Here is a 45,952-nt window from a genome sequence, read left to right as displayed (position 1 = left end):
GATTGGCGGGGGTGGGGGGATTGGCGGGGGTAGGTGGTTGGCGGGGGTAGGTGGTTGGCGGGGGTAGGTGGTTGGCGGGGGTAGGTGGTTGGCGGGGGTAGGTGGTTGGCGGGGGTAGGGCGATTGGCTGGGGTAGGGGGGATTGCTAGCCGGAGGCCGTGGCGAGGGGCCCGGGGGTGGGTGGTCGGTGGAGGTAGGGGGACTGGCAGGCCGGGAGGAGATGTCCCGCAGTGTCGAAGGACGGCGGAACTGCGTGGCTAGCGGGGGTAGGGGGGTGCTAGCCGGAGGCCGTGGCGAGGGGCCCGGGGGGGGTAGGGGGTTGGTGGGGGCGAGTGGAGGGGGGCGCAGAGTTGAAGGGCGGGCCGCACGCACCCGCAGTCGGCGACGCAGCCGAGGGGACGTGCCGGTATTTCCGCCCGGAGCACGGTTCGCGGGACTCCCCGGGCGAAGTAGCCCAGCGGCCACCGGACGATAGCGAGGACGGACATACCGGCGCGGCCCCGCCCCCAAGACGGAGCGGCACCGCAGCCCCCAAGCCCCGCGACGCCAAAGCCCCGCCCCCACCCCTGCCCCTGCCCCTGCCCCTGCCCCCGCCCTAAGCCGAAGTCCGCTTCTTCGGCGCCGCCTTCTTCGCCGAAGCCCCCTTCTTCGCCGCCGCCGACGTCGATTTCTTGCCCCCCACCTCCTTCGGCCTCCCCGCCGCCCCCCGCTTCAGCGGCGTCACCTCCGCCGCCCGCTTCCCCGCCCCCTTGCCCCGAGCCGACTTCGCTGCCCGCACACTGCTCTCCAGCGCCGCCATCAGGTCGATCACCTTGCCCCCACCAGAATCCGCGTCCGCGACCGGCGCCGCGGGGGCCGTACCGGCGGCCTTGGCCTCGATCAGTTCCTCCAGCGCCGCGCGGTAGTCGTCGTGGAGGGTGGACACGTCGACCTCCCCCAGCGTGTCCATCAGCGCGTCCGCCAGGTCCAGCTCCGCGTCCCGCACCTTCACCCGGGCATCCGGAGCCACGCCCTCCGAGGAGCGGATCTCGTCCGGCCAGAGCAGACCGTGCATCGCGATCACCTCGTCCACCACCCGCAGCATCCCCAGCCGCTCCCGCCCCCGCAGCGCGTACCTGGCGATCGCCACCTTCTCGCTCCGCCTCAGCGCCTCCCGCAGCAACGTGTACGGCTTTGCCGCGGGCACTCCGTTGGCCGACAAGTAGTACGCCGTGTCCATCTGCATCGGATCCACCCGGTCCGCGGGCACGAAGGCGACGATCTCGATCGTCTTGGCCGTCGGCAGCGGCAGGGCCGCCAGGTCCTCGTCCGTGATCGGGATCATCGAGCCGTCCGCGTCCTCGTACCCCTTGCCGATCTCGGCGGACGTCACCTCCCGCTCCTCCAGCTCGCACACCTTGCGATAGCGGACCCGGCCCCCGTCCTCCGTATGGATCTGCCGGAAGGAGACCGAGTGGTTCTCGGTGGCGTTCATGAGCTTGATCGGGATGCTGACCAAGCCGAAGGAGATCGCACCGTTCCATATGGATCGCACGTCAGGCACCTCTCAGCAGCTGCCACGCCTCTTTTTAAGGTGATTCGTCCACATTCGTGGGATTCTCATCGTATGACGCCGATCACCGAGGTGGAGGGGCGGCGGCTGACCCTCAGCAACCTCGACAAGGTCCTCTACACCGCATCCCCGACCGCACACTCACACGCACGCTCACCCTCGCCCTCGCCCCCACCCGCGCCCGCGCCCGGCTTCACCAAGGGCGAGATGCTGCACTACTACGCCAGCACCGCCGAGGCCCTCCTCCCCCACCTCCACAACCGGCCCGCCTCCTTCCTCCGCTTCCCGGACGGGCCGGACGGCCAGCGCTTCTTCGCCAAGAACGTGCCGCCGGGTGCCCCCGACTGGGTGCAGACCGCCGACGTGCCCCGTTCGGACGGCAACGCCCGCCAGGTCCTGGTCAACGATCTGCCCACCCTGATGTGGGCCGCCAATCTCGTGACCGAGTTCCACACGCCGCAGTGGCAGGCGGACGCCCCCGCCCTCGCCGACCGGCTCGTGCTCGACCTGGATCCCGGAGAACCCGCCACCGTCGTCGAGTGCTGCCGGGCAGGCCTCTGGCTGCGCGAGCGCCTCCTGGCGGACGGTCTCGACGTGTACGCGAAGACCTCCGGCAGCAAAGGGCTGCACCTGCTCTGCCCCCTGGAACCGACGCCCTCCGCGCAGGTCACCGCGTACGCGAAGGCGCTCGCCCAGGAGGCCGAGGCCGCGCTGCCCGACCTGGTCGTGCACCGGATGACCCGCAGCCTGCGCCCCGGCAAGGTCTTCGTCGACTTCAGCCAGAACGCCGCGGCGAAGACGACAGCCACCCCCTACACCCTCCGCGCCCGCCGCGAACCGACCGTCTCCACCCCCGTGACCTGGGAGGAAGTCGAGGAGGCCGCAGAGAAAGGCACGGAGGAAACGGAGGAAGCCGCAGCAAAGGACAACCTCGCCGCTTTCGTCTTCCTGGCCACAGACATCGCACCCCGCCTCCAGCGGTACGGCGACCTGCTGGCCCCCCTCACCGACCCGGACCAGGCCCGCCCCCTCCCCCCTCCGTTCAATTCATGATCACCCCACCCCTCCGGGCCGCCCTCGCCGAATCCGTCACCGCGCTCCCGCAGGGCGACGGCTGGGCCTACGAGCCGAAGTTCGACGGCCACCGCCTGATCGTCTTCGCCGACGGTCACCGCGTGCGGCTCCAGGCCCGTTCCGGCCGGCTCGTCACCACCGCGTTCCCGGATCTCGCCGAGGCCGCGCGACGGCTCCCCGACGGGACCGTGCTCGACGGTGAGGTGGTCGTCTGGGCCGACGGCCGCATCGACTTCGCCGCCGTCCAGAAACGCGCCGCCGCCACCCGCGCGAACGCCACCCACCTCGCGCGCACGCTCCCCGCTTCGTACGCCGCCTTCGATCTGCTCGCCGACCGGGGCGAGGACTGCCGTGCCCTGCCCTACGAGGAACGGCGCGCACGCCTCGTACGCGTCCTCGAACCGCTCGGCCCGCCGCTACAGCCCGTACCGGTGACGACCGACCGCGAACTGGCCCTGACCTGGTACGAGACCCTGCCCGCCACCGGCATCGAGGGACTGGTGATCAAGCGGCTCGACGGGGCCTACCGGGGCGGCGTGCGCGCCTGGCTGAAGCTGCGGCACAGCGACACGCGGGACGCGGTGGTCGTCGGGTTCACCGGCAGCAGGGCCCGCCCGCAGGCGCTCGTCCTCGTCCTGCCGGGCGACGGCACGCCCGTGGTGTCGTCGCCGCTCAGCCAGGCGATGCGGACGGCCGCCGGTGCCGCGCTGCCGGAGGCCAGGGGCGAAGGCACGGCGACCGCCATCGGGATCGGCGAGGTCACCTACGCCGCCCTGCCGAGCGAGCCGCCCGTCACGGTGGAGGTACGGCAGAACACGACCCGGCACGCCACGGCGGTGGTCGTGCGGTTCCGGTAAGCACGTAGGCACGTAGGCACGTAGGCACGTAAATACACCGACGCCTTCACGTAAATACACCGACGCCTAGCCGCGCACGACTCACCGGCGTGACCGGCATCACAGCTAATCAAGTTTGACTACGAGCCGAGCCGAGCATAACTTCCCTGTAGCGCGACGTAGTCAAAGTTGATTAGGAGCCCGCATGACCGTACTGCCCGAGACCGGATACGTCCCGACCGACGAGGACCGCGCGAGCCTGGCCGCCTGGTTCGCCGAGTACGACGCCCACAGCGCCAAGCGCGACGTGGAGCGCATGGCCGACCTGGCCGTCTTCCCGCTCAACCTGGTCAGCGACGACTCCGCGGGCGACGGGCGCTCCGCGCAGTGGGACCGGGAGCAGTTCGTGGGGACCATGACCCACGTGATGGGGGACGGGAGTCAGGACATCACCTTCGAGTCCACGCGCACGCCGGTCTTCCTCTCCCCCGCCATGGCCGTGGTCTTCACCGACTCGGTGATGACCGCGAACGGCGAGACACAGCAGCTGCGGTACGCCGACATCCTGCTGAAGCGCGGCGGGGCCTGGGCGTTCCAGACCATGATCCAGGGCGGCTGGGGCGACAACCTGTAGGAAACCCCGCAGGAAACCCCGCAGGAAACCCGTGGGCTGCGGCCCTCAGACCCGCAGCCACGTGCGCCGGTCGCGTGCCATCGCGTGCAGCGCCTCCACATCGGCCGGTTTCAGTACGCCGCCTGCGCGCGCGAGGGCCGACACCTCCCCGTCGCGCACGATCCGCACCTCGCGCGGCGGGGCCGTGACGTCGAGATCCGTCGCCCCGGCGAGTGCGAGGACCGGGCGGATCTCGGCGGTCAGCGCGAAGGACGCCCGGTCGGCGTCGGAGCGGATCTCCCTCAGGAGTGGACGCGGGTCCGCGCGGCCGACCGAGACCATCGGGTCGGTGACGCGGACCCGCTGCTTGCGGGCGAAGAGCGTGTGGACGCCGAAGAGACCGCCGGGGCCGATCAAGAGGTGATGGAGGCGGGCGCCGCCCGGCAGCGGCACCGAGTGCAGGGTGTGCCAGCCCGCGCCTTCGAGGCCGTCGAGCACCTCGCCCATGGCCTGCTCGGCGGCGAGCGCCCGCTGCCTGGGGTCGGCGCGCAGCCTGCGGGCGGGCGCCGGGTCGCGGTCCAGGGCGATCAACAGGGCCTCGCCAGGGCGGTTCGGGGCGAGGTCGTCGTCCGGGTGGAGGGCGAGGCGGGCCAGCTCGGCGGGGGTGGGGACGGGCGGCGGGCCGACCGAGAAGCCGCCGGTCATGAAGGGGGCGAGGGCGCGCAGGACGGCTTCCCTGTACTCCTCGCCGAGCAGGTTCACGCGGGACGACTCCCTCTCGTACCACGCGACGTTCCTGCCGTCCGCGAGGCAGACGTACAGCCGCTCCTGCCCGTGCCGCCAGGCCGGTATGACGCGCAATCCGTTCATGCACCATCACCCCACGGACCATGGGAGCAGCAAGGACATGCCTACGGCAAGAACCTGGCAAGAACCCGGGCGGCGGGGAAGGAAGTCGGGCCGGGCGCGCAGGGAAGTCGAGCCACCCGTCACGGCACCGCCTCCGCAAGGATGGCCCGCTGTTACATAGTCGATGAATTGCCGCAATGGCGGACATCTAGGTTGTGAGGTGCCCCTTTCGCTCCCCGCAGCGATCAGCCGCCAGCCGTAAGGACCACCCCGTGAGCACCCGTCGCCGCCGCTCCCTCCTCCGCACCGCCGCCGTGACCGCCCTCACCGGCGGCGCGCTCCTCACGCCGGCCGTCGCCGCCGTCGCGGACTCACCCGCGCACTCCGAAGCCACGCGGACGGTCGCCCCCGCCATGCCCAAGGGCGGCGTCAAGGCAGGCACCGAGGGGTTCCAGGGCGGCGACCCGGTGTTCATCGCCGCCGGTGGCGCCATGGCGGCGGCCGGTGCGGCCGGTCTCGGGTACGCGATGCTGCGCCGCGGCCGCACCGACGCCTGAGCCCCTTCCCCCACGCATCCTCAGGAGCCCCCGTGAGCACCCCCACCGAAGAAGCCCCCGTCCCCGCGCCCACCCCCGCGCCCGTCCCCGTAAAGCGCCGCCACACCACCCGCATAGCGGCCGCCGCCACGCTGACCGCCGCCCTCGGCATCGGCCTGATCGCCTGCGGCCAGGGCTCCGGCCACCCCGCGCCCGACGTCAAGGTGAACAACGCCGTGGCCGCACCGGCCGCCGAGCCCCACGCCCCGCTGAAGAAGTCCCGGCCCACGGGCCTGCGGATACCGGCGGCCGGTGTCGACGCCACGTCGATGCTCGACCTCGGCGTGGGCGCGGACGACGCGCTGGAGGTGCCGCCCGTGGACAAGGCGGACGAGCCCGGCTGGTGGACCGGAGGCGTCACCCCGGGCGAGAAGGGGGCGGCCGTCCTGGTGGCGCACTACGACACCGCGAAGGGGCCCGCGCTGATGAAGAACGTGGCGAAGGTGAGAATGGGGGACAAGATCGAGGTACCGCGAGCGGACGGGAGCACCGCGACGTTCAAGGTGCGCGAGATGGAACAGGTGGGCAAAAAGAACTTCCCCACCCATAAGGTGTACGGGACGACCGACCGGCCCGAGCTGCGCCTGCTGACCTGTGGCGGCCCGATCAAGGACGGTCACCGCACCGACAACATCATTCTCTACGCCGACCTCGCGCCGTAGCCGGACCCGGGCCACGGGACCCGGACCAGCGGCGCCGCAACCGAACCTCGCGCCGCGAGCCGCCCCCGGGCCGCTCCCCCGGCAGGCAGGAGTGCAGTGCACCGCAGCCGTCTCGCGCTCACCGCGGGCCTCGTCCTGTCCGCAGGCCTGCTGGCCGGCGGCTGCGGCGACCCCGGCGGGCTGCGCGGCGCGGGATCGACGCCCACCGCCGAAGCGCCCACCCGGCTGTGGCCGAAGCTGCCGCCCCCGTCGGCGCCCGCCGAGGACTACGGCACCGTGGAGAGCGTGCCGGTCAAGGGCGTGGACGTACCGGGCGGGAATCTGTACGAGGTGGATCCGGCCACCGTCGCCAAGGCCGACTTCGACAAGAACCCGGGGATATACAGCCGTTCGGACGCGGTCTACAAGGAGACGGCGAAGCAACTGGACGCGTGCGACACGGGCCACACGGCCGACGAGAAGTGTCCCGTCCTCAACGCCTACTACCGCGATCTCACCGGCGACGGCAAGGACGACCTCATCATCGGCATCCGGCTGGCCCGGGGGCACGCCGAGAACCTCGACATCCGCGCCTACGCCATGGAGAAGCGGCAGCTGACGCAGATCATGGACATGGGGGACGCGGTGCTCGGCGTCGAGCTCGCCGGACACGAGGTGATCGTCCGCGCCGTCTCCGGGATGCAGGGGTACGAGTACCGCACCGTCTGGTCCTGGGACTCGCACCGGGGGGCCATGCTGCCGACGACCGACGAGATCGTGCGCTCCCCGAACGCGCCGTCGAGGAAGCCCGAGCGCAAGCCCGAACCGGCGGCGAGCGCCCGTCTCACGCCGTCCCCGGACGCGAGTCCATGAGCCACCGGCTGCCGCGCGGGCCGCGGCTTCCCGCCTGGACGGCGACGCTGACCTGGAAGGCTGCGGTCTTCATCACCGTCATGTGCTGCGCGCTCGCCGCGCTGCTCGGGGCGCTCGTCCACGTCTCGGTGACCAACCAGACGGTGGGGCAGGCCCGCGACCACGCCCTCAGCCGCCTGGACGACGCCACCGAGGCGTTCGAGGCGGGCGACGATCTCGGTCCCGGCGCGGGGGTCGACCCGGCGGGGCTGCCCGCGCGGCTGCGCGAGCTCGCGGTGGGCGGGGAGCGCGGCACGATGGTCGACTCCCAGGACTCCCGGCCGACGATGTGGGCAGCGGGGCCCGCCACGGACGGGCGCGCCATCGCCGTCCAGGTCGACTACGCGCAGGGTGCCCGCACCATCGACGGACTCGACCGGGCGATCCTCGGCTCGTCCGTGCTCGCGATCGGGGCGACGCTGCTGGTCGGGGCGTTCGCCGTGACGCGCGTGACGCGGCGGCTGCACCAGACGGCGACGGTGGCGCGCAGGATCAGCGCGGGCGACCTCGACGCCCGCGTGAACGACCCGCGCACCCGTGATCCCTCGCGCCGCCAGGACGAGGTGGCCGACGTCTCCGGGGCGCTCGACACGATGGCGTCCTCGATGCAGGGCAAGCTCCAGAGCGAGCAGCGGTTCACCGCGGACGTGGCGCACGAGCTGCGTACGCCGCTGACCGGTCTGCACGCTGCGGCCGAGCTGCTGCCGCCGGGGCGCCCCACGGAGCTGGTGCGCGACCGGGTCCTGGCGCTTCGCACGCTCACCGAGGACCTCCTGGAGATCTCCCGGCTCGACGCGAAGAGCGAGCATGTCGACCTGGACGACCACCATCTCGCCCCACTGGCCGAGCGCGCGGTGCGCAGTTCGGGGGTCGGTGCCGAGCTCGTCGTCGTACGCGACGTGTGTGTGGTGACCGACCGGCGGCGCCTGGAGCGGGTGCTCGGGAACCTCATCGCCAACGCGGACAAGCACGGGCGGCTGCCCATCCTGCTGACGGTCGACGGGCCCGTGGTCTCGGTGCGCGACCACGGCGACGGATACCCGGATTACCTGGTGGAGCACGGGCCGCAGCGGTTCCGCACGGAGGGCACGACCCGGGGCCACGGGCTCGGCCTGACCATCGCGTTGGGCCAGACGGCGGTGCTCGGAGCGCGGCTCACGTTCGCCAACGCGGCGGACGGCGGGGCGGTGGCGACGCTGACGCTGCCGTACGACGAGAGCGCGGAGGGCGCGCAGAGCGGCGCCAGAAGCGCCGACGGGACGGTCTGAGGGGCGGTTTGACGCCGCGTGAGCTTTTGCGCGCCCAGCGTGCCGATTTTACTGTGAATTGCGGCCTTCGCCCCGAGTTCCAGAGGCCCGAGGACCGCATCACATCCGCCCCTTCCCTAGAGGAGGCCCCATGTCCCTTCGGCCCACCGCCACCAGGACCCGGCTCGGCATACTCGCCGCCGCAGGCGCGCTCGCCGCACTCACCGTCACCGGCCCCGCCTTCGCGGCCGGCGACACCGACTCGAGCGGCCACCCGCGCGTCTACAAGGGCCGCGTCACGGCCAAGAGCGGGCTGCTGCTGCGCACCTCCCCCCACCGGGGCAGCAAGGTGATTCGCAGCGTGCCGTACGGCAGGGTCGTCTCGATCTACTGCAAGACGACCGGCGACCACGTGTCCGGCAACAACCGCTGGTACCTCCTCACCAACGGCACCTGGGCGTGGGGCGCCGCGCACTACATCGCCAACATCGGTCCTGCGCCGCGCTGGTGCTGACGCACCACAAGGGCAAGGTGACATAAACGGACATCAGGGCCTATCGCTTGCTACGTTCCGGGCATGACCCGAACAGCAGCGGCGCCCCCGTCCGTACCCGCTGTTCGCGTACCCCGGCGCCGTGGCACCGAAGTCGCGCTGATCGTCGTGGCCGTCCTGCTCTCGGTCTACGGCTACTGCGACGTCGGCCTCGCCAAGAACGGCACCGTCCCGCCCGGCGCCGCCGGTTACGGCGCCGGGCTCGGCGTGCTCGCGCTCCTCGCCCATCTCGCGGTCCGCTTCCGCGCGCCCTACGCCGATCCGCTGCTGCTGCCGATCGCCGTGCTCCTCAACGGCCTGGGTCTGGTCCTGATCTACCGGCTCGACCTGGAGACCCCGGGCGACGAGGCGGCGCCCACGCAACTCGTCTGGTCCACCGTCGGCGTGGCGCTCTTCATCGCCGTCGTGGTCTTCCTGCGCGATCACCGGGTGCTCCAGCGGTACGCGTACATCTGCGTCGTCGCCGCGCTCGTCCTGATGATCGTGCCGATCTTCTTCCCGGCGGTGAACGGCGCCCGGATCTGGATCAGGATCGGCGGATTCTCCATCCAGCCCGGCGAGTTCGCGAAGATCCTGCTCGCGATCTTCTTCGCCAGCTACCTCTCCGCCAACCGCAACGCGCTCGCCTACACCGGCCGTACGGTCTGGAAGCTGACCAAGCTCCAGCTGCCGACCGGGCGGGTGCTCGGGCCAATCGTCGCGATCTGGCTGCTCAGCGTCGGCGTCCTGGTCCTGGAGCGCGACCTCGGCACCTCGCTGCTCTTCTTCGGGCTCTTCGTGATCCTGCTGTACGTCGCCACCGGGCGCACCGGCTGGATCGCGGTCGGCATGGTGCTCGCCGGGGTCGGCGCGTTCGCGGTGGGCTCGCTCGAACCCCATGTGCACAGCCGTGTCGAGGACTGGCTGCACCCCTTCGCGTCGATCGACGCGGGCGAGGGCCCCAACCAACTGGCCCAGTCCCTCTTCGCGTTCGCGGCCGGCGGGATGCTCGGGTCCGGGCTCGGGCTCGGGCACTCCATCCTGATCGGCTTCGCCGCCAAGTCCGACTTCATCCTGGCCACGGCGGGCGAGGAGCTGGGCCTCGCGGGGCTCGCCGCGATCTTCCTGCTCTACGCGCTCCTGGTGGAGCGGGGTTTTCGGGCGGGGCTCGCGCTGCGGGACTCCTTCGGGCGGCTGCTCGCGGTCGGGCTCGCCTCGATCGTCGCGCTCCAGGTGTTCGTGATCGCGGGCGGCGTCACCGGGCTCATCCCGCTGACCGGCATGGCGATGCCCTTCCTTGCGCAGGGCGGCTCGTCGGTCGTCACCAACTGGATCATCGTGGCGCTGCTCATCCGGATCAGCGACTCGGCACGCGGCCAGCCGGTCGGAGCGCCGGCCGGGACGCCGGCCGGACCGCTGGTCGCGCCCCCGAAGGAGAACGCGTGACCCGGTACATCCGCCATGCCGCCGCGTTCTGCGCGCTGCTCCTGATCGCCCTGCTCGTGAACGCCACCCGCGTCCAGGTGGTCCAGGCCGGGCACTTCGACGACAACCCCGCCAACCGCCGCCAGGCCATCACCCGCTTCGGCCAGCCGCGCGGCGACATCATGGTCGACGGCCGCGCGGTCACCGGGTCCAAGGACACCGGGGAGCAGCTGCGCTATGAACGGACCTACAAGAAGGGCCCGTTGTACGCCCCGGTGACCGGCTACGCCTCGCAGGTCTACGGCACGACCTTCCTGGAGAACGCCGAGGACGACATCCTCTCCGGCACCGACCCGATGCTCGCCCCGCTCCCCCTGTGGAACGACATCAGCCGCGCGCAGAACCCGGGCGGCCAGGTGCGGACCACGATCAGGGCGGCGGCGCAGCAGGCCGCGTACGCCGGGCTCGGCGGTAAGAAGGGCGCGGTCGCCGCGATCGAGCCGTCGACCGGGAAGATCCTCGCCCTCGTCAGCACCCCTTCGTACGATCCCGAGCGGCTCTCGGGCACCAGCGGTTCGGTGGCGCGGTCCTGGGCGGCCCTGAACGGCAGCTCCGACAAGCCGATGCTGAACCGGGCGCTGCGCCAGACGTATCCGCCCGGCTCGACGTTCAAGGTGGTGACGGCCGCGGCGGCCCTGGACGCGGGCACGGTCACGGACCTGGACGCCGCCACCAAGTCGCCCAACCCGTACACGCTGCCCGGCACGAGCACGCAGCTGACGAACGAGGTGGACGGCTGCACGAACGCGCCTCTGCGCTATGCCTTCGAGTGGTCCTGCAACACGGTCTTCGCCAAGCTGGGCGCGGACACCGGGCTGAGCGACATGCTGGGCACGGCACGCGACTTCGGCTTCAACGACAGCGGCCTGAAGGTCCCCTCGTCGGTGGCGGCGAGCAACTTCGACACCTCGATGGACGACGCGCAGCTCGCGCTCTCCTCGATCGGCCAGTACGACACGAGGGCGACCCCGCTGCAGATGGCGATGGTCTCGGCGGCGGTGGCCAACGGCGGCCAGGTCCAGTCCCCGTACCTGGTGGACGAGACCACCACCGACGACGGGGACGTGGTCGGGAACACCGGCACCAACTCCCTGCACCAGGCGATGAACCCGGCCACCGCGATGCAGCTGCGGGAGCTGATGACGGGCGTGGTCGACGAGGGCACCGGCACCAACGCGGCGATCCCGGGCGCGACCGTCGGCGGCAAGACGGGCACGGCCCAGCACGGCATCGACAACTCCGGCACGCCCTACGCGTGGTTCATCTCCTGGGCCCAGGCGTCCGGCGACGCGCAGCCGTCGGTGGCGGTGGCGGTGGTCGTCGAGGACGCGGCGGCGGACCGGGGCGACATCAGCGGCGGCGGGAGCGCGGCGCCGATCGCGAAGGCGGTGATGGAGGCGGTGCTCGACGGCTAGGGGTTCTGGGCCAGAGTTTCGGGGCCTAGGGGTTCGGGGCCTAGGGGTTCGGGGCGCCGCCCGAGGCGATCATGTCCTCGACCTCCCCCACCCGCTCGCCCTCCTCCGCGGCGAACCGCTCCGCGTCCAGCTTCTCGGCGATCTCCTCGTCCTGGGCCATCAGCTGGTCGAGGTTGGCGTTGCCCATCTCGAAGACGCCCATGTCGACGTACGCCTCCTGGAGCCGCTTGCCCCATAGGCCGATGTCCTTGACGCACGGCACGATGCGGCTGAAGAGCAACTGCCGGAAGAGGGCGAGGAATTCGGAGTTCTCGGTGTACTCCTCGGCCTCCGCCTTGGGGATGCCGAAGTTCTCCAGGACCTCGACGCCGCGCAGCCGGTCGCGCATCAAGTAGCAGCCCTCGATGACGAATTCCTCGCGCTCGCGCAGTTCCGCGTCGGAGAGCTGCTTGTAGTAGTCGCGCAAGGCCATGCGACCGAAGGCCACGTGCCGGGCCTCGTCCTGCATGACGTAGGCGAGGATCTGCTTGGGCAGCGGCTTGTCCGTCGTGTCGCGGATCATGCCGAAGGCGGCGAGCGCGAGGCCTTCGATGAGGACCTGCATGCCGAGGTAGGGCATGTCCCAGCGGGAGTCGCGCAGGGTGTCGCCGAGGAGGGACTTGAGGTTGTCGTTGATCGGGTAGAGCATGCCGATCTTGTCGTGCAGGAAGCGGCCGTAGACCTCGGCGTGCCGTGCCTCGTCCATGGTCTGGGTCGCCGAGTAGAACTTCGCGTCCAGGTCGGGGACCGACTCCACGATGCGGGCCGCGCACACCATGGCGCCCTGCTCGCCGTGCAGGAACTGGCTGAACTGCCAGGAGGCGTAGTGCTTTCGCAGCTCGCCCTTGTCCCGTTCGGTCATCTTCGCCCAGTGGCGGGTGCCGTAGAGGGACATGGACTCGTCGGGGGTGCCCAGGGGGTCGTACGGATCGACCTCCAGATCCCAGGCGATGCGCTTGGCGCCGTCCCACTGCTTGTCCTTGCCCTTCTGGTAGAGGGCGAGCAGCCGGGCACGGCCTTCGTCGTACTCCCAGCTGAAGCGGGCCGCGCCGTTCGCCGGTATCTGCCAGATGGTCTCTGCCGGGGCGTGCGTGTACAGCTCGTGCGTGGACACTGACGGCTCCTAAGAAATCGGCCTCGGTCTCTCCGTAGTCCCCCCGTGCTGCTTTCGACTGCCTTGTACTGATTGGTATTTGGCAGGCTCACACGTTCGTAGACGCGGGGTCAACAAGTCGTGCACAAGGGATTGACTGCCTTGCTGACAGGCAGTCTCATAAGTCGTGACCGCCGGTAACCGTGAGGACGAGGCAGACGACGAGGCAGGGGCAGAGTCATGACGACCATCACGCAGGACGCGGCGATCGAAGGGCTGCGGGACGCGCTGGGACTGCTCAAGGACCGGGAGCAGGTGGCCGAGCGGCTGCTCGACTCCTCCGCCAAGCACTCCTTCGACCCCGACAAGGAGCTGGACTGGGAGGCGCCCTTCGAGGAGGGCAAGTGGTTCTGGCCCCCTGAGCTGCTCTCCCTGTACGGCACGCCGATGTGGCGGCGGATGGGCGAGGAGCAGCGCATCGCGCTCTCCCAGCACGAGGCCGCCGCGCTCGCCTCGCTGGGCATCTGGTTCGAACTGATACTGATGCAGCTGCTCGTCCGGCACATCTACGACAAACCGGCGACGAGCGCGCACGTGCGGTACGCACTCACCGAGATCGAGGACGAGTGCCGGCACTCGAAGATGTTCGCGCGCCTGATCACGCGCGGGGACACGCCGTACTACCCGGTCAGCGCCGTGCACCGGAACCTGGGCCGGCTCTTCAAGACCATCTCGACGACGCCCGGTTCGTTCACGGCGACACTGCTCGGCGAGGAGATCCTGGACTGGATGCAGCGCCTGACGTTCCCGGACGAGCGCGTCCAGACGCTGGTGCGCGGCGTCACGCGGATCCACGTCGTGGAAGAGGCGCGCCATGTGCGGTACGCCCGTGAGGAACTGCGGCGCCAGATGGTGACCGCGCCGCGCTGGTCCCAGGAGTTCACCCGCCTCACCTCCGGCGAGTTCGCCCGCGTCTTCTCCATCGCCTTCATCAACCCCGACGTCTACACGAACGTGGGCCTGGACAAGCGCGAGGCCATGGCCCAGGTCAAGGCGAGCGGCCACCGCCGCGAGATCATGCAGACCGGAGCCAAGCGCCTGACGGACTTCCTGGACGACATCGGGGTGCTGCGGGGCGCCGGACGGCGGCTGTGGAAGAGCTCGGGACTGCTGGCGTAGGGCTCGGGACCGGCCGCGCGGCGAAGAGGGTGCGCAGGGTTCCGGGGCGCTTGTTCGAAAGGGCGGTTACGCTGCGAGGCATGACCTCGCCTGCTCCCACCCGCGCGTACCGGCGCCTCAGTGTCGAAGAGCGGCAGCGGCAGCTCAAGGAGGCCGCCCTGTCCCTCTTCGCGGTGCGCGCACCCGACGAGGTGTCCCTCGACGACGTGGCGGAGGCGGCCGGTGTCTCCCGGCCGCTCGTCTACCGCTACTTCCCGGGCGGCAAGCAGCAGTTGTACGAGGCCGCGCTGCGGTCCGCCGCCGACGTGCTGGAGCAGTGCTTCGCCGAGCCGCCCGAGGGTCCGCTCACGCAGCGCCTCGGGAACGCGCTCGACCGCTATCTCGCCTTCGTCGACCAGCACGACGCGGGGTTCAGCGCGCTCCTCCAGGGCGGCAGCGTCGTGGAGACCTCGCGCACGACCGCCATCGTGGACGAGGTGCGCAGGACCGCCGCCGAGCACATACTCGCCCACCTGGAGGTCGTGGGCGCGACCGGCCCGCGGCTGAAGATGACCGTGCGGATGTGGATCACGTCCGTCGAGGCGGCGTCCCTCATCTGGCTGGACGAGGAGAAGCAGCCGCCCCTCGACGAGCTGCGGGACTGGCTGGTCGAACAGTTCATGGCGGTCCTGGTGGCCTCGGCGGGCCGCGATCCGCAGACCGCGGAGGCGGTGCGGGGGGCGCTGGTCATGGAGACGGCCGACGGGCCCGCGGGCTCGCTCGCCCGGCGTGTCCTGCCCGTGGTGAGCGACGCGGCGCACCTGCTGTGACGCACGGCCGCCGCCTGCTGTGACACTGGCCCGGTGAAGAGCGAAGACACCCCCTTCGTGGGTGGCCCCCTGGACGGCCGTGTCCTGCCCATCCTGCTCGGCCCCACCGGCCACCCCCCGAAGGTGTACCGGGTCCCGGTGCCGGACGACGCGGGCGGCCCGCCGACCGTGCTCGTGTACCGCCGGGTGGCCAAGGCGGGCAAGCGGCTGGGGCTGCACCAGGGCTGGACGTACGCGTACGACCCCGAGGGCGACAAGGCGGGGTCCGGTCTGAAGTGGCCTTGGTCGAAGCCGGGCGCCACGAGCTGAGCGTCGCCGGGGGCAAGGGCGGCGCGCCGTGGGGCCCTGGACGAGTGACCGCATTGCGCCATCCCGCGCACCTTCCGGAGGCGGGCCGCGCCGGGGCGGCCGATGCTCGCGGTGCGGGGCGGAGCCGCCGCCGCGCGCCGGAGGTGATGGCATGTCAGGCAGGCTGCTGCGATGGGTGTGCACGGGTGCGGTGGTCGGCGCGTTGCTCGCGCCCGCCTCCCCCGCGTACGCCGTGCCGGGGCCCGACGGCGCCGGGGAGCGCCCGGTCTCCGAGCTCCTGACGGACCTTCAGGAGCTGTACCGGAAGGCCGAGGAGTCCACGGAGACGTACAACGCGACCGCGCAGAAGCTCAAGGAGCAGCGCGCCGAGGTCACCCGCCTGAACGCGGGACTGGCCCGCGCGAGGACCTCGGTGCGCGACAGCCGGGGCCAGGCGGGCCGCTTCGCGCGCCAGCAGTACCAAGGCACGACGAACATCTCCCCCTACGTGCACCTCCTGCTCGCCCGCGACCCGCAGCAGGCCCTCGACCAGGGCCATGTGATCGGGCGGGCGGCGGCGGAGCGGGCCGCGACGGTGAAGCGTCTGGTCGGCGGCGAGAAGACGGCGTCCACGCTGGCGTCCGACGCCAGGAGCGCCATGGAGACCCAAGTCGCCCTGGCCGCCCAGCAGAAGGCGTCCCGCGACACGGTCAAGGGACAGCTGAAGGAGGTCGAGGAGCTGCTCGCCTCGCTGAGCGCGGAGCAGCTGTCGGACCTGGCGCGGGCCGAGGAGGAGGGGATGGCCGACGCTCAGCGCACCTTCCTGGCCTCCGGCTCGCTGAGCGGCTCCCCGGGCTCCGCACCCTCCCGGCCGCCGTCCCGCCGGGGGGACGAGGCGCTGGACTACGCCGTGCGGCAGATCGGGAAGCCGTACAAGTGGGGCGCGGAGGGCCCCCACTCCTTCGACTGCTCGGGACTCACGTCAAAGGCGTGGGCGAAGGCGGGCAAGGAAATCCCCCGCACCTCGCAGGAGCAGTGGGCGCAGCTGCGCCGGGTCTCCCTGCGCAAGCTGCGGCCGGGCGACCTGATCGTCTACTTCCCCAAGGCCACCCATGTCGCGATGTACCTGGGCGACGGCATGGTGATCCAGGCCCCGCGCCCCGGGGCCCGCGTCAAGGTCTCCCCCATCGCCTCGAACCCTCTGCTGGGCGCGGTACGCCCCGACCCCTCGGCGGACTCCATGAAGGGCTACACCCCACCGAAGCTGCCGCGCGGCGCGATGAAGGGCGGGGACAAGGGGTACGGGCGTGCGGGGGCGCCCACGGCGTGAGCTCCCCGCACGGTCGGGCTTCTCAGCCGGTGAGCCCCGTCAGGTACGCGCCCGTCTTCTCCGGCTCGTAGAAGAAGTTCTCGAAGTCCGACGGGTCGTTGAAGCCGTTCGCGAAGCGGTCGGCCGCCGGCTGGAGCTGGCCTGCCGCGCCGATCAGGTTCAGGACGTGCTCCGGCGGCGGCGACAGCATCGCGTTCGTCCACTTGGTGACGTGCTGCGCCGTCTCCCAGTACCGGTCGAAGGTGGCCTGCATCCAGTCGCCGTCGAACGGCTTGTCGCCGTGGGTGATGATCGAGTCGAGGTACGAAGCCGCGCACTTCGACGCCGAGTTGGAGCCCTGGCCCGTGATCGGGTCGTTGGCGACGACCACGTCAGCGACGCCCAGGACGAGGCCGCCGCCGGGCAGCTGCCCGATCGGCTTGCGGACCGTCGGCGCGTAACGGCCGGAGAGCGTGCCGCCCGCGTCCGTCAGCTCGACCTTGGTCGCCCGCGCGTACTCCCACGGCGTGAACTTCTCCAGGAGTTCGAGGGTCAGCGCCAGGTGCTCCGAGGGGTCCTTGACCCCCTGGAAGACGTCGAGGGGGCCGCCGGGCACGCCCTCCCAGAAGAGGATGTCCGCACGGCCCGACGTCGTCAGCGTCGGCATGACGAAGAGTTCGCCCACGCCGGGCACCAGGTTGCACCGCACCGCGTCGAACTCGGGGTGCTCGGGCCGCGGGCCCATCCCGTGGACGTACGCGACGGCCAGCGCGCGCTGGGGCGCGTCGTAGGGAGAGCGCGAGGCGTCGCGCTCGAACATCGAGACCAGCTCGCCCTTGCCCGCGGAGACGAGGACCAGGTCGTACGTGCGGGAGAAGTAGTCGAGGTCCGAGACCGCCGCGCCGTGGATGACCAGCTGGCCGCCGCGCTGCGCGAACGTCTCCATCCAGCCCGCCATCTTCACGCGCTGGTCGACGGACTGGGCGTACCCGTCGAGCTTGCCGACCCAGTCGATGACGCGATTGGGGCCTCCCCTGCTCGAACGCAGTTGAGAGCTTGGGGAAGAGTCGGGCCCGGCGACCGAGACGCCGACGCCCTCGATCTTCGGGGCCTGGGACTCCCAGAAGTTCACCTGGAGGTCGCGCTCGTGCTGCAGTGCCGTGTGGAACATGCACTGGGTGGACATCACACGGCCGGACCTGACTTCGTCCGCCGTGCGGTTGGACATCAGGGTGACCTCGTACCCCTGCGACTGGAGTCCGAGAGCGATCTGGAGCCCGGCCTGGCCGGCTCCGACGACGAGTATCTTCCGCATGCGGCCACTTCTCCTACGACGTACTGAAAACTGGGAACGACTATTCGGGGGTTGCTGCCAGGGCGTGGCCCACCAGCGAGAGCAGTGACTCGATCACCGAGATCCGCTGCCTCGCGTCCATGATCAGCACCGGTATGTGCGGCGGGATCGTCAGCGCCTCACGGACGTCGGCGGGGTCGAACTCCTCGGTCCCGTCGAAGTGGTTGACGGCCACGATGTACGGCAGACCGCAGCTCTCGAAGTAGTCGAGGGCCGGGAAGCAGTCGGAGAGCCTGCGGGTGTCGGCAAGCACGACGGCGCCGATCGCGCCGCGCACCAGGTCGTCCCACATGAACCAGAAGCGCTGCTGCCCCGGCGTACCGAAGAGGTAGAGCACCAGGTCGTCGTCGAGGGTGATCCGGCCGAAGTCCATGGCGACCGTGGTCGTGGTCTTGTCCGGGGTCGACGTGAGGTCGTCCGTGTCCTCGCTCGCCTGCGTCATCAGCGCCTCCGTCTGGAGGGGCGTGATCTCGGAGACCGCGGTGACCAGGGTCGTCTTGCCCACGCCGAACCCGCCCGCCACCACGATCTTCGTCGCGATCGGGGCCCGGGTGCGGTCCGTCTGCCAGGCTTGGAGGTTCTCGTCCGGGTCGGGGCCCGGGTGGCGGAGGTCAGAGACGGCGGAGTCCACTGAGCACCCTTTCCAGCAGTGCGCGGTCCGGCTGTCCCGGGCCGTGGCCCGTGCCGTACACGCGGATCTTTCCCTGGTCTGCGAGGTCGCTGAGCAGTACGCGCACCACGCCGAGCGGCATCTTGAGAAGCGCGGAGATCTCCGCGACCGTACGCATGCGGCGGCAGATCTCGACGATGGCCCGCATCTCCGGCATGACCCGGGCGATGGCGTCGCCCTGCGGCAGTTCGCGGCGCTCCTCGGGGGCTTCGAGGGCGGCCACGAACGTCTCGACGAGCAGGACGTGGCCGAAGCGGGTGCGGCCACCGGTGAGCGAGTACGGGCGTACGCGCGCGGGTTTGCGGTCGCCGCCCCGCTGGGGCAGCTTGCCGGGCTTACTGCTCATCGGACGCTCTCCATCGACTGGCGCAGCTCACTGCGGAGTTCGGGGGTGAGGACATGCCCGGCGCGGCCGACGAAGAGCGCCATGTGGTACGCGACGACGCTCATGTCGCAGTCCGGGGTGGCGTGCACGCCGAGCAGCGAGCCGTCGCTGATCGACATCACGAAGAGGCTGCCCTCCTCCATGGCGACGACCGTCTGCTTGACCGGTCCCGAGTCCATCAGCTTGGAGGCGCCGATGCAGAGGGAGCCGAGGCCGGACACGATGGTGGCGAGGTCCGCGCTGGAGCCTTTGGGGCCCGAACTGTTGTCGGCCGCCTGCTCGTTGTTGCGAGCGGGGTCGGAGGAGAGCAGGAGCAGTCCGTCGGAGGAGACCACGGCGACCGAGAGGAGACCCGGCACCTCCTCGACGAGGTTCGTCAGCAGCCAGTGCAGGTTGCGTGCTTCGCTGCTCAGTCCGAACGCGGCCACGGATCTGCCGGTGGTGGAAGAACTGCCGGTGGAAGAACTGGGCGAGCGCATGGGCGCAGTCAACTACTTGCCTCCTCGACTGTGTCCCCCATGTTGTTTTCGGTCTGTGCGGTCTGTTCGTTCTCTTCGGTCGCTTCAGTACGTTCGGTCAGCTCGGCCTCTACGTCGCGACGGCCGCTGATGGCCCCCTGGTGGAACCCGCCGAGGCGCTTGCGCAGCGCTTCGGCGTCCACGGAGCCGCTGCGCGCCTTGGGCACGGTGGGCTCGGGCGCGGTGATCTTGGGCGTCCGCTTGGGGAGGCCCTTGTCGGTGACGCGCTCCCACTTGGGGGCGGGGGCGGCGGGCGTGGGCTCGTGGATCTCCGCTTCCGGGGGTTCCGGAGCCTCGGGCGCCTCGGGAGCCACCGGAACGGCGAGCTCCATGGTCGTCTCGGGCGAGGCTTCGGGCTCGGGTCCGGCTTCAGCCTCGGGCTCGGGCTCGGCCTCGGGCTCAGCCTGCCGCACGGCCTCCTCGGCCGCCTCGATCAGCGGATCCGCACCGGTGGTCACGGCCACGGCTCCCGCCGAACGCCCCGGCAGCACATTGGAGTTCGCCTCTGCCTCGGAGCCGGGCAGGTGCATCGCCGGCGCCGCCCCCGCGACCGGAACACCGACCGGCGGCGCCCCCACCGCGGGCGCCGCGGCGAGGATCGACTTCGGCAGCACCACGACCGCCGCGACCCCGCCCTGCTTCTGCTCGCGCAGCCGGACCCGCGCCCCGTGCCGCGCGGCGAGCCGGGCCACTACGTAGAGGCCGAGCCCGAGCCCGTCCCCGCTCTCCTGGTCGTACGCGTCGTCCGGACGGAACTCCGCCAGGCGGGAGTTGAGCTCGTCCATGCGGTCCGGTGTGACGCCTATGCCCTCGTCCTGCACGGAGAGCATGACCTCGCCGCTCTCCAGGAGCCAGCCGGAGACCTCGACGGAGGCGTCCGGCGGCGAGAACGAGGTCGCGTTCTCCAGGAGCTCGGCGACCAGGTGGCTGATGTCGTCCGCTGCGAAGCCCGCGACGTGCGCGTGCGGCGGCAGCGTGGCGATGCGCACGCGTTCGTAGCGCTCGATCTCGGACACGGCGGCCCGCACGACGTCGACCAGCGGGACGGGGCCCGGGTGCTGGTGGCCGTGCTCGGCGCCTGCGAGGACCAGGAGGTTCTCGCTGTGGCGGCGCATGACCGTGGCGAAGTGGTCGAGCTTGAAGAGCGTGGCGAGGCGGTCGGGGTCCTGCTCACGGTCCTCCAGGTTCTCGATGACGGCGAGCTGCCGCTCGACCAGGCCGAGGGTGCGCAGGGCCAGATTGACGAACGTCCCATGGATGGACTGCCGCACCCGCTCCAGGTGGGCGGAGGCCTCGGCCAGTTCGGCGCGCAGCTTCTCGCGCTCGTCGGCCATGGACTGGCGCTTGCCGATGAGGTGCTTGCGGTCCGCTTCGAGCGTGGTCAGGCGCTCGGTGAGGGCGGCCGCGTGCTCGTGCAGCGCGTTGACGGACCGTACGACCTGGGCGAACTCGTCGTCGCGGCCCGTGAAGCGGATCGGCTCCTGGGGCGCGGGCTCGGTGGCGAGGCGGGCCGAGCCGATGCGCAGGACGGCGAGCGGACGCGTCAGGCTGCGGGCCATCGCCATGGAGACGCCGACCGCGACGAGCAGGGTGACGCCGAGGAGCGCGACGCGGATCTCCAGCGCTTCCACGTCGTCGTCGCGCAGCCCGGCGAGGTCCTTGGTGCGCTGCACCGTGAGCGCGGACTCGGCGCCGCGCATCATCTCGATGCGGGCGGAGAGCGCGGCGTCGAGCTTCTTGCGGTCGTAGCCCTGCTCGGCGGTGGAGAGCGTGGGCTGGTCGGTGAGGCGGGTGAGGTACTTCTCGGCGGTGGTCACCTCGTGGCCGGTGACCGTCGAGTCGTACGTCGTGCGGGCGCCGTCCGTGGCCGCGTCCCGGAAGTCGGCGAGGGCGGCCTGCTCGCGCAGATGCGCCTGCTGGCCCGCGGCGCTGAGGCCGTCGCGGCGCTTGCTGTCGGCGGAGGACTCGTCGACCACCGTGGTGGGCAGGCCGGTGACCGGGTCGACGCCGGTGTTCGGCTGCGTGGAGCGCGGGACGGCGAGGGTGGCCAGGAGCAGGCCGCGGGCGCTCGCCGCCTGTTCGACCGCGTGGTCGAGGTCGGAGAGCGCGTAGGCGCCGGAGCCCGCGCGGGGCGGGGTCTTCTCGGCGAGTTCGCGGGTGAGGCCGTGCAGCTCGGTGATGACGTTCGAGTACGCCGTGTGGGCCTCGAGAGCAGTGCTCTTGCCGGTGAGCGCCGCTCTGCGGACGGCGCCGATGGTGTCGAGTTCGCTGCGCAGGGACAGCGGTCCGTCGACCGTGCGCAACTCGGCGACCTGGCGGTCCACGCGGGCGCTGCGGCTCTCGGAGAGCCCCTTGCCCTGCGGGCGGCCCGCCGCGATGAAGGAGGTGACCTCGTCGCGCTCGTCGGCCAGCGAGTGGCCCAGGGACACGGCGTCCTGGGTGCGCTCGGCGAGGGTCACCAGGTTCTGTGCGTCGCTCAGTTGCCCGGAGGCGGCGACGATGGCGGGCGCTCCGGCCGCGGCGATCGCGGCGGCCACCACGGCGACGGCGACGATCAGCCGATTGCGCACGCGCGCGGTGGGCTTGGAGTTGACGGACCGCACGGGGGGCTTCGCGGGCTTCGAGCCGTCAGGAGCCTTCACGCCGGGGGCGGTGCGCTCCCCCGCCGCGGCCTCTCCCGCCACGCTGCTCTCTCCCGCCGCGTCGCCTCCAGCCGCACTCTCTCCCGCTGCCGCAGGCGCGGTGTGCTCGGGCGGGCGCTCTGTCGCCGTGTGCTCGGGCGAGCGCTCTGTAGGGGTGGTCGCGCCCGGCGTGGCCCCTTCAGGAGCCGTCTGCTTGCCCTTGCGCCCAGGCCGCATCTTCTGCACCGGTGCTCGCATTCTTGTTTTTCGTCTGCCCATGGGCCCGGGTGACGATCCGTCAACACACGCGCGCCCCCGGTACGGCTCATGACCCTTTCAGTGCCGATGGGTGGCAGTCGTGCATCACATGCCTGGCCACCCGAAGGAGTGAACATCGGCGGGGAGTTGGCGAGCAAGTCCCCGACGGGGCCGAAAGTCTCGCCCACGGAGCGCCGGTTGGACGTCGACCGCAGGCTTTGGCAGGATGCGCCGCCACACGCCGCCGGAAGCGATCATTCCGACTGAAATCCGTCGCCTGACCTGCTGGTCCGGGCCAACCCCCGGCCGTTCGCGGCCCCCGGACGGCCTTGTGAAGGCCTCGTGCAGACTGGCCGGATGCGTATCGAACTCGCCACCGAGCCCGGAGACCCCGCGCGCCCCAACGAGGACTATGCCGCGGTGACGCTTCCCGCAGCCGGACAAGGCGGATCGCTCGTCCTCCTGGACGGGGTGACCCCGCCCGCCGGGGACGACGGCTGTCTGCATTCCGTCCCCTGGTTCACGGCGCGACTCGGGGGCGCGCTGGGGGAACTGTCCGTTTCGCGGCGGGATATGACGCTCACGGAGATCCTCGCGGCGGCGATCGCGCGCACGGCGGACGCCCATGGTCAGACCTGTGACCTTTCTCACCCGCGCACGCCTCAGGCCACCGTGGTTCTGGTGCGTTGGGACGACGAACGGGTCGAACACCTCGTCCTTTCCGACTCCGCGCTCCTGGTGGCGGGCCCGGACGGCCAGGTCACGCCGGTGCTCGACGAGCGCCTCGCGGAACTGCCGCCGAGCATCCGCGCGATGCGTGACGGGGTCCGCGCGCTGCCGCGCGGCTCGGCCGAGCGGGAGATCGCGGGACGCGCGTACGGAGCCGCGGTCGAGGCCCTGCGCAACGCGGAGGACGGTTTCTTCACGGCGGCGGCCGACCCGTCGGCGGCGGCGCGGGCGGTCACCGGCACCTGGCCGCGCGCCGAGGTGACGGCGGTGGCGGCCCTGACGGACGGGGTCGGCCGCTGGGTCGAGACGTTCCGCGCGGGCGACTGGACGGAGTGCTTCGCACTGCTGCGCAAGGACGGGCCGCAGCGCCTGGTGGACCGGGTGCGGGAGCTGGAGCGCGCGGACCCGGAGGGATCGGTGTTCCCGCGGGGCAAGCGGCACGACGACGCGGCGGTGGTCTACGCGGAGTTGTGAACCGGGGGCCCGCCCGCCGAGCGCCTGAGCCCCGCGCACCTGAACCCCGCGCACCTCAGCCCCGCGCGCCCGTCCCTCGCGACGCCCCTCAGGACTCGGGCGACTCGTTCAGCTGATGCAGCAGGCGGGCCAGTTCCGCCACCTCCGCCCGGTCCCACCCGGAGAGCTTGCGCACGTACTGCTCCCTGCGCCCGGTGCGGACCTCGCGGAAGCGGCGGCCGCCCTCCTCCGTCAGGCGCACCAGCCAGGCCCGTCCGTCGGCGGGGTCGGGCTCGCGCGCGACAAGGCCGAGCTCCTCCAGGGCCCGCAGCTGACGGCTCATCGTCGCCTTGCCGACGCCGATGAACGCGGCGAGGTCCGTGGCCCGCTGCGGGCCCGAGTCGTCGAGGCAGACCAGCAGGCCGTACGCGGCGGGCTCCAGATCGGGGTGGACCTGGCGTGCCATCTCCCCGGACGAGGCACGCGCCCGGCGCAGGAGCAGCGTCAACTCCCGCTCCAGGGAGAGGAACTCACGGTCGACCAGCCTGTGCACACCCTCCCTGTTCACGTCGGTCACGTCGGCTCCCCCATCGCTTACGCCCTCGTGCACTTCAGCACCCATGGCACGCTTTCTTTCCGGATCGGACAAGTTTCCGCCCCGCACGGCGGCAGATGCCGGCGTCGGCCCATCGCCGCAGCTCGACCAGTATTTCGTAACGCCCTGTGGGGCCGTGCCGCGGACACCGCCGCAGGAGTAGACCAACGGCAGACATCGGACCCCCTTCCCAGCCACGGGTCTACGTGCGTAGCGTCGTACGTGACATGTTCACACCACGAATATGTCGACAGGTCCCCCCACGAGCTCCATCGAGCTCATTCGAGGCCTTCGGAGGCACGCATGCCCGTGCACAGACCCGGAACGCCCCGCCGCTCTCGCTGGTCGGCGGCCGCAGTCCTGCTCTCAGTCCTCTCCGCGCTCTCCCTCCTCCTCACACTGCCGGGCGCCGCACAGGCCGCCGGTGACGACGACGTTCCGGCCCGCGGCACCGCCCGCCTCGGCCAGGGCGTCATCGAGCACGACGGGCAGGGCAGTCTGCCGCCCGGTGGCGACGCCGTACAGACCGAGGGCGTCGACGTCAGCAGTCACCAGGGCAACGTCGCCTGGGCGACGCTCTGGAACAGCGGCGTGAAGTGGTCCTACGTGAAGGCCACCGAGGGGACGTACTACAAGAACCCCTACTTCGCCCAGCAGTACAACGGTTCGTACAACGTGGGCATGATCCGCGGCGCCTACCACTTCGCGACGCCCGACACGACGGGCGGCGCCGCCCAGGCCAACTACTTCGTGGACAACGGCGGCGGCTGGTCGCGCGACGGCAAGACGCTGCCGGGGGCGCTCGACATCGAGTGGAACCCGTACGGGGCGGCCTGCTTCGGCAAGTCGCAGTCCGCGATGGTCACCTGGATCCGTGACTTCCTGAACCAGTACAAGGCGCGCACCGGACGCCACGCGGTGATCTACACGGCCACCAGCTGGTGGAAGCAGTGCACCGGCAACTATGGCGGCTTCGCGGTCAACAACCCGCTCTGGATCGCCCGTTACAACACCTCTCCGGGCGAGCTGCCGGCCGGCTGGGGCGTCCAGACAATGTGGCAGTACACGTCGAGCGGCCCGACGGTCGGCGACCACAACAAGTTCAACGGCGCCCTGGACCGGGTCCAGGCGCTCGCCAACGGCTGAGTCCGCCCGCCGTGACGCAAGGGCCCGGAACCCCTCTCGGGGTCCCGGGCCCTTGGTCACCGGCCGCCTCCGTCACGCGGCGGCCGGAATCCTCACCTCGGCCTCGGTCAGGGCCAGTTCCAGCACCTGGCGGACGTCCGTCACCGGGTGGACGTCCAGCTTCTGAAGGATCTCCGCCGGGACGTCGTCCAGGTCGGCCTCGTTCCGCTTCGGGATGATCACCGTGGTGATCCCGGCACGGTGCGCGGCGAGCAGCTTCTGCTTGACGCCGCCGATCGGCAGGACGCGCCCGGTCAGCGAGACCTCACCGGTCATGGCCACGTCCGTACGGACGAGACGGCCGCTGAGCAGCGACGCGAGGGCGGTCGTCATGGTGACGCCCGCGCTCGGCCCGTCCTTGGGGACCGCGCCCGCCGGGAAGTGGATGTGCACGCCGCGTTCCTTCAGGTCGGCGACGGGCAGCTCCAGTTCGGCGCCGCGCGAGCGCAGGAAGGAGAGCGCGATCTGCGCGGACTCCTTCATCACGTCGCCGAGCTGACCGGTCAGGGTCAGTCCCGCCGCGCCGGTCTCCGGATCGGCGAGCGAGGCCTCGACGAACAGGACGTCGCCTCCCGCGCCGGTGACCGCGAGCCCGGTCGCCACGCCCGGCACCGCCGTGCGCCGCTCGGCCGGGTCCTGCGCCGACTCGGGCACGTGGTGCGGGCGCCCGATGAGGTCGCGCAGGTTGCCGTCGCCGACCGTGAACGGCAGCTCCTGCTCGCCCAGTTCGTGCTTGGCCGCGACCTTGCGGAGCAGCCGGGCTACGGACCGCTCCAGGTTCCGTACGCCCGCTTCCCGGGTGTACTCCCCCGCGAGCTTGCGCAGGGCGCTCTCGTCCAGGGTGACCTCGTCCGGCTGCAGGCCGGCCCGCTCCAGCTGGCGCGGGAGCAGGTGGTCGCGGGCGATGACGACCTTCTCGTCCTCGGTGTAGCCGTCGAGCCTGACCAGCTCCATGCGGTCGAGCAGCGCCTCGGGGATGGCCTCGATGACGTTGGCCGTGGCCAGGAACACCACGTCGCTCAGGTCGAGCTCGACCTCCAGGTAGTGGTCGCGGAACGTGTGGTTCTGCGCCGGGTCGAGGACTTCGAGGAGGGCGGCCGCCGGGTCGCCGCGGAAGTCGGAGCCCACCTTGTCGATCTCGTCGAGGAGCACGACCGGGTTCATGGACCCGGCCTCCTTGATGGCCCGCACGATGCGTCCGGGCAACGCCCCCACGTACGTACGGCGGTGTCCGCGGATCTCCGCCTCGTCGCGTACGCCGCCGAGCGCGACCCGCACGAACTTGCGGCCCATGGCGTGCGCGACGGACTCGCCGAGCGAGGTCTTGCCGACGCCGGGCGGACCGACGAGGGCGAGCACGGCGCCGCCGCGACGGCCGCCGACGACCCCGAGGCCGCGGTCGGCGCGGCGCTTGCGCACCGCGAGGTACTCGGTGATGCGCTCCTTCACGTCTTCCAGGCCCGCGTGCTCGGCGTCCAGGACGTTCTGGGCGCCCTTGATGTCGTACTGGTCCTCGGTCCGTTCGTTCCAGGGGAGTTCGAGGACGGTGTCCAGCCAGGTCCGGATCCAGGAGCCCTCGGGCGACTGGTCGCTGGAGCGCTCCAGCTTGTCGACTTCCTTGAGGGCGGCCTCGCGGACGTTCTCGGGGAGGTCGGCGGCCTCGACGCGGGTGCGGTAGTCGTCGGACTCCTCCGCTGCGTCCTTGCTGTCGCCGTTGATCTCGCGCAGCTCCTTGCGCACGGCGTCGAGCTGGCGGCGGAGGAGGAACTCGCGCTGCTGCTTGTCGACGCCTTCCTGTACGTCCTTGGCGATGGACTCGGCGACGTCCTGCTCGGCGAGGTGCTCGCGCAGCTGCTCGGTGGCGAGCTTCAGACGGGCCGCCGGGTCATCGGTCTCCAGGAGCTCGATCTTCTGCTGGGTGGAGAGGAAGGGGGAGTACCCGGAATTGTCGGCGAGCGCGGACACGTCGTCGATCTGCGTGACGCGGTCCACGACCTGCCAGGCGCCGCGCTTCTTCAGCCAGCTGGTGGCGAGCGCCTTGTACTCCTTGACCAGCTCGGCGACCGCGCCGGGCAGGGGATCGGGCACGGTCTCGTCGACCTTGACCCCCTCCACCCAGAGCGCGGCACCGGGACCGGTCGTGCCGGCGCCGATCCGCACCCGGGAACGGCCGCGGATGAGGGCGCCGGGGTCGCCGTCCGAGAGGCGGCCGACCTGCTCGACGGTGCCGATGACGCCGGTCGCGGCGTACGTGCCGTCGATGCGCGGAACAAGAAGGACCTGCGGCTTGCTGCTCCCGGTGGAGCGTGCGTCGGCCTGAGCGGCTTCCACGGCGGCGCGTACGTCGGTGTCGGACAGGTCGAACGGAACAACCATGCCGGGCAGGACAACCTCGTCGTCGAGCGGCAGCACGGGCAGCGTAAGTGGTGTGGACGCCTTTGACTCAGCAGACTCAGTAGTCATGATCTCCCCTTCGGCATTCAAGTTGAGCTATGTGGACTCAATGCTCGTGAGCCCATGAATGTTCCCCAGGGAGTGTTCGCTGTGAGCGATCAGTTCGACACGGGTCGGCGCCACCGCCGGACCAGCGGCCATGTGGCGACACCGATCGACAGCGCGAGCAGGTGGCCCCAGTTCGTCATCGGGTCCGTGAACGCGATCAGGTCGTCGACGAGCATGCCGCCGAACCCGGCGAGCACCAGCCACCGCAGCCACGGCGTGAACAGTCCGGCCAGCGCGCCGACGCTCGCCGCGACGCCGAAGCTGATGCCGTAGTCGAGGCGGTGCAGGGAGCTGTCGGGCAGCTGGCCCGCGAGGACCGAGAAGGCCACCGGGACCTCGGTCGCGAGGGTGGCCACGACATGGCCGAGCAGGAAGACGCCCGCCGTGCGCAGCGCCCCTATCCGGCGCTCCAGGGCCGTGAGGACCAGCAGGAAGCCGATCGCGTACGGCGAGGCGATGCCGCCCGCGATCCACAGGGCGCTGGCCACCAGGACGAGGAGCGGCTGCTGCGCCAGGTGCGCCACGTCGGTGCTGGAGTGCCGGTGCAGCGCCGAGATCAGGGACGGGTCCGCGTACTGCGCCAGGAGTGACGTCAGCGTGAGGACCGCGGCGTAGCCGAAGGTGAAGGGCGTACCCGTGGGGGTCGGCAGCAGGCGCCAGGGGCGCAGGCGGCCGAGACGGCCCAGGCGGCTCGCAGCGGGCGCGGATGCCGCGCCCGCCTCGTGTGCTTCCGGGAGGACAGGGCCCGGGCAGCGCTCCCGCTGGCGCGGGATGCCGTCGAGGCCGGGCGAGGTGATCTCCTCGGGCGCCGTGGTGGCAGCCGACGCACTCCGGTTCACGGTGAGGCGCTCCTTCCGTTCCGTCCACCCTTGGCCGCTATGTGGAGCGCTGTCCAACCATCCGGGCCACGTGTAGCGCGAATCACATCAACCTCGCAGGTCACACCTGCGTCCGCGTCGGCCGACGGCACACCCCGAGTCTCCCCACGAGGCCGCTCCCGCACTCATACGCTGGCAGCCATGCACACCCACACCACCGCCCCCGTCGTCATCGACCGGCGTGAGGGGCCGTACGGCGAAGTCGTACTGCGGCGCCATGGTGCGCTTCTGCAGATCATCGCCAATGGCTGTTTCCTCATGGACACTTCGGACGGCCGCTCGGAGCGGCTGCTCGTCGACGCGGCGTACGACGCGCTGGACGGCCGCCCGCGGCCGAGCCTCCTCCTGGGCGGCCTGGGCGTCGGTTTCTCCCTCGCCCACGCGGCGGCCGACCCGCGCTGGGGCCCCATCGCCGTCGTGGAGCGGGAGCGGGCCGTCGTCGACTGGCACTGCTCGGGGGCGGACGCGCCGCTGGCCGGGCTCTCCGGCGCCGCGCTCGCCGATCCGCGCACGGAGATCCTGCACACAGACCTCATGGCCTACCTCGGCGGCGCCGACCCCTCTCACGGCGCCCCGAAAACGTACGACGCGCTCTGTCTGGACATCGACAACGGACCGGACTGGACGGTGACCGAGGGCAACAACTCCCTCTATTCTCCCGCCGGTCTGGCGGCCTGTCAGGCTCGCCTCAACCCCGGCGGAGTGCTCGCCGTGTGGTCCGCACAACCCTCGTCCGCTTTCGACGACGCTCTACGGAATGCCGGGTTCCAGGCGGTACGGACGGAAGAGATCCCCGTTGCCCGAGGCGTACCCGACGTGGTTCATCTCGGTGTAAGGGCTGCGTAGCCGAGGTGCCTTCGCGACCCGTACTCTGCTGACCGAACACAAGCGATCAGTGTCAGGGGCGGGCGATGGAGCAGACACACACCTCCCAGAACGGTGCGACGGCGGCCATGCCGGGCGCCCAGCGCCGGGTTCTGGTGGTCGAGGACGACCCGACGATCGTCGACGCCATCGCCGCCCGGCTACGCGCCGAGGGTTTCGTAGTGCAAACGGCGGGAGACGGTCCTTCGGCGGTCGACACCGCACAGGCCTGGCAGCCGGATCTGCTGATCCTGGACATCATGCTGCCGGGCTTCGACGGGCTTGAAGTGTGCCGCCGGGTGCAGGCCCAGCGGCCGGTCCCCGTCCTCATGCTGACGGCACGCGACGACGAGACGGACATGCTGGTCGGGCTCGGTGTCGGCGCCGACGACTACATGACCAAGCCGTTCTCGATGCGGGAGCTCGCGGCCCGCGTGCACGTCCTGTTGCGCAGGGTCGAGCGGGCCGCGCTCGCCGCGACCACGCCGCGCAGCGGGATCCTGCGCCTGGGCGAGCTGGAGATCGACCACGCCCAGCGGCGGGTCAGGGTCCGCAGCGAGGACGTCCACCTGACGCCGACGGAGTTCGACCTGCTCGTCTGCCTGGCCAACACGCCGCGTGCGGTGCTCTCGCGCGAGCAGCTGCTCGCCGAGGTGTGGGACTGGGCGGACGCGTCGGGCACCCGGACCGTCGACAGCCACATCAAGGCCCTGCGCCGGAAGATCGGCGCCGAGCGGATCCGAACGGTGCACGGCGTCGGATACGCCCTGGAGACCCCGACCCCGTGAGGTGAGCCGTCCGATGACCGGTCCCTTCGGCGGGCTGCGGCCGTTCTCCATCAAGACCAAGCTCGGCACTCTGGTGGTCGTCTCGGTCTTCATCACCACAGGTCTGCTGATGGTGGCGATGAAGACGGAGACGGAGCTGCGCTTCATCACCGTCTTCTCGGTGATCGCCACGCTGCTGATCACGCAGTTCGTGGCGCACAGCCTCACCGCGCCCCTGGACGAGATGAACTCCGTGGCGCGCGCCGTCTCGCACGGCGACTACACGCGCCGGGTGCGCGGCGCCGACCGCCGCGACGAGCTGGGCGACGTGGCCACCACGATCAACCGCATGGCGGACGACCTGGAGGCCCAGGACCAGCAGCGCAAGGAGCTGGTCGCCAACGTCTCGCACGAGCTGCGCACGCCCATCGCGGCCCTTCGCGCGGTCCTGGAGAACGTCGTCGACGGAGTCTCCGCCGCCGACCCGGAGACCATGCGTACGGCCCTGAAGCAGACGGAGCGCCTCGGGCGGCTCGTGGAGACCCTGCTCGACCTCTCCCGCCTGGACAACGGCGTCGTACCGCTGCGGGCCCGCCGCTTCGAGGTGTGGCCCTATCTGTCGGGCGTCCTGAAGGAGGCCAACATGGTGGCCTCGGCCCGCGCGGGCATCGCGTCGGGCTCCGGCAGCCACACCCGCACGGACGTCCATCTGCACCTGGACGTCACGCCGCCCGAGCTGACCGCGCACGCGGACGCCGAGCGCCTGCACCAGGTCGTGGCCAACCTCATCGACAACGCGGTCAAGCACAGCCCGCCGCACGGCCGCGTCACCGTGCGCGCCCGGCGCGGCCTCTACCCCGAGTCCCTGGACCTGGAGGTCCTCGACGAGGGCCCCGGCATCCCGGAGTCGGAGTGGCACCGCGTCTTCGAGCGCTTCAACCGCGGCAGCCACGCCAATTCCACCCCGCACGGACCCGGCAGCGACGGCGGCACCGGTCTCGGGCTCGCCATCGCGCGCTGGGCGGTCGACATGCACGGCGGGCACATCGGCGTGGCCGAATCCCCTCGCGGCTGCCGCATCCAGGTCACTCTTCCGGGCCTGCCCGAAGTGCGAAGTTGACGTAGGGTTCGAAACGGAAGCGATTCGCGGGTGCATCTGAAGCGCGCCCGAGTGACGCCGCCGCGTCGGGCCGGGCCCGCGCGGCCATGTGGCGTTGCGGAACCCCGCTTGTTTCCCGCCATTTACAGCGCCGAAACCATCGATCCAGTGTGACTTACACGACGGATGACGGGGCCGGTCTGCACCTGACGGCGATGGAGGCGTAGCCTTTATTTCCGCTGTCCATCACCTTGTGAAGCGGAAGAGGGCGGTTACCGCCGTGTCGTCACAGTCCCCCAGTAGCTCGAGCATCTCGACCGACCAAGACGGGCAGGGCAAGAGCCCTGCCGCGGCCTTCGGTCCCAATGAGTGGCTCGTCGACGAGATCTATCAGCAGTACCTCCAGGACCCGAACTCGGTCGACCGAGCCTGGTGGGACTTCTTTGCCGACTACAAGCCAGGAGCGGGCGCATCACCTGCCGCCGCCCCGGCCAAGCCGGCGGGTGACGCAGCCGCGGGGGCTGCGGCCACCACGTCCCCCGCAGCTCCGGCCGCACCCGCGGCCGCTCCGGCCGCCCCCGCGGTTGCCGCAGCCCCTGCCGCGCCCGCAGCCCCGGCTGCGAAGCCCGCGGCAGCCGCTCCGGCCCCCGCCGCCAAGCCCGCGGCTGCGAAGCCCGCCGCCAAGGCGGAGCCCGCGGCAGCGTCGTCGGAGGCCCCGGCAGGACCCGAGTACGTGACGCTGCGCGGCCCCGCCGCCGCGGTCGCGAAGAACATGAACGCCTCGGTGGAGGTCCCGACGGCCACGTCGGTCCGCGCCGTTCCGGTGAAGCTGCTCTTCGACAACCGCATCGTCATCAACAACCACCTCAAGCGCGCCCGCGGCGGGAAGATCTCCTTCACGCACCTCATCGGGTACGCGATGGTGCAGGCCATCAAGGCCATGCCGTCGATGAACCACTCCTTCGTGCAGAAGGACGGCAAGCCGACGCTGGTCAAGCCGGAGCACATCAACTTCGGCCTCGCCATCGACCTCGTGAAGCCCAACGGAGACCGCCAGCTGGTCGTCGCGGGCATCAAGAAGGCCGAGACGCTGAACTTCTTCGAGTTCTGGCAGGCCTACGAGGACATCGTCCGCCGCGCACGCGACGGCAAGCTCGGCATGGACGACTTCACCGGTGTGACGGTCTCGCTGACCAACCCCGGTGGCCTCGGCACGGTCCACTCGGTCCCCCGCCTGATGCCCGGACAGTCGGTCATCATGGGCGTCGGCTCGATGGACTACCCCGCGGAGTTCCAGGGCACGTCCCAGGACACCCTGAACAAGCTCGGCATCTCGAAGGTCATGACGCTCACGTCGACCTACGACCACCGGGTCATCCAGGGCGCCGCCTCCGGCGAGTTCCTGCGGATCGTCGCGAACCTGCTGCTCGGCGAGGGCGAGTTCTACGACGAGATCTTCAAGGCGCTGCGCATTCCCTATGAGCCGGTCCGCTGGCTCAAGGACATCGACGCCTCGCACGACGACGACGTCACGAAGGCCGCCCGCGTCTTCGAGCTGATCCACTCCTACCGCGTCCGCGGCCACGTCATGGCCGACACGGACCCGCTGGAGTACAAGCAGCGCAAGCACCCCGACCTGGACATCACCGAGCACGGCCTCACCCTGTGGGACCTGGAGCGCGAGTTCGCGGTCGGCGGCTTCGCCGGCAAGTCGATGATGAAGCTGCGCGACGTCCTCGGCGTCCTGCGCGACTCGTACTGCCGCACCACCGGCATCGAGTTCATGCACATCCAGGACCCGAAGCAGCGCAAGTGGCTCCAGGACCGCATCGAGCGGACCCACGCCACGAAGCCCGAGCGCGAGGAGCAGCTGCGCATCCTGCGCCGGCTGAACGCCGCGGAGGCCTTCGAGACGTTCCTGCAGACGAAGTACGTCGGCCAGAAGCGCTTCTCCCTGGAGGGCGGCGAGTCCGTCATCCCGCTGCTCGACGCCGTCATCGACAGCGCCGCGGAGTCCCGCCTGGACGAGGTCGTCATCGGCATGGCCCACCGCGGCCGGCTGAACGTCCTCGCGAACATCGTGGGCAAGTCGTACGCCCAGATCTTCCGCGAGTTCGAGGGCAACATGGACCCCAAGTCCATGCACGGCTCCGGCGACGTGAAGTACCACCTGGGCGCCGAGGGCACCTTCACCGGCCTCGACGGCGAGCAGATCAAGGTCTCGCTCGCGGCGAACCCGTCCCACCTGGAGACGGTCGACCCGATCATCGAGGGCATCACCCGCGCCAAGCAGGACGTCATCAACAAGGGCGGCACGGACTTCACGGTCCTGCCGGTCGCCCTGCACGGTGACGCGGCCTTCGCGGGCCAGGGTGTGGTCGCCGAGACCCTCAACATGTCGCAGCTGCGGGGTTACCGCACCGGCGGCACGGTCCACATCGTCATCAACAACCAGGTCGGCTTCACCGCCGCCCCGGAGTCGTCGCGCTCCTCCATGTACGCCACCGACGTGGCCCGCATGATCGAGGCGCCGATCTTCCATGTGAACGGCGACGACCCCGAGGCCGTCGTGCGCATCGCGCGCCTCGCCTTCGAGTTCCGCCAGGCGTTCAACAAGGACGTGGTCATCGACCTCATCTGCTACCGCCGCCGCGGGCACAACGAGTCGGACAACCCGGCGTTCACGCAGCCGCTGATGTACGACCTGATCGACAAGAAGCGCTCGGTGCGCAAGCTCTACACCGAGTCCCTCATCGGTCGCGGCGACATCACCCTGGAGGAGGCCGAGCAGGCGCTCCAGGACTTCCAGGGGCAGCTGGAGAAGGTCTTCACGGAGGTCCGCGAGGCCATCTCGCAGCCCGCCGAGGCCGAGGTGCCCGCCGCGCAGGCCGAGTTCCCGGTGAAGATCGAAACGGCGATCACCCAGGAAGTCGTCAAGCGGATCGCCGAGTCCCAGGTCAACATCCCCGACCGGGTCACCGTCCACCCGCGTCTGCTGCCGCAGCTGCAGCGCCGCGCGTCGATGGTCGAGGAAGGCACGATCGACTGGGGCATGGGCGAGACCCTCGCCATCGGCTCGCTGCTTCTCGAGGGCACCCCGGTCCGCCTGTCGGGCCAGGACTCGCGCCGTGGCACGTTCGGTCAGCGTCACGCGGTCCTCATCGACCGTGAGACCGGCGAGGACTTCACGCCGCTCCTGTACCTCTCCGAGGACCAGGCCCGCTACAACGTCTACGACTCGCTGCTCTCCGAGTACGCGGTGATGGGCTTCGAGTACGGCTACTCGCTGGCCCGTCCCGAGTCCCTCGTCATGTGGGAAGCGCAGTTCGGTGACTTCGTCAACGGCGCGCAGACGGTGGTGGACGAGTACATCTCGGCCGCCGAGCAGAAGTGGAACCAGCACTCCGGCGTCACGCTGCTGCTGCCCCACGGCTACGAGGGCCAGGGACCGGACCACTCGTCCGCCCGTATCGAGCGCTTCCTCCAGCTGTGCGCGCAGAACAACATGACGGTCGCGATGCCGACCCTTCCGTCGAACTACTTCCACCTCCTGCGGTGGCAGGTGCACAACCCGCACCACAAGCCGCTGGTGGTCTTCACCCCGAAGTCGATGCTGCGCCTCAAGGCGGCGGCCTCGAAGACGGAGGAGTTCACGACGGGTGGCTTCCGCCCGGTCATCGGCGACGAGTCGGTCGAGGCGTCGGCGGTCCGCAAGGTCGTCTTCTGCTCCGGCAAGCTGTACTACGACCTCGAGGCCGAGCGGAAGAAGCGCGAGGTCAAGGACACCGCGATCATCCGCATCGAGCGCCTGTACCCGCTGCCGGGTGCCGAGCTCCAGGCGGAGATCGCGAAGTACCCGAACGCCGAGAAGTACCTGTGGGCGCAGGAGGAGCCGGCGAACCAGGGCGCATGGCCCTTCATCGCCCTCAACCTCATCGACCACCTGGACCTGGCGGTCGGCGCGGACATCCCGCACGGCGAGCGCCTGCGCCGCATCTCGCGGCCGCACGGCTCGTCCCCGGCGGTCGGTTCGAAGAAGCGCCACGAGCAGGAGCAGCAGCAGCTCCTGAACGAGGTCTTCGAAGCGTAGGTCCGAGCGGTTCGTTCACGCCGGTGGGCCCGGTCCCAGGTGCTTGTCACCCGGGGCCGGGCCCGTCGGCGTATCGGCTTATCCTGGAGGACCGAACACATCGTCATCGTTCGGCCCCTCCCATCCCTCACCACTCATCACTCACCACTCATCACTCGTCCGATCGCGGAGCCTGTCTTGTACTTCACCGACCGTGGCATCGAGGAGCTGGAGAAGCGGCGCGGCGAGGAGGAGGTCACCTTCGAGTGGCTCGCCGAGCAGCTCCGCACCTTCGTGGACCTCAACCCCGACTTCGAGGTCCCGGTCGAGCGCCTCGCCACCTGGCTGGCCCGGCTGGACGACGAGGACGAGGACGAGTAGGGCGCGCTACTTGAGGGGCGCCGGGGGCGGGAGCGGGGACGCGAACGGGAACGCGGACGGCTCGCGCCGCTGAGGCAGCGGCCGTGCCTGGGGCCGGTTGGGGGCCTCCCGCCCGGTGCTCGACGTACGTGACGGCGCAGGCGCAGGCGTCGGCGTCGGCGTCAGCGGGCGGCCTCCCGTCCGGCGCACGGCGCAGACGCCCACCAGGCCGGCCTCCGCCCGACCCGCCGCTGAGACAGCGGCCCCGCCTGGGGCCGGCCGGGGGCCTCCCGTCCGGCGCAGACACCTACCAGGCCGGCCTCCGCCCGGCGCCGGGAGGAGCGCCCCGGGCCGGCTCGCGGGGGCGGTCCGGCACCGGGAAAGCCCGGGAAGCCGTCAGCCCCGTCAGCCCCGCCCCGACCCGGCGTCAGCCGCCCGCACCCTGTCGTACGCGAATCCCAGCGAGCCGTGCACCATCAGGAGCGCCCCCGCCGCCGCCCATCCCCCGCTGCGCCGCCGCACGGCCCACGCCGCGAGCGGCAGACCCGCGGCCAGCTGCGCCACGGCCAGCGCGCGGGCCCGCGGGCCCCGCAGCCACGGACCGAGGCGTCCCCGCTCGACCACGTCCAGTTCCGCGCGTACCGCGTCGCGCCACCCCGACCACTCGACCTCCCGCACGCCCGGCACGACCCGGGCCACCGCGCGCAGCCGGTCCGCGGGCTCACCGGGGCCGAGGCCGGTCGGCAGTGCCACGCCCGCCCGTGTGAGGACGGCGAGCAGTCCAAGGAGCCGTGCGCGGGCGTCGGCCTCCGTGTCAGGGCGCCCCAGGGCCTCCAGGGACTGCAGGTCCAGGACCGGGTCGAGCCCGAGCCGCGCGGCGAAGGTGCGCAGCGCCTCGTCCTCGCCGACGGGCGTCCCGTTGGCCAGCCATACGTACTCGACGGTGCGCCGGAAGCCCGCCGCGAGGGTGCAGCCGGAGCGGTCGGAGTCCCACCACAGCGCGAGCACCGGCCAGGTCGACCCGACGGCGAGCGCGGTGGCCCACCCGGTGAGGACCCGGTCCACCGGTTCCTCACCGTGCACCCAGGGCTTCCCCTCGGGCACGAGGACGCTCCACTCGTACCCGGACCCGTGCCCCGCGGGAGCGAGCAGCATCCGTTCGCGCAACAGGCGGGCGGCGGGCTCGACCACGTCGGGTTCGGCCCGGCAGAGCAGCAGCGCACCCGCGGAGGCGTGCTCGAAAACTTCGGACGACATGGCCCCACGCTAGGTCAAAACGCCATATTCGGCGCAGAGAGGTGAGGGTGTCTTGACTTTCCGTTTCCGCGATATATCGTGTGTGTCAGAGACGCGATATGGCGCGTTGGGTCCCGGGCTTCCGGATCCTTCGGGCTCTCCCGTCCCGCCCGCCACTGCCCTGCACCGTCGTCCGGTCCGTTCCGGTTCCCGTTCCCGTTCCCGTTCCCCAGTCCGCCCGAGGAGGTGGCCCGATGTCAGAGTGGTCCGTCGCCGAGCCCCAGAAGCTCACGTTCGACGCCCCCGTGACGACACTCCATGTGCGCGTCGTCAACGGAACAGTGAACGTCGTGGGCACCGACGAAGTTTCCGCCCGCCTTGAGGTCTCCGAGATCGAGGGACCGCCGCTGACCGTCACGCAGTCGGACGGCACCCTGTCCGTCGCCTATGACGACCTGCCCTGGAAGGGCTTCCTCAAGTGGCTCGACCGCAAGGGCTGGCGACGCAACGCCGTGGTCTCCCTGGCCGTCCCCGCGGGCACCCGCGTCGAGATCGGCGTCGTCGGGGCGGGAGCCGTGGTCTCGGGGATCGAGGGGCGCACGGAGGTCAAGGGCGTCACCGGCGACACCACCCTCGTCGGCCTCTCGGGCCCGGTCCGCGCCGACACGGTCTCGGGCAGCATGGAGGCCCAGGGCATCACCGGCGACCTGCGGTTCAACTCGGTCTCCGGTGACCTGACCGTCTTCGAGGGCGCGGGCTCCTCCGTTCGGGCAGATTCGGTGAGCGGCTCGATGATCGTGGACATCGACCCGGCGGGCGCTCCGACCGACATCGGTCTGACGAGCGTCTCGGGCGAGATAGCGATCCGGCTGCCCCACCCCGCGGACGCGGACGTGGAGGCGAACACGACGAGCGGCGCGGTGTCCAACGCGTTCGAGGACCTGCGGGTCAGCGGCCAGTGGGGGGCGAAGAAGATCACCGGCCGTCTGGGCGCGGGCAGCGGAAAGCTGCGGGCGACGACGGTCTCGGGCTCCATCGCACTGCTGCGCAGGCCGCCCACGGAGGAAGATCCCTACGACGAGGCCCCGCCGACCGTCCCCCCGGCGGACGCGACGGACACTGCTCCGGCCGACGACGCCGCCCCGACCGACAAGAAGGTGCTCTGAGATGGCCCCCGTGTTCGCCCACGGCCGACTGCGCCTGTACCTGCTGAAGCTCCTCGACGAAGCCCCGCGCCACGGCTACGAGGTGATCCGTCTCCTGGAGGAGCGCTTCCAGGGGCTGTACGCACCTTCGGCGGGGACGGTCTACCCGCGCCTGGCGAAGCTGGAGGCCGAGGGCCTGGTCACGCACACCACGGAAGGCGGCCGGAAGGTGTACGCCATCACGGACGCGGGCCGCGCCGAACTGGCCGACCGCAGCGGTGAGCTGGCCGACCTGGAGCTGGAGATCCGCGATTCCGTCGCCGAGCTCGCCGCCGAGATCCGGGACGGCGTGCGGGGCGCGGCAGGTGAGCTCCGCCGCGAGATGCGGGAGGCGGCCAAGGAGGCCCGCGCGTCCGGCGGCAGGCCCGAGGGCAAGAGCGGACCCGGCTCCGGCTCCGCCAAGCCCTTCCCCGACCCCGCGGACTTCTTCGACGGCTCCTGGGGCGACAAGGAGGGCTGGCGCCAGGCCAAGGAGGAGTTCAAGCGCGCCAAGCAGGAGTGGAAGGAGCAGGCGCGGCGGGCGAAGGACGAGACCCGCAGGGCCCGCGAGGACGCCCAGCGCGCCCGCCGCCAGGCCCAGGACGCGCAGGAGAGCGCCCGCGCCCAGGTGCAGGAGGAGGTGCAGCGCATCGCGCGGCACGTCCAGGACCAGGTGCAGGACCACTTCACGCGGGGCGACTGGCCGACGGGGGTCCGTGAGGGCCTGACGGAACTGGCCAAGGAGTTCGGCGAGTTCGGCAAGAACGCGGGCAAGGACTTCGGCCGCCAGGGCGCGCGGTCCAGCGCCGAGGAGCCGAAGTTCACGGGCGCCCGCGAGGACGAGGTCCCCACGGAGTACGTTCCGGACTGGTCCCAGGAGGACACCACCGGCAATCCGGCACGTGACCTGGACCGCCTCCTGGACCGCTTCCGCGACGACATCCGCGACGCGGCCCGGGACCGCGGCGTAACGGAGGACCAACTCCGCGACGCCCGCCACCACTTGTCCTCGGCGGCAGCCCACATCGCAGCAACACTGCACACCCCAAAGCCCTAACCCAGCCGACCACCCAGGCCACCCGAGCCGCCCCGACCACCCGAACGACTCAGGCCACCCGCACCACCGGTCCCGCCCCACCCGCACCGCCGCGTAAGCCCACGGACCTACGCGGCGCCCTCGCCGTACAGCACCCTCTCCACCGACTCGTGGGTCACGCCGTGGTCCGCGAGGACCTCGGCGACGGGGCCGGGGCGGACCGTCAGGGCGAACAGGATGTGTTCGTCGCCGATGTGCCGGTCCCGGCGGGCGGTGGCGATGCGCAGGGACTTCTCCAGGGTGTCCTTGGCCTCGCGGGTGAAGGGGCGGTGGCCGGTCCAGCCCCGGCCGGAGCGACCCGCCTTGCGTCCGCCGGCCAACGCGCCCACGCCATGGGCCTCCTCGACCCGCGAGACGATCTCGGACACGTCGATACCGAGCCCGGCCAGCGCCTCCGTGTCTGCCTGCGAGAGACCCCCGCGGCGCCTCGCCTCGCCCAGCGCGTCCTCGATGGAATCGCGGCGGCGCGTGGCCCCGAGCGAGGCCAGGGCGAAGGACGCCCGGCTCGCCTCGCGGTCGAGCAGGGCGAGCAGCATGTGCCCGTCGTCGACGGAATCCGCGCCCTCGCCCTCGGCATGCACGACCGCACCCTTGACCACGGCGCGGGCGTCCTTAGTGAACCGCTCGAACATCACTGCCTCCCGTACTTCTTGTGCACGGCCTGCCTGCTCACTCCGAGCTCCGCGGCGATCCCCTGCCACGACCAGCCCTGCCGGCGCGCACTGCGCACCTGCACGGCCTCCAACTGCTCCACCAGCCTCCGCAGTGCGGAGACGGCCCGCAGTCCGACTCGTGGGTCACGGTCACCCGCACGCTCGGCGAGATCCGTAGCTTCGGTCATGCACGTCAACTTACGTTGACAGGGAGCGGATGTCAATCAAAGTTGACATCCGTGAGGTGAGAACGGCGGTCGACGGCCGGCGGTCGACCGCCGGCTGCATCATCCGACCTCGAGCACGATCTTCCCGAACTGCTCGCCGGACTCCATGCGCTCGAAGCCCTCGCGCGCCCGGTCGAGGGGCAGCACCTCGTCGATGACGGGACGTACGCCCGTGGCGGCGCAGAAGGAGAGCAGGTCCTCCAGTTCGTCCTTGGACCCCATCGTCGAGCCGACGATCTTCAGCTCCAGGAAGAACACCCGCGTCAGCTCCGCGTGCGAGGGCCGGTCACCGCTGGTCGCGCCCGAGATGACCAGAGTGCCGCCGGGCTTGAGCGACTTGACGGAGTGCGACCACGTCGCGGCCCCCACCGTCTCGATGACGGCGTCCACCCGCTGCGGCAGGCGCGCACCGGACTCCACGGCCTCCACCGCGCCCAGCTCAAGGGCCCGCTTCCGCTTGGCCTCGTCGCGGCTCGTGGCGAAGACCCGGAGCCCCGCGGCCTTGCCGAGCACGATCGCGGCCGTGGCGACGCCGCCACCGGCGCCCTGGACGAGCACCGAATCCCCCGGGCGCACACCGGCGTTGGTGAAGAGCATGCGGTAGGCGGTGAGCCACGCGGTCGGCAGGCAGGCCGCCTCGGCGAACGACAGCTCCTTGGGCTTCGGCAGCAGATTCCACGTGGGCACGGAGACCTGCTCGGCGAACGTCCCCTGGTACTTCTCGGTGAGGATCGAGCGGCCCTCGTCGGGGCCGACCCCGTACCCGGTCTGGCCGATGACGGAGTGCAGGACGACCTCGTTGCCGTGCTCGTCGATCCCCGCGGCGTCACAGCCGAGGATCATCGGCAGCTTCTCCTCGGGGAGACCGACCCCGCGCAGGGACCACAGGTCATGGTGGTTGAGGGAGGCGGCCCGGACATTCACGGTCGACCAGCCGGGCCTGGCGTCGGGGGCGGGACGCTCTCCCAACTCAAGGCCACTGAGCGGCTGGTCACGGTCGATGCGGGCGGCGTAGGCGGCGAACATGAGGCAGACGATAGGCGGGCGCCCTACCCGTACGTAACCGCAAGCGCCTGTGACACACCCCGCACCGGCCCCCTGCCGGCAGCCGCCGACGGCGAGACCCCAAAACAGGAGACGCCCACCCGTTCAAGAGACTGAAACGGGTGGGCGGGCGGGAAACGCATGGGCCCCGCCACAACGTGACGGGGCCCAGAGGTCAACGGCGAGCCACGCCTTCCGCCCGAGCGGCCGCCGCAACAGCCGCGGTCACGGCCGGCGCGACCCTCTCGTCGAACGGCGACGGAATCACGTAATCGGCGGACAGCTCCTCGCCCACCACGCCGGCCAGCGCCTCAGCCGCCGCGATCTTCATCGTCTCGGTGATCCGCGAGGCCCGCACCTGCAGCGCGCCCGCGAAAATGCCGGGGAAGGCGAGCACGTTGTTGATCTGGTTCGGGTAGTCCGAACGCCCCGTCGCGACGACAGCCGCGTACTTGTGGGCGATGTCCGGATGCACCTCGGGGTTCGGGTTGGCCATGGCGAACACGAACGAGTTCGGCGCCATGGAGGCGACCGCGGGCTCGGGGACGGTGCCGCCCGAGACGCCGATGAACACGTCCGCACCCGCGAGGGCGCTCTCCAGCGAACCGCTGAGCCCCGCCTTGTTGGTGATCTCCGCGAGCTCACGCTTGACCGGGGTGAGGTCGTCCCGGTCCCGGCTCACGACGCCCTTGCGGTCCGCGACCGCCACATCGCCCAGGCCCGCCTCGAGCAGGAACTTGGCGATGGCGACCCCGGCCGCACCCGCGCCGGAGATCACGGCACGCAGCTCGCCGAGCGTGCGCCCGGTCAGCCGCGCCGCGTTGCGCAGCGCGGCGAGCGTCACGACCGCCGTGCCGTGCTGGTCGTCGTGGAAGACCGGAATGTCGAGCCGCTCCTGGAGCTTGCGCTCGATCTCGAAGCAGCGCGGGGCCGAGATGTCCTCGAGGTTGACGCCGCCGAAGGACGGCGCGAGCCGCACCACGGTCTCGACGATCTCGTCCGCGTCCGTCGTCGCGAGCGCGATCGGAACCGCGTCCACGCCGCCGAACTGCTTGAACAGAATGGCCTTGCCCTCCATCACGGGGAGGGAGGCCTCGGGACCGATGTCACCGAGACCGAGCACGGCCGTGCCGTCGGTGACCACGGCCACGACGTTCGACTTCCATGTGTAGTCGTTCACCAGCTCCGGCTGCTCGGCGATCGCGGTGCACACTTTCGCGACGCCAGGCGTGTACGCCAGGGACAGGTCGTCCTTGTCCCGCACCGGCACGGTGGCCTGCACGGCCATCTTGCCGCCACGGTGCAGCGCGAACGCCGGATCGAAGGGCTCTTCAGCGCCTTCGTGACCCGTATTGCTGTCGCTGCGAGGATTGACGATCTCCGCTGCCACTTGTCTTACCCCTTAAGTCTTAAATCATCAGTTGAGGGTGTCCACTCCTGGTTGAGAAGTGGGCGGGCACCGCGTCTGTTCCCCGCCTGTCGGCGGAGGGAGGTACAGACACGCGAGCGCGCCGCACACGCGCTCCGAGCCCCGGATGAGGGGTGTAACGAACCTTTCTACCTGACGGCGCCGGGCACGGGCGAGTGGGATTGGTTACCTGAGGTGCCCATGGTCCTTGTAGTGATCCCACAAGAGGTCGACGCGAGGTGGAGCGCGAGTCGAACATCTGCCGAGGACGAGCCGACCAGGGGCGGACGAGGGGCCCATGCCCGAATTTTCCGAAGAGGGGACGCAGCGGGTCCACATCGCGAGATTCACCCGAGATTTACCGAAGATCTCACATAGCGGTACTTCGTTCCCGACCGGTACGGCCCGGTTGTCCCAACCTGTCTGGGTGCCGCGATCACCCGTTATCCGATTTTGACATCTCTGGCACCCAGAATCGGACGGTCCGAATGGCAAGATGCCGTCATCACACGAGCTCGCGACACCCGAAGGTGTGTGCACGATCGCTCGGCAACTCCCTCATCCGCCGGAGGACCCTCATGACCGCACGCTTCATCTGTCGTACCACCGCCGGTAAGTCCGCGAAGTCCCGGATGGCCACGGTCGGCGCGATCGCGGTCGCCGGCGCGCTGCTGCTGACCGGCTGCGGTGACCAGACCAAGAGCAAGGACGAGGGCAGCGGCAAGGTGAGCAACGCACCGCTCGCCGACAAGCTGCCCAAGGACATCCAGGACGCCGGAGTCATCAAGGTCGGCTCGGACATCGCGTACCCGCCCGTCGAGTTCAAGGACAAGTCCGGCAAGACCGTCGGCATCGACCCCGACCTCGGCGACGCCCTCGGCAAGCAGCTCGGCGTGGAGTTCCAGTTCGACAACGGCACCTTCGACACCCTGCTCGGCGGCCTGCGCTCCAAGCGCTACGACCTCGCGATGTCGGCCATGACCGACACCAAGAACCGCCAGGAAGGCGTCGACGAGGAGACCGGCAAGAAGATCGGCACCGGCGTCGACTTCGTCGACTACTTCACGGCGGGCGTCTCGATCTACACCAAGAAGGGCGACGACCAGTCCATCAAGACCTGGGCGGACCTCTGCGGCAAGAAGATCGTCGTCCAGCGCGGCACCGTCTCGCACGACCTGGCCAAGGCCGAGTCGAAGAAGTGCAAGAGCGGCAAGAAGATCGCCATCGAGTCCTTCGACAACGACCAGCAGGCCCAGACCCGACTGCGCTCCGGCGGCGCGGACGCGGGCTCGTCCGACTTCCCGGTCGCCGCGTACGCGGTGAAGACCTCGGGCGGCGGCAAGGACTTCGAGCTGGTCGGCGAGCAGGTCGAGGCCGCTCCGTACGGCATCGCGATCTCCAAGAAGAACACCGAGCTGCGTGACGCGATCAAGGCCGCGCTCGACGCGATCATCAAGAACGGCGAGTACGACAAGATCATCGCGAAGTGGGGCGTCGAGGACGGCGCGGTCAAGGAAGCCCAGATCAACGGCGGCAAGTGACCGCGTAACCGTCTCGCCGCTGAAAGGCCACTCCCGTGACTACCGACATCACCAAGAAGGGACCGGAGGACACACCCCCGTCCTCCCGTCCCGAGGCCATCAAGGCCATCCCGGTCCGGCACTACGGCCGGTATGTCGCCGCGCTCCTCGCCATCGGAGCGCTCGCGGCGATCGTCTACGCGTTCTCCCAGGGCGACATCAACTGGAACGCGATTCCTGACAACTTCTTCGACGACCGCATCCTGCGGGGCGTCCGGGAGACCCTGATCCTGACCGTCCTGTCGATGCTCATCGGCGTGGTCGGCGGCGTCCTGCTCTCCGTGATGCGGATGTCGAGGAACCCGGTCACCTCGTCGATCGCCTGGTTCTACATCTGGTTCTTCCGGGGTACGCCGGTCCTGGTCCAGCTCTTCGTCTGGTTCAACCTCGGCTTCGTCTTCGACTACGTGAACCTCGGCCCGCTCTACAAGGACGAGTGGTCGGACTTCATGACGCCGTTCCTGACGGCGCTGCTCGGCCTGGGCCTGAACGAGGCCGCGTACATGGCGGAGATCTGCCGCGCCGGTCTGCTCTCGGTCGACGAGGGCCAGACCGAGGCGTCGCACGCGCTCGGCATGAGCCACGGCAAGACGCTGCGCCGGATCGTGCTGCCGCAGGCGATGCGCGTGGTCGTGCCGCCGACGGGCAACGAAGTCATCAACATGCTGAAGACGACCTCGCTGGTCGCGGCGGTCCAGTACTACGAACTCCTGCGGTACGCCCAGGACATCGGCACGTCGTCCGGCGCGACGGTGGAGACCCTGCTGCTCGCCGCGTGCTGGTACCTGATCATGACGTCGATCCTCAGCGTCGGCCAGTACTACCTGGAGCGTTACTACTCGCGCGGTTCGTCGCGCACCCTGCCGAACACGCCGTTCCAGAAGATCAAGGCGAACATGCTGTCGCTGGGTAACCGCTCGGGAGTTGGTCACTGATGACGACCGCCATGGTGAAGTCCGAAGGCGTCCACAAGTCCTTCGGCAACGTCGAGGTCCTCAAGGGCATCGACCTGGAGGTCAAGTCGGGCGAGGTCTTCTGCCTCATCGGCCCGTCAGGATCCGGCAAGTCGACGTTCCTGCGCTGCATCAACCACCTGGAGAAGATCAACGCCGGGCGGCTCTACGTGGACGGGGAGCTGGTCGGTTACCGGCAGAAGGGGGACAAGCTGTTCGAGCTCAAGGACAGCGAAGTCGCCCTCAAGCGCCGGGACATCGGCATGGTCTTCCAGCGCTTCAACCTCTTCCCGCACCTGACGGCCCTCGAGAACATCATGGAGGCGCCGGTCCAGGTCAAGGGCGAGGCGAAGTCGGCGGCGAAGGCGCGCGCCGAGCAGCTCCTGGAGCGGGTCGGTCTCGCCGACAAGGCGAAGAACTACCCCTCGCAGCTGTCGGGCGGCCAGCAGCAGCGGGTGGCCATCGCCCGCGCGCTCGCGATGGAGCCGAAGCTGATGCTCTTCGACGAGCCGACGTCGGCGCTCGACCCGGAGCTGGTGGGCGACGTACTCGACGTGATGCGCGATCTCGCGGAGTCCGGCATGACGATGATCGTCGTCACGCACGAGATGGGCTTCGCGCGCGAGGTCGGCGACAGCCTCGTCTTCATGGACGAGGGCGTGGTGGTCGAGTCCGGCCACCCGCGTGACGTCCTGACGAACCCGCAGCACGAGCGGACGCAGTCGTTCCTCTCCAAGGTGCTGTAACGCGTACATCAGCAACGCGAAGGGGCGGTACGGATCCAGGATCCGTACC

42 protein-coding genes are annotated in these 45,952 nt (G+C 70.7%); 26 read left to right on the top strand and 16 right to left on the bottom strand.

What is annotated here, in order from left to right; translation table 11 throughout:
• Positions 1-595: 595 nt before the first annotated feature.
• Positions 596-1,534: a Ku protein gene (locus tag ACFUPX_RS36130; RefSeq protein WP_383332471.1), complete on the bottom strand. Its 939-nt coding sequence runs from the start codon at positions 1,532-1,534 to the stop codon at positions 596-598.
• Between the two features lie 72 nt (positions 1,535-1,606).
• Here ACFUPX_RS36130 and ligD point away from each other — a divergent pair, with 72 nt between their 5' ends.
• From ligD to ACFUPX_RS36115, 3 genes are all read left to right on the top strand, one after another.
• Positions 1,607-2,605 carry a non-homologous end-joining DNA ligase gene (gene ligD / locus ACFUPX_RS36125; protein ID WP_383332469.1) on the top strand — a complete coding sequence of 333 codons (999 nt, stop codon included), beginning with the start codon at positions 1,607-1,609 and terminating at the stop codon, positions 2,603-2,605.
• A complete protein-coding gene (locus tag ACFUPX_RS36120; protein ID WP_383332467.1) occupies positions 2,602-3,483 on the top strand; it encodes an ATP-dependent DNA ligase in 882 nt (293 codons plus the stop codon). Before ligD ends, ACFUPX_RS36120 begins: the two co-directional genes overlap by 4 nt.
• A 184-nt stretch (positions 3,484-3,667) precedes the next feature.
• Complete coding sequence (locus ACFUPX_RS36115) at positions 3,668-4,096, top strand: nuclear transport factor 2 family protein (RefSeq protein WP_383332465.1); 429 nt, start codon at positions 3,668-3,670, stop codon at positions 4,094-4,096.
• A 45-nt stretch (positions 4,097-4,141) separates the two neighbouring features.
• On the opposite strand, the gene ACFUPX_RS36110 is transcribed toward ACFUPX_RS36115, so the two are convergent.
• The gene (locus ACFUPX_RS36110) at positions 4,142-4,945 is read right to left on the bottom strand and encodes an NERD domain-containing protein (protein WP_383332463.1); all 804 of its coding nucleotides are present in this window, start codon (positions 4,943-4,945) and stop codon (positions 4,142-4,144) included.
• 251 nt (positions 4,946-5,196) lie between these two features.
• On the opposite strand from ACFUPX_RS36110, the gene ACFUPX_RS36105 reads away from it, so the two are divergent.
• From ACFUPX_RS36105 to ACFUPX_RS36075, 7 genes are all read left to right on the top strand, one after another.
• Positions 5,197-5,481, top strand: coding sequence for a hypothetical protein (locus tag ACFUPX_RS36105; protein ID WP_383332461.1), 285 nt, complete (start codon positions 5,197-5,199; stop codon positions 5,479-5,481).
• Between the two features lie 113 nt (positions 5,482-5,594).
• A complete protein-coding gene (locus tag ACFUPX_RS36100) occupies positions 5,595-6,182 on the top strand; it encodes a class F sortase (RefSeq protein WP_383332473.1) in 588 nt (195 codons plus the stop codon).
• A gap of 96 nt (positions 6,183-6,278) precedes the next feature.
• Entirely contained in the window at positions 6,279-7,034 is a 756-nt protein-coding gene (locus tag ACFUPX_RS36095; RefSeq protein WP_383332459.1) for a hypothetical protein, read from the top strand.
• Positions 7,031-8,341 carry an ATP-binding protein gene (locus ACFUPX_RS36090; protein WP_383332457.1) on the top strand — a complete coding sequence of 437 codons (1,311 nt, stop codon included), beginning with the start codon at positions 7,031-7,033 and terminating at the stop codon, positions 8,339-8,341. The genes ACFUPX_RS36095 and ACFUPX_RS36090 overlap by 4 nt, the downstream gene beginning before the upstream one ends.
• Positions 8,342-8,471: 130 nt before the next feature.
• Positions 8,472-8,834, top strand: a complete 363-nt coding sequence (locus ACFUPX_RS36085; RefSeq protein ID WP_383332455.1) for an SH3 domain-containing protein — start codon at positions 8,472-8,474, stop codon at positions 8,832-8,834.
• A gap of 63 nt (positions 8,835-8,897) precedes the next feature.
• Entirely contained in the window at positions 8,898-10,298 is a 1,401-nt protein-coding gene (locus ACFUPX_RS36080) for an FtsW/RodA/SpoVE family cell cycle protein (protein ID WP_383332453.1), read from the top strand.
• Positions 10,295-11,752 (top strand): penicillin-binding transpeptidase domain-containing protein, encoded by a 1,458-nt coding sequence (locus tag ACFUPX_RS36075; protein WP_383332451.1) that lies wholly within the window; start codon positions 10,295-10,297, stop codon positions 11,750-11,752. The genes ACFUPX_RS36080 and ACFUPX_RS36075 overlap by 4 nt, the downstream gene beginning before the upstream one ends.
• A gap of 40 nt (positions 11,753-11,792) precedes the next feature.
• Here the strand turns inward: ACFUPX_RS36075 and ACFUPX_RS36070 are convergent, their stop codons facing one another.
• Positions 11,793-12,905 carry a ferritin-like domain-containing protein gene (locus ACFUPX_RS36070; RefSeq protein WP_383332449.1) on the bottom strand — a complete coding sequence of 371 codons (1,113 nt, stop codon included), beginning with the start codon at positions 12,903-12,905 and terminating at the stop codon, positions 11,793-11,795.
• A gap of 219 nt (positions 12,906-13,124) precedes the next feature.
• Between ACFUPX_RS36070 and ACFUPX_RS36065 the strand changes: the two genes are divergently transcribed.
• The 4 genes from ACFUPX_RS36065 to ACFUPX_RS36050 all read left to right on the top strand — a co-directional run bounded on the left by ACFUPX_RS36065 (position 13,125) and on the right by ACFUPX_RS36050 (position 16,490).
• Positions 13,125-14,063 (top strand): diiron oxygenase, encoded by a 939-nt coding sequence (locus ACFUPX_RS36065; protein WP_383332447.1) that lies wholly within the window; start codon positions 13,125-13,127, stop codon positions 14,061-14,063.
• An 80-nt stretch (positions 14,064-14,143) separates the two neighbouring features.
• Positions 14,144-14,872: a TetR/AcrR family transcriptional regulator gene (locus ACFUPX_RS36060; RefSeq protein WP_383332445.1), complete on the top strand. Its 729-nt coding sequence runs from the start codon at positions 14,144-14,146 to the stop codon at positions 14,870-14,872.
• Positions 14,873-14,905: 33 nt separating this feature from the next.
• Positions 14,906-15,181 carry a hypothetical protein gene (locus ACFUPX_RS36055; RefSeq protein WP_383332443.1) on the top strand — a complete coding sequence of 92 codons (276 nt, stop codon included), beginning with the start codon at positions 14,906-14,908 and terminating at the stop codon, positions 15,179-15,181.
• Between the two features lie 151 nt (positions 15,182-15,332).
• Positions 15,333-16,490 (top strand): NlpC/P60 family protein, encoded by a 1,158-nt coding sequence (locus tag ACFUPX_RS36050; RefSeq protein ID WP_383332441.1) that lies wholly within the window; start codon positions 15,333-15,335, stop codon positions 16,488-16,490.
• Positions 16,491-16,512: 22 nt separating this feature from the next.
• Here ACFUPX_RS36050 and ACFUPX_RS36045 read toward each other — a convergent pair whose 3' ends face one another.
• From ACFUPX_RS36045 to ACFUPX_RS36025, 5 genes are read right to left on the bottom strand one after another with little or no spacing between them, the layout of a single operon-like run.
• A complete protein-coding gene (locus ACFUPX_RS36045) occupies positions 16,513-17,784 on the bottom strand; it encodes a styrene monooxygenase/indole monooxygenase family protein (protein WP_383332439.1) in 1,272 nt (423 codons plus the stop codon).
• Between the two features lie 40 nt (positions 17,785-17,824).
• Positions 17,825-18,454 carry an ATP/GTP-binding protein gene (locus ACFUPX_RS36040; RefSeq protein ID WP_383332437.1) on the bottom strand — a complete coding sequence of 210 codons (630 nt, stop codon included), beginning with the start codon at positions 18,452-18,454 and terminating at the stop codon, positions 17,825-17,827.
• Positions 18,435-18,839, bottom strand: coding sequence for a DUF742 domain-containing protein (locus ACFUPX_RS36035; protein WP_383332435.1), 405 nt, complete (start codon positions 18,837-18,839; stop codon positions 18,435-18,437). The genes ACFUPX_RS36040 and ACFUPX_RS36035 overlap by 20 nt, the downstream gene beginning before the upstream one ends.
• Complete coding sequence (locus ACFUPX_RS36030) at positions 18,836-19,357, bottom strand: roadblock/LC7 domain-containing protein (protein ID WP_383332433.1); 522 nt, start codon at positions 19,355-19,357, stop codon at positions 18,836-18,838. The genes ACFUPX_RS36035 and ACFUPX_RS36030 overlap by 4 nt, the downstream gene beginning before the upstream one ends.
• A gap of 8 nt (positions 19,358-19,365) precedes the next feature.
• Complete coding sequence (locus ACFUPX_RS36025) at positions 19,366-22,275, bottom strand: nitrate- and nitrite sensing domain-containing protein (RefSeq protein ID WP_383332431.1); 2,910 nt, start codon at positions 22,273-22,275, stop codon at positions 19,366-19,368.
• A 357-nt stretch (positions 22,276-22,632) separates the two neighbouring features.
• Here ACFUPX_RS36025 and ACFUPX_RS36020 point away from each other — a divergent pair, with 357 nt between their 5' ends.
• Positions 22,633-23,478, top strand: a complete 846-nt coding sequence (locus ACFUPX_RS36020; RefSeq protein ID WP_383332429.1) for a protein phosphatase 2C domain-containing protein — start codon at positions 22,633-22,635, stop codon at positions 23,476-23,478.
• 88 nt (positions 23,479-23,566) lie between these two features.
• Here ACFUPX_RS36020 and ACFUPX_RS36015 read toward each other — a convergent pair whose 3' ends face one another.
• Entirely contained in the window at positions 23,567-24,079 is a 513-nt protein-coding gene (locus ACFUPX_RS36015) for a MarR family winged helix-turn-helix transcriptional regulator (RefSeq protein ID WP_383332427.1), read from the bottom strand.
• A gap of 276 nt (positions 24,080-24,355) precedes the next feature.
• Here ACFUPX_RS36015 and ACFUPX_RS36010 point away from each other — a divergent pair, with 276 nt between their 5' ends.
• Positions 24,356-25,198: a lysozyme gene (locus ACFUPX_RS36010; protein WP_383332425.1), complete on the top strand. Its 843-nt coding sequence runs from the start codon at positions 24,356-24,358 to the stop codon at positions 25,196-25,198.
• A 72-nt stretch (positions 25,199-25,270) separates the two neighbouring features.
• On the opposite strand, the gene lon is transcribed toward ACFUPX_RS36010, so the two are convergent.
• Both lon and ACFUPX_RS36000 read right to left on the bottom strand, forming a co-directional pair.
• Entirely contained in the window at positions 25,271-27,700 is a 2,430-nt protein-coding gene (lon, locus tag ACFUPX_RS36005) for an endopeptidase La (protein ID WP_383332423.1), read from the bottom strand.
• Between the two features lie 89 nt (positions 27,701-27,789).
• The gene (locus ACFUPX_RS36000) at positions 27,790-28,578 is read right to left on the bottom strand and encodes a rhomboid-like protein (protein WP_383332421.1); all 789 of its coding nucleotides are present in this window, start codon (positions 28,576-28,578) and stop codon (positions 27,790-27,792) included.
• A 180-nt stretch (positions 28,579-28,758) separates the two neighbouring features.
• On the opposite strand from ACFUPX_RS36000, the gene ACFUPX_RS35995 reads away from it, so the two are divergent.
• The 5 genes from ACFUPX_RS35995 to ACFUPX_RS35975 all read left to right on the top strand — a co-directional run bounded on the left by ACFUPX_RS35995 (position 28,759) and on the right by ACFUPX_RS35975 (position 35,797).
• On the top strand, positions 28,759-29,463 hold the full coding sequence (locus ACFUPX_RS35995; protein WP_383332419.1) for a spermidine synthase: 705 nt from the start codon (positions 28,759-28,761) through the stop codon (positions 29,461-29,463).
• 65 nt (positions 29,464-29,528) lie between these two features.
• Positions 29,529-30,269, top strand: a complete 741-nt coding sequence (locus ACFUPX_RS35990; RefSeq protein WP_249587795.1) for a response regulator transcription factor — start codon at positions 29,529-29,531, stop codon at positions 30,267-30,269.
• Positions 30,270-30,282: 13 nt separating this feature from the next.
• Complete coding sequence (locus tag ACFUPX_RS35985; protein WP_383332417.1) at positions 30,283-31,368, top strand: ATP-binding protein; 1,086 nt, start codon at positions 30,283-30,285, stop codon at positions 31,366-31,368.
• Positions 31,369-31,627: 259 nt separating this feature from the next.
• Positions 31,628-35,437: a multifunctional oxoglutarate decarboxylase/oxoglutarate dehydrogenase thiamine pyrophosphate-binding subunit/dihydrolipoyllysine-residue succinyltransferase subunit gene (locus ACFUPX_RS35980; RefSeq protein WP_383332415.1), complete on the top strand. Its 3,810-nt coding sequence runs from the start codon at positions 31,628-31,630 to the stop codon at positions 35,435-35,437.
• 177 nt (positions 35,438-35,614) lie between these two features.
• Positions 35,615-35,797, top strand: coding sequence for a DUF6104 family protein (locus ACFUPX_RS35975; protein WP_003961784.1), 183 nt, complete (start codon positions 35,615-35,617; stop codon positions 35,795-35,797).
• Positions 35,798-36,181: 384 nt separating this feature from the next.
• Here ACFUPX_RS35975 and ACFUPX_RS35970 read toward each other — a convergent pair whose 3' ends face one another.
• Positions 36,182-37,033, bottom strand: coding sequence for a hypothetical protein (locus ACFUPX_RS35970; RefSeq protein WP_383332413.1), 852 nt, complete (start codon positions 37,031-37,033; stop codon positions 36,182-36,184).
• 233 nt (positions 37,034-37,266) lie between these two features.
• Between ACFUPX_RS35970 and ACFUPX_RS35965 the strand changes: the two genes are divergently transcribed.
• Positions 37,267-38,178 carry a DUF4097 domain-containing protein gene (locus tag ACFUPX_RS35965; protein WP_383332411.1) on the top strand — a complete coding sequence of 304 codons (912 nt, stop codon included), beginning with the start codon at positions 37,267-37,269 and terminating at the stop codon, positions 38,176-38,178.
• 1 nt (position 38,179) lies between these two features.
• Positions 38,180-39,253, top strand: coding sequence for a helix-turn-helix transcriptional regulator (locus ACFUPX_RS35960; protein WP_383332409.1), 1,074 nt, complete (start codon positions 38,180-38,182; stop codon positions 39,251-39,253).
• Positions 39,254-39,360: 107 nt separating this feature from the next.
• On the opposite strand, the gene ACFUPX_RS35955 is transcribed toward ACFUPX_RS35960, so the two are convergent.
• From ACFUPX_RS35955 to ACFUPX_RS35940, 4 genes are all read right to left on the bottom strand, one after another.
• Complete coding sequence (locus ACFUPX_RS35955; protein ID WP_383332407.1) at positions 39,361-39,924, bottom strand: Clp protease N-terminal domain-containing protein; 564 nt, start codon at positions 39,922-39,924, stop codon at positions 39,361-39,363.
• Entirely contained in the window at positions 39,924-40,133 is a 210-nt protein-coding gene (locus ACFUPX_RS35950; RefSeq protein ID WP_361833496.1) for a helix-turn-helix domain-containing protein, read from the bottom strand. The genes ACFUPX_RS35955 and ACFUPX_RS35950 overlap by 1 nt, the downstream gene beginning before the upstream one ends.
• Before the next feature lie 99 nt (positions 40,134-40,232).
• Positions 40,233-41,198, bottom strand: coding sequence for a zinc-binding dehydrogenase (locus tag ACFUPX_RS35945; protein ID WP_383332405.1), 966 nt, complete (start codon positions 41,196-41,198; stop codon positions 40,233-40,235).
• 193 nt (positions 41,199-41,391) lie between these two features.
• Positions 41,392-42,606 (bottom strand): NADP-dependent malic enzyme, encoded by a 1,215-nt coding sequence (locus tag ACFUPX_RS35940; RefSeq protein WP_383332403.1) that lies wholly within the window; start codon positions 42,604-42,606, stop codon positions 41,392-41,394.
• A 596-nt stretch (positions 42,607-43,202) separates the two neighbouring features.
• On the opposite strand from ACFUPX_RS35940, the gene ACFUPX_RS35935 reads away from it, so the two are divergent.
• The 3 genes from ACFUPX_RS35935 to ACFUPX_RS35925 are packed head-to-tail and all read left to right on the top strand — an operon-like array spanning position 43,203 to position 45,903.
• The gene (locus tag ACFUPX_RS35935) at positions 43,203-44,165 is read left to right on the top strand and encodes an ABC transporter substrate-binding protein (RefSeq protein WP_383332401.1); all 963 of its coding nucleotides are present in this window, start codon (positions 43,203-43,205) and stop codon (positions 44,163-44,165) included.
• A gap of 35 nt (positions 44,166-44,200) precedes the next feature.
• Complete coding sequence (locus ACFUPX_RS35930) at positions 44,201-45,139, top strand: amino acid ABC transporter permease (protein WP_383332399.1); 939 nt, start codon at positions 44,201-44,203, stop codon at positions 45,137-45,139.
• Positions 45,139-45,903: an amino acid ABC transporter ATP-binding protein gene (locus ACFUPX_RS35925; protein ID WP_383332397.1), complete on the top strand. Its 765-nt coding sequence runs from the start codon at positions 45,139-45,141 to the stop codon at positions 45,901-45,903. The genes ACFUPX_RS35930 and ACFUPX_RS35925 overlap by 1 nt, the downstream gene beginning before the upstream one ends.
• Positions 45,904-45,952 lie beyond the last annotated feature (49 nt).

Source organism: Streptomyces sp. NPDC057302, from assembly GCF_042667685.1.
Lineage (GTDB): Bacteria > Actinomycetota > Actinomycetes > Streptomycetales > Streptomycetaceae > Streptomyces.
Note: the sequence above shows the minus strand (reverse complement) of the source record. Positions and strands in the feature narration are given on the sequence as shown.

Coding starts and splice junctions, on each gene's coding strand:
- ligD (WP_383332469.1), top strand. CDS start 1,607: ATGACGCCGATCACCGAGGTGGAGGGGCGGCGGCTGACCCTCAGCAAC.
- ACFUPX_RS36120 (WP_383332467.1), top strand. CDS start 2,602: ATGATCACCCCACCCCTCCGGGCCGCCCTCGCCGAATCCGTCACCGCG.
- ACFUPX_RS36115 (WP_383332465.1), top strand. CDS start 3,668: ATGACCGTACTGCCCGAGACCGGATACGTCCCGACCGACGAGGACCGC.
- ACFUPX_RS36110 (WP_383332463.1), bottom strand. CDS start 4,945: ATGAACGGATTGCGCGTCATACCGGCCTGGCGGCACGGGCAGGAGCGG.
- ACFUPX_RS36090 (WP_383332457.1), top strand. CDS start 7,031: ATGAGCCACCGGCTGCCGCGCGGGCCGCGGCTTCCCGCCTGGACGGCG.
- ACFUPX_RS36085 (WP_383332455.1), top strand. CDS start 8,472: ATGTCCCTTCGGCCCACCGCCACCAGGACCCGGCTCGGCATACTCGCC.
- ACFUPX_RS36080 (WP_383332453.1), top strand. CDS start 8,898: ATGACCCGAACAGCAGCGGCGCCCCCGTCCGTACCCGCTGTTCGCGTA.
- ACFUPX_RS36065 (WP_383332447.1), top strand. CDS start 13,125: ATGACGACCATCACGCAGGACGCGGCGATCGAAGGGCTGCGGGACGCG.
- ACFUPX_RS36060 (WP_383332445.1), top strand. CDS start 14,144: ATGACCTCGCCTGCTCCCACCCGCGCGTACCGGCGCCTCAGTGTCGAA.
- ACFUPX_RS36050 (WP_383332441.1), top strand. CDS start 15,333: ATGTCAGGCAGGCTGCTGCGATGGGTGTGCACGGGTGCGGTGGTCGGC.
- ACFUPX_RS36045 (WP_383332439.1), bottom strand. CDS start 17,784: ATGCGGAAGATACTCGTCGTCGGAGCCGGCCAGGCCGGGCTCCAGATC.
- ACFUPX_RS36035 (WP_383332435.1), bottom strand. CDS start 18,839: ATGAGCAGTAAGCCCGGCAAGCTGCCCCAGCGGGGCGGCGACCGCAAA.
- ACFUPX_RS36030 (WP_383332433.1), bottom strand. CDS start 19,357: ATGCGCTCGCCCAGTTCTTCCACCGGCAGTTCTTCCACCACCGGCAGA.
- ACFUPX_RS36025 (WP_383332431.1), bottom strand. CDS start 22,275: ATGCGAGCACCGGTGCAGAAGATGCGGCCTGGGCGCAAGGGCAAGCAG.
- ACFUPX_RS36020 (WP_383332429.1), top strand. CDS start 22,633: ATGCGTATCGAACTCGCCACCGAGCCCGGAGACCCCGCGCGCCCCAAC.
- ACFUPX_RS36015 (WP_383332427.1), bottom strand. CDS start 24,079: ATGGGTGCTGAAGTGCACGAGGGCGTAAGCGATGGGGGAGCCGACGTG.
- ACFUPX_RS36010 (WP_383332425.1), top strand. CDS start 24,356: ATGCCCGTGCACAGACCCGGAACGCCCCGCCGCTCTCGCTGGTCGGCG.
- lon (WP_383332423.1), bottom strand. CDS start 27,700: ATGACTACTGAGTCTGCTGAGTCAAAGGCGTCCACACCACTTACGCTG.
- ACFUPX_RS35995 (WP_383332419.1), top strand. CDS start 28,759: ATGCACACCCACACCACCGCCCCCGTCGTCATCGACCGGCGTGAGGGG.
- ACFUPX_RS35990 (WP_249587795.1), top strand. CDS start 29,529: ATGGAGCAGACACACACCTCCCAGAACGGTGCGACGGCGGCCATGCCG.
- ACFUPX_RS35985 (WP_383332417.1), top strand. CDS start 30,283: ATGACCGGTCCCTTCGGCGGGCTGCGGCCGTTCTCCATCAAGACCAAG.
- ACFUPX_RS35970 (WP_383332413.1), bottom strand. CDS start 37,033: ATGTCGTCCGAAGTTTTCGAGCACGCCTCCGCGGGTGCGCTGCTGCTC.
- ACFUPX_RS35965 (WP_383332411.1), top strand. CDS start 37,267: ATGTCAGAGTGGTCCGTCGCCGAGCCCCAGAAGCTCACGTTCGACGCC.
- ACFUPX_RS35960 (WP_383332409.1), top strand. CDS start 38,180: ATGGCCCCCGTGTTCGCCCACGGCCGACTGCGCCTGTACCTGCTGAAG.
- ACFUPX_RS35955 (WP_383332407.1), bottom strand. CDS start 39,924: ATGTTCGAGCGGTTCACTAAGGACGCCCGCGCCGTGGTCAAGGGTGCG.
- ACFUPX_RS35950 (WP_361833496.1), bottom strand. CDS start 40,133: ATGACCGAAGCTACGGATCTCGCCGAGCGTGCGGGTGACCGTGACCCA.
- ACFUPX_RS35945 (WP_383332405.1), bottom strand. CDS start 41,198: ATGTTCGCCGCCTACGCCGCCCGCATCGACCGTGACCAGCCGCTCAGT.
- ACFUPX_RS35935 (WP_383332401.1), top strand. CDS start 43,203: ATGACCGCACGCTTCATCTGTCGTACCACCGCCGGTAAGTCCGCGAAG.
- ACFUPX_RS35925 (WP_383332397.1), top strand. CDS start 45,139: ATGACGACCGCCATGGTGAAGTCCGAAGGCGTCCACAAGTCCTTCGGC.